This window comes from Paenibacillus cremeus, assembly GCF_007786445.1.
GTDB classification, from domain to species: domain Bacteria; phylum Bacillota; class Bacilli; order Paenibacillales; family NBRC-103111; genus Paenibacillus_G; species Paenibacillus_G cremeus.
In genome coordinates this window covers 1-57,671 of record NZ_VNJI01000036.1, presented here as the reverse complement: position 1 = coordinate 57,671, position 57,671 = coordinate 1, and the positions used below count along the sequence as shown (strand labels likewise).

The following is a 57,671-nucleotide window of genomic DNA, read 5'->3' as shown; positions in this document are numbered from 1 at the left end:
ATCGACCGGATCGACGATCGATGGTAGTGTCACCTTCAGGTAGCCGTCGCGGCGGCCGCCCGAATTTTTGATCAGCAGCTCCGGCTGGCTATTGTAGTTGGTGTCGGCATTGGCTGCCGTGACCCCGTCTACGTACGTGTCCGCGTCCACCACCTGAACGACTTGACCGGACGGTTTGACCGTTATCGTAAGCGGCAGTGAGGTGATTCCTTGATACGAAGCCGTAAGGTTCGAGCTTCCTTGGCCTACAGCCGTGACCGCCCCACTGGCCGAGACCGTCAAAGCGTTTAGATTAGAGCTAGTGAAGGTAGCACCAACCGTATCATCTTCGGTGGAGGCATCCGAGAATTGACCGGTAACGATCAGCTGCTTCGTCGAGCCTCCCAGTGCGATCTCCGCCGGTACGCCGGAGACACTCACACCCGTTAAAGAAGGTGTCGTACCGGTTACCGTATTGCTTACCGCCTTGTAATTGCCCTCGTCGACCGCTTCGATTTTGAACGAGTAAGCCGTCCCCGGCTGCAGGCTCCGGGCGGTGTAGCTCAGCACATCTCCGAACACCGAATCGATCAACGCATTATTCTGATAAATGTTGTACGCAACGATGCTGGTGTCATCCGTCGCAGCCTGCCACTGCAACTGGATTTGCCGAGGCTTCACCGCCGATAAAGCTAGAGGCTGACCCGCTGTCCATGCCGGAGGAGTAAGGTCTGCCCCACTTCCGCCCGAATACTCGTCTGCACCTACGTCTGGAATCCCCACGCGCGCTTCATGCTCCATATCTTCCGTAACGAACTCGTAAGTCCCTGTAGAAGCATCAATCGCCGGACTCGCGCCGCTCAGCTTTTTGTATGGGATCGTACGCAGTCTGGCATAGCTGTCATCCCGCCACAGCCAAGAGTAATCCGACTGCGACAGCTGCAGTGTGGCATCCTTCATCAGAGGATTCACGATAGCCACTTGTGCATTCGTCAGAGAAGCGGGGGTGCCGGTGATCAGTGGAACGCCGTTTTGCGGGAACATCATGTTCCCCTGCCACGTCAGATTCACGGGCGGAGTCATGATTTTGATCAATTCCTTTTGCGACCCGACGACCAAATTGTTGGCAAAATTAATATTTTGCGGCGCCATTCCATACCGCTCATATCCAAGCTCGATGCTGGCCCCGTTATTCACCAGCGTGTTGTTCGCCAGCGTAATATTTTTGGCAATAAAGTGGGCACTCAACGAACTCAGATTGTTCATAATGTCGTCTTTTTCGCCGGTGGTAATGGTGATCGGGGCATCCCATTTGGATCCCGTTAAGGATTGGAAATAGTTGTTATAAATCTTATGATTTTCCCCGTAAATGCGAATACCGCCGGTACCTAATGGATCACTTCCCGGTGTATCTCCCGGCACAATACGGTTATTCCCGATAAAATAGTTCCCATAGACGCTGGAATTATTGCCTTGCCGTAACGAAAGCGTCCCCAGCGATTCGATGAAATAGTTGTAGCGGATCGTGTTGGCCCCGCTTTTGACCGAAACGATCTCGGGGTCGGCATCGCAATGGTCGAAGATGTTGTACTGAATCGTTGCATGCGCGTCGTAAATGGACAATTGCGAAACACCCAAGCGGATGCTCTCCGATTCATTCGGCTGGCGAGACAGCGTGTTGCGGAAAATGTTGTATTCCACAAGGTCATATTGTGTGATTTCATAAGGCCTGCCGGTTCCCGAGCTGACGCCGTCAAATTCGATGAATTTCCCTTGATCCAGTTTGTTTTCCATCAAGTTATGATCAATTCGGTTATGATGGCTGTTCGCCCCGTCAATCAAGATCCAAAGCGAGGAGCCAGAAGCAGAGACAGTGCTAGGCGAATGAAAATAATTGTTCGTGATCCGGATATGGTTGGACCCGGTTAATCGAATCCATGTGCTCGCCGGCGTCGAAAACTCCATATCTTGAATCGTGATATACGAAGAATTGGTCAGCAGCATGCCGTTTGTGTTGAATTTGGCCATGCCTTTGTTTTTGGCCTTGATGACGATCGGATTGTCCGCCGTGCCATTGAGACCGTTAATGGAAACGCTGGAGGTGTAGCTGCCGTCCTCGAGAACGATCACATCTCCTGCTACCGCTGCAGCGAGCGCAGCATTTAACTCCGTCGAGTTGTGGACCGGCGGTTTTACGACCACATCGGGCACTGCGCTGATCGCGGCACTGTCGGCTCCTTCTCCAACGGCATTGACGGCGCTGAGCTTAAAATAATACGTTTGAGATACGTTCAGATTCGATACGGTGAAATTCGTTGAGGTGATTGGAGTGGTATTGACTTGCGTGTAGGGTCCGCCCGAAGTTGCGGCGATTTTGACATTGTAGCTTGAAGCATTGGACGAAGCCGTCCAAGACAGTCTGACACTGCCGGTTCCTGGTAAGGTAGTCGTGATGGAGGCAGGCGGTGCTGGAGGATTGACTCCAATAGCCGCCGTAGGCGAGGGGCTGCCTTCGCCGATCGGATTGACGCCGGTCACGATATAGTAGTAGATCCCTTGGGTTAAGCCGTTATCGGTGTAGGACAAGGTGGGGCTGATCACTCCCTGTCCGATTCCCGTAGCCAGCGGTGTATTGAATGGTCCTCCGGCAGCCGTGCTGCGATAAACGTTATAGGATTTGGATCCATTGACACTAGGCCATTGCAGCGTCACATTATTGTTGATCTGGGATGCGGATAAAGAGGCAGGAGCACCTGGAGGCGTCGTCAGAGGTTGCGGTGTAACATCGATGGATGCAGAATCGGCCGACTGGCCGCTATCGTTTCTTGCGGTGACGATGAAGCTGTAGGTTGCGCTGTTCGTTAAGCCCGAAGCCGTATAAGTAAAAGGTCCTGGCAATGCGCCGTGTGCCACGTCGGCAGCCACAACCGTATACGTGCTTTCGCCCGGTCCTTTGCGCTTCACATCATAGCTATTGCCCAGCGCTACCGTCCACATCAGATCCGCCGAGCTGTCGCCGTCGACCTTGGTAACCGCGGGAGTGACCACCGGTGGTGCATATGGCGTAGCCTGGAGGTCGTCAAAAGCGGTCGCTCCCGCATTGGTATACAAGCCGACTTGGCCAGACAAGTAAGGCGTTGCATTCACCGGATCCGTAGCAGACAGGACCAGTGTGTTGCCGTAGTAGCATTCAAGCAGAACGCTGCCATCCGGATTGTTGATAACGTTCATTTTCAAAGGCAGGTAGCCCAAGCTGTCAAACGACGACGTCAAGCTGGTATTCGGAATGGAGACGCCGCTGGCATTGGTCGTTCCCGGTGTTTGAGGCACCGTGGTCTTGGAGTTACCGGTCGTGCCGTACGCTTTTTCAATATAAAATTGGTACGAGCTGGAATTCTTCTTCGCATTAAACCGGTAGTAATTTAAACTGCTCCCCACCGGCGCATACCTGGCGATAATCCCGGCGTAGATGCTCGTTCCACCGGTAACCTTCACCTTGCCCGAAACGGTAATGCTCGAGCTCGTGATCTCAGGGTTGCTCTGCCCCCAATAGTCATCGGTGATGACAGCGGCGTTCGCGGTGGTCTGTTTCATGTAATGGTTCTTGTTCGCCGTCCCGGGAATCGTCTCCTCGTCTATCGTCCAAGCGCCGCTGCCAAAATCGTTTTTCCATGGCTGAGCGGCAGTAACAGCGGTCCCAATGGGCGCGATTGACCCGGCTTGTCCTGTCGTGCCATAGCTTTCAAACGTGTCCTGGAGAGGGTAACTCAGTGCGGCGTAGACGGTTTTCGGTTGAACTAGCGGGATAATCAGCGATAAGAGCAGTGAAATACAAAGCAACAGGCTGAGCTTTTTCTGGATTCCATGAGATCCCATGTGCTACCTCCTACAGGTTAAAAATGATGCTTCTGGATCAATAGCTCCACTTTCGTTTAAGCGCTTACATTTCATCCCCCTAATGTTCAGCTTGTGTTCCCGGTCTAATTTGTAGTATAACGCTATTTTTATCATGTGTGAATATTTCTTTTTATGTTCGTTTGTGTTTTGTTTATCGCCTCTGTCTGAGTAGTCATCTCCATATGAATCGCAATCACGCACTTCAGCCGCTCGATCCGAGTTTGCAGCGGTTTTGCTTTTGTTTCGGCGTAAATCGGGAAAGAGATAATGTTTTTTTCAAAATCGGAAATGGGATCAAGTTCTTGTCATTGAAATTTGACAAAAACTTGATCCTATAAATGACAAGAACTCGACAAAACCCAAAACCTTCTCTCCCTTATTTTGCTCCTGGGCTTATAATTTCCAGAACTTTAGTTGTTCGATTAAAATTAAGAACATATAACTTTTCTTCAAGACCGAAAAATTTCGCAGTTTTTGGGCTAGTATCAAATTCAGGATCAAAGTGTTTAGGAGTAACAAATAAAATATTGAATCCTCCCTATGCTTCACAATCCGCATCAAAAGAAATTTTTTTACTTATTCCTCCCCTCCGAAGCGTTATAATACTTCCACTTATGGAATTAGTCGCATTGTCGAATACATCGTTATTATCAGGGTTGCAGTTTTGTAAAAATATCTCATTTGATTTTAGGGTGTCATCAATAGCTAATACGACTTCACCAAATGCCATTCTCATATACTTGTTCACGTTCCTTTCATCTTTCACCTTAATTCTTGTGCTATGGAACATGGTTTAGCCAGGAAACGTCATCATTCGTTCGTTCGATTTCCCTTCTGAGCCGCTGCCAAAACACCAAGACGTCTTCTTTCTCTTGCTCGATCGCCGCGGCGCTGGGAAAGCTCTGTTTCTAAAATGATCCATTTAGCAACGGGTTACGCTAGGTCCCGACAACCCGTCTGATGCTAATGCAAAAATTGTCAAAAGATTCCCCCCCAATACCAAAAATTCACTTTTAGATAATTATATCCCCCCGATGGGGTAGATTTCAGTAAGGTTATTCGTTACACATCAAGAGACTCCCTGCCAACCGTCGGGAATGAGATCAAGTTCTTGTCAAAAATCGGGAATGTGATAAAGTTCTTGTCATTTGGTTTTGACAAGAACTTTATCTGATTAAACAAAAAGCCGCGATTTTCGCGGCCATTAATGAGATAATTTCTTGTCACCCGACATCCATAAGGCTTGCAGGCCCCCCGCCCCGGTTCCTAATTTTGACACCCAGAGATGCGTATGCTCTTGAGTCATTGGCAAAACTGTAATATTTTATAGGTTGAAACCGTTTGCCTCTTGTGCTAATTTATACCAAGGAAAAAGATACAAGATTATGCCGAATACGGTCGTATAAGGACCGTTACGGGGGACTTCTTAATGGGGTGAATGTATTTTCCGGCTATTTACCGGAGAGCTAGGGAACCCTCTCCCGAACCCGTCAACTAACCTCGGAGGCTCTGTGGAGGAGATCTTTGTGAAACACCCGGGTAAAACCTTTATTTTGTCATGCGCAATTTGGGCTACCGGCGCCGTGCTTCATTCAAATTCTGCACATGCTTATTCCGCTCAATTCGGAGTCAAGCTGCAGATCAACGATACCATCGTCTCGGGTGCAACACCATTCATCGACGATAACGGGGATATGCAAGTACCGATCCGTCCCGTCGCCGATCAAATGGGTTACAAGATTGATTGGAGCAAGAACGGGTCAGAGATCCAAATCGTACTTCAAAGCGACAATCAAATCATTAAAGTCAAAAGCGGATCTGCAGATGCAGAAGTAAACGGCAATTCGAAGAAGATGTCGTCACCGGCCCAATTCAAGGATGGAAAAGTATTTTTGCCGATACGATTCATTTCCGAGAGCTTTGGAACGAATGTGCAATGGGATGAGCATAATGGCATCGCGATCATTTGCAAGGACGGAAAATTCCATGCCCCAGCATGGTGGGCACCAGCACCAGCACCGGTTCAGGCTCAGACTACCCCGTCCGAAAAGCTCATTAACACCGCCAAACAGTACATAGGTGTTCCGTATGTATGGGGAGGCACAACGCCTTCAGGCTTCGATTGCTCAGGATTTATCAGTTATGTGTTCAACCAGCAAGGAATCGATGTGCCAAGAACTTCGGTCGAGATGCTGGACGAGTCTGGAAGCTCCATATCGTCTTCAGACTTGAAACCGGGAGACTTGGTCTTCTTCAAAATTAGCAAATCAACGAGCCATGTCGGTATCTATGTCGGAGATAATTCATTTATTTCAGCCACCTCATCTCGCGGTATTCATATCGATTCGTTATCGAGCAACTACTGGGGATCAAAATACGTAGGCGCCAAACGAGTCATTTAATAGTAATCAAAAAGCAGCGGCAATCCAGGGCTATGGCCCGGACTGCCGCTGCTTTTTCTATAAGCGTACACGGGTTTATGCGCGGTGAGTGGCTCAATGAGGAACGTGGTTCCGCTATTCAACAATCGTGCTTATCGTATAGATAACCCTCGTAAGATTGCTGAATATGTTCTGGAGGGGTATGAATTTCTATTTTGACGTTAACCGTACTTTAAATCCAAAAAAAGGCTCGTACCGCACTCTGCAATAACCTGTTCAGCAGAGGGTATCCTCCCGTTTCTTAACGACACGGGCACCTTCATTTTATTACATATGCCCTACTTAGACTGGCCGCGGCTAAGGATATAAGTTCTTGTCCCAGAAAAAGCCAAAAACATTTATCCATAAATAAAAAAAACGCGCAGAGCGCGGCTACTAATGCACAAATGTTCTTGTCGTCCTACAGTTGTTGCTTGTTTGCGGCTCGCTTTAACTACGTACACTGCTGCAGCCACAACTTTTTTCAAGCTCGGCTGTAAATTGCATTAGTTCGGAAAGCAGTTTTTCCAGCCTTATCATTCTTCTTTCCTTTCGTACAGATCATTGGTATCGTATACGAATTGTTCCTCAACATTTTCTGGAACCGACCTTTTATTATGCTCATTCTGCCACTCATTGTCTATATTTTCTATGCTTTCAACCCAAAGTCGCAGTAGTTCGTTCATAACAAGCGACGCTTTTGTCGGGATTTGGTGCCCTGTTCCTTCAATTTTATGGAGTGTACTGTGTATCAAATTAGCATGAAGAATTTCCGCATAATTATGGAAAGGGCGGGTGTCCTTTTCACCGTAAAGGATAAGCACCGGTGCTTTAATTTCTTTGAGCCTCTTTGTACAGCTGTATTTCAAGCAGCAAGCATAATACTGATATATATTCTTTATATCGCCCTTTACAGCTGCAATATGCAACTTGTGGCGAGTTACCATATTATCTCCGTTAGTCCCGGAAACAGAGGCAGAAAGGATTGATTTCAGATTTAGACTTGAAAACATCATAGCAACCATTACTCTCGTACGGTTTAGCCAATCTGTCATTTCCGACATTCCGCTTACAATGATACCGCTAACGAAGCGTTCAGGAAAAGCAAGCAGCGCTTCAAGTGCAATTGTTCCGCCCGCGGAGTAGCCACAAACATGGGCCTCTTTAATATGTAATTCTTCAAGAATCAAAACCATATCTTGAACGATCCGTTGATAAGTTAATGGCTCTTTAGAAGGCGAACTCAATCCGTGACCACGGATATCAAATGTTATGGTTTGGAATCGGTCTGAGAGCTGTTTTTTTTGATAATAAAAGTTTTCGCTAGTTAATAACGGCGGATGAACAAAAATGATCGGTGTCCCTTTCCCCGCAACATCATAGTGAATCGTGCAGCCATTTATTTGCGCGAGCAACATGTTTTTTACCTCCGGCAAATGGATCTTTAACTACCTTAGTTTAACCAAAGTCGGTCAGAACATTCCCGGACGCGATTAATTCTTTCATTGTGCCATTCAGGGTATTCTGATTGAGCTCGATCACCTGCCGCTCTAGCCGAACGCGAGGTGGTTTTATACGAAAATAATAATCGACAAGGTTAAAGGAATGACGGCCGAGATGAGCATACCGATCAATAATTTGGCAAATAGCTCCTTTTAAACCACATATAAAAAGTCCTCCCACACCTGCACCCTCTATCCCGTCATTGATGCTATTGCCATTTTAGCAACAAGCCCTAGATACCCCTCAACCATTAAAAACCTGCTGACAAAGAGGAATTACTATACCCTCCCTCCGACGATCGCTGACGTATCTTCAGTATACCTTTGATAGGTATTGTCGGGAATGAGAAAATGTTCTTGTCAAAATCGGGAATGGGATCAAGTTCTTTTCATTGAAATTTGACAAGAACTTGATCCCATAAAACAAAAAAGCCGCATTTTATGCGGCAATTAATGAGATCAAGTTCTTGCTTAATTTCAGAATGTCGCTGAGGCTTGCCCCTTCATTCCATATATCTCACCTTGGAACAAGGGTTCAAAATTGCCTCCCCCAGTGTCCTGATATGCTTCTTCTCCACCAATGTACCAATCGAAATGAGTTATATTGAAGGGCTTCAGTGAATACAGTGGTAACCCAATTGACTTCTGGAAGCCTCCTCTTGCCTCAATGATCGCTTCTTTTACACGATGACCAAGTTCCGAACTTACGCCAAATATACACCCGCCGCGCAGTTGGATTTCGAGAAATTTTATAAAGGAGATGCAGCCAAGATTGCATGAAACCACCACCTGAGTCTAATGCATTAACGGATAAACAAGTATGCCGACCACAGCGGCTACCAGAATAATGAGCGGTTCCGAAACCTTCTTACTCTTCCACAGCAAAGCCAATGTAATAATCGCGAATAACGCTGTTGGAATATCAATAATCGAACGTTGACCCAGCACGATAACAGCGCCACTAATTGCTCCTGTGGCAGCTGCGGTTACACCATTTACAAAGGCATTGATACCAGGTAGCTTTCCATACTTCTTAAAAAATGGCGCAGGAATAACCGTTAACAAGTAGCATGGGAAAAATGTAGCCAAAGCTGCGACACTAGCTCCTGTAAACCCGTCAACCAAGTAACCGATAAATCCTGTGGTGATAACGACTGGACCTGGGGTAATCATGGCAACAGCAACGGCATCAACAAATTGCTGTGCATTTAACCAACCATATTCCTTTACAACGCCACTATATAGAAAAGGAACGATTGCTAACCCACTACCAAAGACAAACGTTCCCGCCTTCGCGAAAAACGTAAATATTCTCCATAATGTACTGGACTCTGTCGTACTCATTATTCCAAACGCCGAGACCAATGGAAGCACAGCAATACTATTTAAGTTTGTCTTTTTCCAAAAGCTTTTGGGCGGTGCCTTGACCAACCAATAAAGAATACCCGCTCCAAGAAACAATAACACATTTTCGGATTCGGTGATAACGGTAACTAATCCAGCAACGAGGAAGATAGCCCAAAGGAGCCGATCCTTACCTATAGTTTTCGTTGTCAATTTAAAAGCGCTAAACGCTATGATACCAATAACACTTGCTCCAACTGCATAGAATACAGCCTGCATCCATGCCAAGCCTCCGAATGCAACATATGCCCACCCCAAGATAATAACCATCAAAAAAGACGGAATAACAAAGGCAAAACCAGCCAGAGTCGCTCCAAGAACACGATATTGAACATAACCCAAATATATTGCCAATTGTGCCGCTAATGGACCTGGTGCAAGCTGTGCTAATGCTAAGCCATCTTTATAATCGGATTCACTAATCCACGCCTTCTTCTCCACAAGGTCTCGATACATATAACCAGTCAAAGCAACAGGTCCGCCAAAGCCAATTGCACCTAACTTAAGAAAATACAAAATAATTTGCCAAAGTGAATATACTGCTTCTTTGGCTTGAATCTGCGCATCTACCCGAATCTTCGGTTCACTCAAGAGTTATCCCCCCCACACCAGTAAAGTGTAACCATGGTTACATTATATTTGATAAAGGTTATTTATTCCACATTTTTATAAGAATGATTGCCAGACATTAAATGGGTCACTTAGGCCGCTAAAATGTATGATCGAGGTCGACTTAACTACCGCATTTAGCTTAAAGCTCCGTGTCATCAACGGCACAACGAATAAAGTGATTGCGACAATCCCCGTAGGTGAAGGTGAACAATCGGACTTCGCCGGTCCGAACAACATCGGCTTTAATGAGCGAACGAATCGAATTTATGGCCTCAACACGGGGGGAGGGTTATCAGTATAGGTGCTAAAAGTCACTCCCCCTATTATGTCCTGACATTTGCTTCGTTTGAGCATTATGTAGGAGCTCTTATGTCGCTAAGCAACGACATGAAAGTTCCTACATAAAAAAGAAAAGCCGTTACTACTGCAACACAAATGTCGGACGACAAGAACTTCTATACATTAATGCGCTCACCGAAAAACAAAACAAATCAGCGCGGTCGTTTTGACAAAAACTTTATCCCATAAAATAAAAAAGCCACGATTTTCGCGGCATTTAATGAGATAAAATTCTTGTCACCCGACAATAATGTTGTTAAGAAAAACCTCAAATTCCGCTGGCTCCAAGACTTGAAATTGCTGTCCGGATTTCCAATTGGTCGGGGAAACATAGATAAAACGTTCGAATCGGTCCAAAATATGGCTTTTCTGCTCCGGATATGTGGCGTAAAGATGATCTAGAAAAATATCCCGGATTTAACCCGTTTCCTTTGAACATGTCATAATGCATCGGTATGACCGTATTCATTCCGGTACTGACGGCCAACTCCACCGCTTCCCTGTAATCCATATTGCGATAATTCCTTGGTCCGTCCGGAATGCATCCCTGCCGTTGATCGGCAGCATCCCGACCTCGATCGCTTCGGCCTTCGGAGACTCGATTAATCCCGGATAGACTGTTGTATCTCAGGCATGGTACAACTTAACTCCGTTCAGTTCCAACAAGTATCCGATAAACCGGTGTCTCCGTGCCGGATCATAATCCAACAGCTCGTGGGCGGCCGGAATCGGTTTTATTCGAATGTCAGGCATTGCCCTCCATTCATCTGTTCGCGCATCCAGCAGCTGCTCCGGGTTCACGCCAAGACGGATCATATGATCTCTGCAAAAGCCTGGTGCCATAAATGTAGCAGTCGGGTCGGCGTTAGGATGGTTCCTTTATTATGGGTGGTACCCGCTAAATAGGACAAGTAATACTTCCCTGACCCCGTTCTCAGTTCTTTCGTTTTATCCTTTGACAGATCCTGCAGCAATCCCTTCTACTATCCGGTTGCTAAGCAATACGAAGGCCAGCAGAATTGGCAAAATGCTGATCATCAGCGTTGCGCCGATCGCGCCCCAATCCGTCGTATATTGGCCGATAAAGTTTTGGATACCAACCGTCAGCGTTTTGTATTTATCCGAACTAATAAACGTATTGACGAAAATAAACTCGTTCCAATTGTAGATCATATTGATGATCACGGCGGTCGATATGACCGAGGCCGTCATTGGCAGTGTAATGCTGAAAAATAGACGATTCACGGAGCATCCGTCCATGATCGCCGCTTCTTCCACTTCCCGCGGTAGCGTGTAATAAAAACCGAGCATGATCATGATCGTTATGGGCAAGTTAAACGCGATATAAGATAAAATCAGAGACAGCGGATGATCCGTCAGATGGGTTTTTGTAAATAAGCTGAACAGCGGGATAAGCGTTGAATGCACCGGAATCATGAGTCCCACCATAAATAGCCCCAGCACGAACGACTGAAGCTTCCACTTCATTCGCGTTACCGCGAACGTTACGAAGCTCGCGAACAATGCTGTCACGGCAACCGAAGTTACCGTCATCCACACACTATTGAAAAAGTAAGCGCTAATATGGCCCTGCGTCCATACTTTCTCATAGTTCTCCCAGTGCAACCGTCCTGGAAGTGCAAAAGGAGTTAGATTAAATATTTCTTCGTTGTTTTTCAAAGAAAACAGCAGCAGCCAAAGGAGCGGAAATATTTGAAATATAGCAACAACCGTCAACAGGATATACAGAACGCCGTATCCGATTTGTATGGGAAGCTTGCTTTGCACCGCTGCTTTAGCCTGCGCCTGCCGTTCTATCGTTTCGATATTCATCGGGGTCTCCCTCGCGTTACGAGTATTGGATATTGTCTTTGGTAGTCGTTGCTTTACGGATCAACCAGGTCATAAATAGGCAAATGACAAGCAGGAAGAAGCCGATTGCGCTGGCATAGCCAAAATCGTATTCTTTGAACGCCTTGATATACATATAGGAAGCCATTACTTCACTGGAACCGTTTGGACCTCCGCCCGTCATCACGTAAATCAAGTCAAAATATTTGAGCGAACCTACAACGGCGAGAACGACCGTTACTTTCATGACTTCGGCAATTAGCGGAACTCGTATCGATATCGCGATGCGCCATGGACTAGCACCATCTATGCGGGCAGCTTCAAGCAGTGAAGAAGGAACGTTTTTCAAAGCTGCATAATAGATCAAAATATAGAATCCTGCATACTGCCATAAAATCGGGATGAAAATCGCATATAAAACAATGGAAGGGTTCGAAAGCCATTCAGGTGTATTTTCAATTCCCAATGACATCAGCATATGATTCAATATGCCGTTTGTCGGGTGAAATATTTTCAACCATAGTTGGGCAATGGCCACAGAAGACAGCAGCATCGGAATTAAGTATACTTTTCGAAACGTGTTTGCGCCGCGAATTTGCGCAGAAAGGACGAGCGCGACGAGAAGATAAACGATGAGACTAAGCGTCGAGAAAACGGCAAGTAGAAAGGAATGCTTCGCGCTGTTCCAGAACATTTCGTCATGAAGCAGCTCTGTATAATTTTGCAAACCGATAAAACTCATCTTGCCTACGCCGTTCCATTTCATTAATCCGTAATAGCCTGTCAATACGATAGGCATATAGATCAGCGCTATAATCAGAAGTAATGAGGGAATGACGTATAATGCAATTATGGATTTGTTGGACATGACTTTATCCACACCAGGCACTCCCCTTTCTTACAAAATAGTGGGAAAGGACATATCACAGTAGAGCGATATGCCCTTCCGGCTAATCTTTTGATGACCTCGGTTACTTGGCCTCTTTCGCCAAAGCATCCTCATGCTTCTTTGCGAAATCTTCCGGCGTCACGGCTTTACCGTACAGCGCTTGAATCATGTTCAAATGCACTTCTGCGGAAGCAGGCTTCATTTGTACGTCAGCAAACAGTGTGATGTTGCTTGCTTTATTTAATTCATTAAGTAGGTCAATATACATTTGCGGCAGCTTCACTTTGGAAGTGTCTACTTTCGTCGCCGGGATGACGCCTGCTTCGGAAATCGCGTGCTCGCCCCATTTTTGAACGAAGAAATTGACGAATTTTTTGGCCTCATCTTTCACTTTGGAGTTGTTCGCTACGAACAAGCCCACGCCCGGTCCGCCAACCCAGCTGTCTATGTTCCCTTTTCCATCGCCGACAGTCGGGAATTTGAAGAAACCGATTTGGTCTTTGAACTCTTGTTTCACATCTTTATTCGTTGTGTAGTTCGGAAGCTCCCATGTGCCCATCATGTACATAGCGGCTTTGCTGTTCATGAACTCTGCCTTGCCTTCGTCGTTGGAAAGTCCGTTGAACCCTTTATTGAATGCGTTCATGTCAACCAATTGCTGAATTTCAGAAGCAGCGCGAGTCAGGCCTGGATCGTTGAAAGTACCTGAGCGGTTAATCGCATTTTTCAATGTATCCGAACCAGCGATACGATCTGCCAAATACATGTACCACAGCGATCCTGTCCAGCGGTCTTTGTTTCCGAGTGCGATGGGTTGTACACCATTAGAGCTAAGCGTTTTCACAATATTTTTAAACTCGTCGTACGTTTTGGGCGGTGTCAGATTATATTTGGCAAAGATGGCTTTATTATAGTAAACCGGCACGATGTTAAGCTCTACAGGAAGACCATACGTTTTGCCGCCAAAAGCGTAAGCGTCCGTTGTACCTTTTACAAATTTGTCTTTCAGATCGCCTTGCAGCAAATCGTCCAGCGGAGCAAACATGTCGCCTTTGACATACGGGTCCATGTAGCCTGCCGCCCATGTGAAGCCAACGTCAGGTAGAGCATTGGAAGTCGCAAGCACTTTCATTTTGTTTTTGTATTGCTCATTTTCAAGTACTTCTTGTTCGATCGTAACATTTGGGTTTGCCGCTCGGTACTCATTGATGATATCGTTTACAATCTTGTTTTGCGTTGCCGAGCTCCCAGCCGGCCACAGATGCATCATTTTGATTGTGACCTTATTGGCGGTCGTGCTATTGTCCTTCGGAGTTTCCTTCGCCGCCGGTTGGCTTCCGTTGGTGTTGCTAGTGCTGGTGCAGCCTGCGAGAACTAAACTAAGGCCAAGCGTCGATGTTAACGTCCATGTAAGCGCTCTTCTTATCATCAGTCCATCCCCCTGATTTCGTTTGTGTGCTACGTTATTCATTGTAGCGCTTTCATTTCGATTATAGGAGGTAACGACCATCGGCAAATATTCCACTATTTTTAGATGTTTGCTTCTAAGTCAGCCTCAATCGACCTGCTTGCGATATTGATTCGGACTGATTCCTTCGTAATCTTTAAAGATCTTGATAAAATATTTCGGTGTTTGATACCCCACCTGCTCCGAAATGTCGGCAATCGTAAGCCGCGTTTGCAAAAGCAGCTCTTTAGCTTTCTGGATTCGGATCCGCGAAACATATTCGCTGAACGTCATACCCGTCTGCTCTTTAAACAGCGCGCTGAAATAGCTTGGATTCAGATGAATTTGGTTCGCGATTTCGCGCATGCCAAGCGGCTCTTTCAAATGCTCCTCCACATAAGCTACGGCCTGTTGAACAGGCGGGCTGTAGTGATTCGCTTCCATCTTTGCCTGCATAAGTCGGGAATCTACGATTTTCTCCATCGCTTCCACCCGACCTCGTTCTTCTTCAATCCGCAGCGCCTGCTCAACGGCTTCAAGCAGCTTGCTTTTTTGTACCGGTTTGAGTAGGTAGTTGACGACGCCCAGTTGGATCGCGGATTGGGCATACTGAAAGTCGGGGTGACCCGATATAATAATGACAACCGGCTTATGAAGCGTGCTATGGATGGCTTCCACCACCTGAAGACCGCTCACCTCCGGCATCCGAATATCGGTGATGAGCAGATGGACGAGGCGGCTTTTGAGCAGCTCCAAAGCTTCTGTGCCATTGCTGCTGCTTAATATTTGATGGCGTCCTGCCGACCAGGACTCTAACGATTTACGAATGCCTTCTCTTGTCAACGGTTCATCGTCAACGACTAGAATTGTTTTCCCCGATGGAATCATGGTGAACCTCCCTATGAATCGGAATATCAAATCGAACGCTTGTCCCTTGTCCGGGCGTGCTGTCAATCGACAACCCGCGATTCTCTCCGGCTTGCGATGGGTAATAGAGCTTAATGCGGCGCATGACATTGGATAGTCCCATGCCCTTCCCTTTGCCGGATGAAGTACTTTCGCTATTGCCAGCCCCCATGACGTCTCTCCGCGTACGATCATCCATACCCGGTCCATCGTCACTGACTGTAATCCGCAGATCGGACGGGTTCATTGGCGACGGCTCCACGGTAATCGTAACTAGACCGGGGCCTGTTTTCCCTTCCATGCCGTGAAGAATCGCATTCTCCACCAAAGGCTGTATCAGCAGCTTCGGAATCGGAACGCTGCTAAATTGATCCGCGGCATGAATTTGCCATTCCAGACGGGAACCGAATCTTACGCTAATAATGCCCAAATACCGTTTCACATGATCCAGCTCATCGCCCAATGTCACCCATTCTTCCTTATTCGGCCCGCTGATCACATAACGAAATAAATCGGACATCGAGACCACAAGATTGGCCAGTTCTTCCTCCCCTTTTCCTTCTAATGACCAATAAAGCGCCTCCAGGGTATTATATAAAAAATGCGGATTGATTTGGGCTTGCAGCGCCAGCAGTTCCGTCCTGCTTTGGAGTATTTCTTTCTCATAGACCAGTTTAATGAGTCGATTAATATTTTCTACCATCTGGTTATAGGTCATATTAAGGTCGTTCAGCTCTGTCGTATACGTTTTCGATAGATTCGGCTTTAAAACGCCTTGCCTGGTATTTCTCATCGCCCGCATCAGCCGTAGAATCGGCTGCGTGATCATCATCGAAAGCAAGAAAGACAAAATAGTAAAGAGAACAGAGCCTATCGCTCCGGAGACGAAAATCGCCACACGCAAGATGGATATCCCGTCAGTAATCTCGCTGACCGGATACAGGATCATCAGCGTCCAGCCGGTCTTCTCTGAAAGCTTTTTAACTAAAATATATCGCTGCCCCTCGAGCGTAACCTTATCGGAATCCTCCTGCATCAGTTCGGATACAACCGCGAGTGCTGAACCATCGCCCACAATCGGTCTCGACGCGCTATCGGCTAGCAGCATTAACTCCCGATGACCTGACTGAGACATCTCCGCCTGAAATTCAAAATAGCTGCGCTTAATTGTCACAAGCAAATAACCGCCGTTAGAGAACCAGCGATCAATTAAATTAATACGTCGAATCGCGAGGACTGAATCAGGGTCTCTAGGATCGTTGCCGATCCAAACCAGCTTTCCTTTTTCCTTGTCTGCCTGATCAATCCAGTTGCTCGTCACTCGATTCGTCAAGCTTTGTTCATCCAGTGGATACATCCGCTTCAAATCTGAGGAATACAGCTCGACGCTGTTTACGCCGTTACTATACGCTTGAATATGATTGTAGATTTGCATCATAGCCTGCCGCTGGCTGAAACTTACGGCTTCGCCGTTTGCAAGTGAGAAAAAGAGCTGCTGTAGGCGCGGGTCGTTAATCGCTTGCAATGTCAGCGTATCCATCTGATTAATAAGCGCTTCCAGCCTGCCGTCAGTTAGACTAGCGGTTTGCTTCATCTGCGTTTCTGCCTTCGTATTCAGAAGCGTGGAAACTGAATTGAACGTAAGGAGGCCCACACAGACCAAAACCACGATCATAACCGACACGAATCCGGCCAACATCTGATTGCGCAAGGTGTTCCAGTTCGCGAGCTTCTGCCACAAGTGGGGTCATCCCTTTCATATCTTTGTTTGACGGATGGCCCAACCTCCCGGTCGTGCCTCCTCCGCCGTCTTACAGTTCTCATCGTGTAAAGTCGAAAAAAAGGCACCTCATGGGTGCTTGATAGCGGTCTAAGTGCAGGTTGCGATAATCGCTCTTTTGAACAACTTTCTCCTCTTCCCCCGACTAACATTACAGGGATCTTAAAGCGCCTAAGTTTGTGTCGCTGGACAATACGCGGTTCATCCATGTGTCGTATCCGTGTGCTCAACGCCTTACGGCGGTCAAAAAACTAGATAAAAAAAGAAAAGCCCATTACTACGGGCCTTATTAATTTATGTAAGTAGCACCAGATTCACTGCGTTGCAGACGCCGCTTCCCGCTCCTCAATTCTACTCCGCCACTGAGCACGAATTTCCTAATACGAACGTTTGATTGACTCGAGCAACCAGTTGGCGCAATTCCCGTCTTGCTAGATGATCCTGGAACCAAAGTAGAAAGACTTCAAATTCCGCTGGCTTCAAGGCTTGAAATGCTACCCATATTTCCAGTTGGTCGGATTCTTCAAGCTTCAAAAATTGTTGAATGGTCATAATTGGTTAATCCCCCCCGATAATTGTTATACCATACGGGGTATTGTAAAGTATAGTATGTAAATAGTGGAAAATGCCGGTGTCTGCTTGACCTGCTCGATCGACAACTTCCACTAAAACCAAAAAAGCCGCGATTTACGCGGCATTAATGAGATAAAGTTCTTGTCAACCAAACGTATTATATACATTTTCACATTCTTTCACGGTCGGTTGATAAAAACAGTGCTTCTTCCATCGTCCTACGTGCGGCTGATTATATTCGGCTGGCCAATTCCGCTCCCCATTCACAACCCGTTGCGCCAGACGGCGTTCCCTCTCTCTTGCATTTTGATAGTACACCCATGAAGCAGCGCTTCGAACGCATGTGGCTGGTTAATCATTTGGGAAATTGTCCGGATTCCTTTAAAATCGGAGCAATTCGCTCTTATTCGGTTAATGCCAACATTTCCAACAAGGAGCATGCCCATTTCGCCTTCGGTCTCAGCTTCAGCTCGAAGCAACCTGCCAACATATCAATATCCTGTTTCATGGTTTTTACGACTGCCATAGGCTCACCTCTTTAGATTTCTAGACACATCTCCGCGGGTAGAGCTTCTCTAATGGTTTCTTCCACTTTTCGCTTCCCCCTGCCTGTTTATTAAACAAATCTGCCAGTTACTTCAATGAAACAGGGATTAGCTCCGAGTCGGTCTGCTCCCTGTTATGGTTGAACTGATATGAACGAGGCGGTCAACACCCCATTTTTTGGAATGGTTTTCTTTATTCTTTACATTCTTTTTTTCAGCCTAATAACCAAAAGATTCTTTCGCGAAGTGATTGTCAAGGACGGTGACTTTGCGTCCTTGACAATCAAACGGAGAGAAAGGATATAATGTCCACGCTGAAAAAGAGAATGCTTTAAGATCTTGGCACGAAGGCAAAGGAGTTGACGGTGGTTAACAGTCTGATATGCGCGGGTTGGTTACCGCATTTCAATCCATCCGTCGTGGAGCTGCCTCGGACTAACGGCGCACATTTGGTTATAAAAACAGACCTAGTGCATAGTTCAACAAGAGGGTTCTCCTTACCAGAGCTTTGCCTCCGAGCCAAAACCTCAAATTATTCGTTTAAACCAGTGCGATTCTAAATGAATGGTTAAGCTGCCGAAATAGCTTCTGCTTGCTTCTTTTCAATTTCACAACCAATAGCCCAAATGAACCCCATGAGTTCCCTAGCAACAGCAACGGCGGCCTTTTTACCAGCATTCCCTCGAGAAGTGATTTGAGAATATTTTTTATGCAAACGATGTTGAGCTTTCCAAGCAATGCGCCTGGCCTCGGGATCTTGACCTTTCTGGCGAACAAGGAGTTGCCCTTTTAAGGAAGGGGAGTAACGGTACGCCCAGGCGGATTCTACGACGACATGGCGAATGTGAGCATTGCCCACCTTGGTGATGGACCCTTGCCATCTGGTAGCTCCACTTGAATATTCTTTAGGTACAAGCCCAGCGTAAGACATTAATTGCCTGGGGCTTGAGAAACGAGAGAACTGTCCAATTTCGGCTACTAATGTGGTGGCAGTTACCTCAGCGACACCACGCATGGTTTGAAGAGCTTGGATGACAGGAGCGTGAACACTGCGCATGGCCTGCTCATGAATTTCAGCTTCGATACGCTTCATGCGGTCGGACACTTCATCGATAGAATGAAGATACTCTTGAAAAACAATCCGTAACGAGGATTTTTCAAAATGCAGACTGTTCAACCATTCGCGATGTTTAACCGACCAATTTCGAACTCCTTGGGGAGAACGCAGATCATGACGAAGCAAAAATTGAACGAGGCGAAGACGAGCGCGCTGCAGATCTTCCTTTGCGTCATGGCGAGCGCGGACAAGGTCTCTTAATGCTTCATGATCTTCATCTGGAGTCCAAACCGGTGTAAGTTCACCGGCACGAAGAAGTTTTGCAAGTTTTAAAGAATCCCTTCGGTCCGTTTTAACGCGGTCTCCAGCGCGCTTAGGGATAAGTGTCGGTGCTACAACGATACAGTCAATTCCTAGGGAGATGAGGAGTCTGAAAAGACCATAGCCTGTTGGTCCTGCCTCATAGCATACATGCAATTGCTCAGGAGTGCCTATTTTTTTCATCAACTTGCGAATAGCTTCAGGTGTATGCGGAACGTTTCCGAGAAAACGTGGCTCACCCCGACCTGCATCAGCAACAGCAACAGAAATTGAATCTTTTGATACGTCTAAACCAACGAATTTTGTGTAATCCTTCATAGTAGCGGCTCCTTTCGAATGTAGCTCTGCATTTGGTTTTAGTAGAATCCACTACACATTTTTACCAAATGTAACCTACGTTAAGCGAAATGGGGCCGCCTCGTTCATTATGACTATCGTACCCGTCGTATAACGTAAATTTCTTATTGTCGATGGAATAGCTTTTCAGACTTCGGGTCTTTTGGCTTCTCGTTGATAAATATCTTTTCTTGTTCTAGATCGCCTATCCTATTCGCCAAAAATTATCCTGCTTAGTTCCTTAATGGAGGGGTTGTATTTCCCTGAAGTGTCAATATAGAATTTAGGGACGTCGATCTGGGGTTCCTCGTAAGGGCTTACGCTCAATTCAATTCCTTTTCTGGCCATGTCGACTCCCTTATCGCCATGGAAGTACTCCCGAAGTGGGTTGTCAAGCCCCCGCCGGACAAACCTGTCGAGCGCGATCTTTTCGTCAACCTTGCAAATCAACAGATAGACCCGCGCCTTTCCCATGAACTGCTCAAGCATGGTCGACCATATCCTGTGCTGGAACGCTGCTTCAGCAATCACCGACACGTTGTTTGTTATCAGCCCCATGAGCGTATCAAAGAAGATTTCCGTGGCCGTTTTATTGGCTTCCTCCGGAAGCTCGTTATGTCTTTTGCCGAAAGTATGTACATACCCTTCCTTAATCTGATCCCGGCTGATTACTGGCATAAAAATCTCATTACCAAGCTCCTTAGAAAATGTTGTTTTCCCTGAACCTGGCCTTCCAGTGACAACTATTAAATACGGCTTTGACATGTGTTTCACTCCTTATGACGTAATAAAATGATAAATAATTGTCCATTAGTGTATAGTATCAATCCTAACCAGATTCGCATTACAAAAATAATTAGAATTTGCTATAAGTAAAAATGTTAGCATGAAAATTTTACCAAAGAAATATTTAATTATTCAACTCAACGTTCCTTGCTGCGGATCACGGGAGCGTAAAATATTGAACGGAATTAGGTAAGGTATGGTTGGAGAAGCACGGATGGGTTTAAACTCGTCCTCGTATTGTTCAATGCTTGTAGAAGGGCCACGTCACGCGACGGGGCCTGAATTTTTATGTACAAAAAACAAACCAACTACCGGGTATCTTATATCCTCAATAGTTGGCTTGAATTGGCAAAACCTACTTTTTCCCCGATTGATCGTGAGGCACCACTATAATTGCGGAAGCATTCGTTGTATTCCCTGCGTTATCCGTAACCGTATAAGTTATCGTGTACATACGCCCTGTTCCATTGCCTGTCCTTTCCGCACGGAGCATAAAGCCAGTATCGAAGGTACCGAATTCCGCCCCTTGAATATCATTCGATTGATCACCGGCCTCCAAGCCGTTATCCGGTTCATTGCTTGTAATTGAGGTAAGAACGATAGAATTTATTCCCGATAGGCTGTCGGCCGCTGTAACCGATGCCGTGATGGATGCAAGCTGATGATTTGCCGGCCAAAGCGTGTTCTTATCCAAAACAACATTAGCCGTCGGTGCGATCTTATCGATTCGAACTGTTGCCGTATGCTTCACTTCCGCAATGCCTTCCTGGTCAACGCTCCAGTAAGTAAGGGTATGCGTCCCCTCGGAGGTGATATTGACCGTTGTACCGGATTGCTGAGCCCCGCCGTCCAATGTGTAATAAGTAGCAGCTACACCTGAACCGCGGTCGATTGCTGTCAGTGTCACGGTTACATCTTTGTTCACCCAGCTTGCCGGAGCATTATCAGTCGTAATATTCTGTATTGGCGCCTTCGGGGTTGCGCTGACTTCGTTGGACGCATCGCTTGTGCCCCCTGGATACACTGCTTTTACTATAAAATGAAAAGTCGTTCCATTTACCAGACCAGTCGCATCATAGCTGCTCACAGATCCATTCACGATTGCCAGCGCAGCACCGTAAGCGCCTTCGCTTGTTCGTTGATACACCGAATAGGTAACAGCGCCGTTCATTGGGCTCCAGCTGATCGTGACATGGCCCGTTCCCGCCACAACCGTTTGAATGGTTGGTGCAAGCAGCACTTGACTGGAAATATCAACTAATGTGCTTCCGGATACGCCGGAGCCGTCAGTAGCCGCAGCCACCACCTTGACCTGACCGTTTTTCGCAGCCGTCAGCAAGCCACTGCTGCTGATTGCCGCTTTGTCGGTCGTCGTATTGTCCGTGTTATAGACTGACCATGTAACCGTTTGGTTGCTCGCATTCGCCGGCAGCACTTGTGCCGACATTTGCAGCGAGCCGCCTTTAGTGGCGATAGCTGCTGCTCCGCCCGCTCCCATTACGGCAATAGACTCGACCGCAACAGGCTGCCCCGTTATTGTGATCGTTGCACTGCCGGTTACGCCGGAACCGTCATAGGCTCTGGCCACAACCTTTACTTGTCCGTTCTTTACAGCCGTCAGCAAGCCGCTGCTGCTGATCACCGCCTTATCGGTAGCGGTATTATCCGTGTTATAGACCGACCATATGACCGAGCCGGAGCTTGCATTCGCCGGCAGCACCTGCGCCGACATTTGAAGCGACCCGCCATTCGTGGTGATTACCGCCCCGCCGCCCGCTCCTGTAACGTTAATCATCGAAACAGGCACCCAGTACGGTATGATCGTGCCATTGACATTAAAATCGGTAAATTCGGCGGTTTTGGCAGCCGGTCCCAGCTTTCTGACAAATATCCCTACGCTCGGATTACTGCCTCCATTATTCGGGTTCGATAGTGCCGGGTTAGGGGTGAATGTATCCGCCGTTGTAGTCCAACTGCTTCCATCACTGCTGTAATAGCCCTTATACTGCGCCCCGGTTTTTACAATCTTGAGATACACATCTCCGGTTACGGAATTCACGACGTCTGCATAATTTTTATCCGTCTGCGCGCTGTTCTTCACCTGGGAGAATCGAATCTGCTTGGAGCCGGAATAGTCACGCCCTAATGAAATCAAATTGCCGTCATCCTGGTAAACAATGAGGCCTGCCCATTCAAAATTCGCGGCAGCATTAAAATTCAGCTTAGTAGATATCGTGAAATCGCTGGCGCCAGGATCCCTCAGAAGAATATTGCTTGGCTTCGTACCGCTCCAGCTGCCTTCAATCGTCGTTAATCTCATCACATTGGGATTGCCCGTAAGCGCCCAATTATCCCGGCTTTCCCTTACCCATGACCATCCGTTGTTCAATACAAGCGCTTGGCCGCTGATAGCAATCGTCTGGGTTCCCTTCACACCGGAGCCGTCACTGGCTGTCGCTACAACGGATACCGTCCCGTCGCTTTTCGCGGTCAACAAGCCGGAGGAATCGATCGTCGCGCTGCCCGTTCCGTTCACGACAGACCAAGTAAACGCTTTGATGTCCGCATTAGCAGGCAGCACATTGGCAAGCATTTGCAGGGTTCCGCCTTTATAAATGATCGCGGCAGCATTATTTTGACCGACTACGGTAATGCTCGAAACCTTGACAATTTGGCCGCTGATCGTGATTGTTTGACTCGCCGTGACGCCGGTGCCGTCGACGGCTGATGCCACTACCTTCACCAAGCCATCCTTGGCAGCGGTTAGCAGGCCTCCCGCACTGATCGTCGCCTTATCGGTAACAGAACCGTCCAGATTCAATACCGACCAAGCAACCGCTAAATTGTCCGCATTCGCCGGCGTTACCGTCGCAGCCATTTGCAGCGTACCGCCCTTCGTCGCGATCGCATTTACGTTTCCTGCTGATGTTACAGCAATATCCGTGACTGCAACGTTCGGCGCAGGATTGACGGTAACATTCGCCAGCGCCCTAACCGGATTGTTGGAGGCATCCGCCGCAGCATTTACCGTTCCTTGAACAGTGAACGTCCCGACGGACGCATATTGTGAAGGATCGATGCTGCCCCACGCTACAGGAGCCTGTTTGGTGGTGGAATCGGTGAATTTCTGTGTAACAAATGCAGGCAACGCAGGAGCTTTTCCTGTGATCGTAGCGATATTAACCGGTGTAATGCTTGTCGTCGTTCTAGGAACGTAATCTGTAAGCGTTGTCCTCATCGCACCGCTTTTCACCGCGGTCCCCGTCTTATTGGCGATATGAGTAATTTCTCCGTAACCGCTCAAGTAAACTGTTGTAGCGTGGTGAATTTTAACGCCTGGTGTATCCGGGGCTTCAATCGCACTTTCAAGCTTTACATCCGCATCTCTGAAAAACGAATATACGCCTATGCCATAAGCTTCATGCGTAGTCACCGAATCGGCTACTTTATAAGAAGCAAAGCCATTCACTGCGCCTCCGCTGCTCATCCAAGCGCTTTGACTTGGCACATCGTAAGGAATCTCGGATTGATAAAAATATACCCGCCCGCCATTGCCATTCCACAAAGTCTGATACTGCTCATGATGCTCGTTGAATAGACCGTACATGATGACGTTATTCCCATTGACAATGAGTCCGTTAATACTCGGATTCGAAGTCCAGCCGGCCCCCGCACCGTGGTCTGCGCGCCATATCCAAAGATCGTCGCCTATGACGTTGTTGCTGTTAATTTTAAGCCCAACGTCAGCCGATCCGGCAATCGCCCCTCCTATTCTAAGGGTCAAATCATAAAGAAACGTAGGATTGGCGGAATGGTCCGCCGAGCTGCCTGCAGACCCGACTTCCATCAACGAAGCTGAATGATTCGAACCGGCTTCGAAAAGCAATCCGGAAATTTTCACTCCGTCAACATCAGCGACTGACATCGCTACCTGCCCGTTATCCGGTATCAAAGTAGCGAAGCCAAGGCCCATAACAACGGTATTCGGATTCGTGACCCGAATCGTATCGTTCAGGTGATAAATACCTGGTGTGAACAGCAGGTTCTTGCCTTGATCCAGCGCTGAATTGATGCTGGCAATGGACGTGGAAGGGTTTGCGATGAGGAAATTTTCGATCGGGATCGAAGCTCCGGCCGTATAGCCGCCCGCCCAGCTCGTTCCAGACGTATCGGAAGCGACATTCGGAACAAATACTTTATATTGATTGACGGAGGTATCGAATGTAAGGAATGGTTTCTCGCGAATCATCGGCGTTTTGTCAACGACAGTATTAGCATTGGTCGGCCAATTATCCGCAGGCGCATTGACATCACCGACAAAAGTCATGTTCCAGAGGGACCCGTTCCAATTGGACCATTGGCTGTTCCTGGACATCCACTGCTGCTGAGAGCCGGACACGACACCGCCATCCACCCGGGAATCCGCCAAGAAGCCGCCGCTCGCCCAGCCTCCTTGATCATGTAAGGTCAGACCTCCTTTAACGTGCAAACGTCTCATAGGTGCGGCCTGTGACACGGCCCATAGCATATTGCCGCTTGATGGCACTACTGAAAGATTTTCAACCGAGCGCCAAAAATTATCGGTTGCGTTGTGATTCGCCATCCAATTGGCGTCAACCGTCACGCCGCCATTAATAGTAACATCGTCGGGGACTTGTCCTAAACCAGATACTTGCGTGTAGAAGCCGACCCGAACGTTGGTATTATAATTGCCGGGCTTGAACAGCAGCGCATACCTATCGCTGCCAAATTGATTGGATTCTTGCTGGGTAAACACATTGGTGCTGATGGATTGAATATCGACTGCCGGCATCGTCGGATCGAATACGTAAACATTGGGACCAAAGTCAGGCTGTGTTAATCCTGAGGCCGCTACCGACAAATAGGATTCCACGCCGCCTATGACGAACGAGATTTTATAATCATATCTTGTATTAGCGTTCAAACTAGTGTCCGTATAGCTGTTCGGTACAACAATGGAGGTATTCACCCGAAGAAATACTCCGTTACCGCCTTGAGAACGGTATACGTTATAGCCATCGGCACCTTGTATCGCCGCCCAGGACAAGCTTACCGAATTTGTTGTCGTCGCAGTGATGCCTGGCTGATCGGGGATGTCGGTATTTATCGCATAAGATATGCCCGCCCCTACCGTAAATACACTTAAAAATAGAACAAGTGCAATTATTGCAGAAATGCTTCTACGAAACATGGTTTCTACCTCCAGTTACGATTATTGCGACCCTTGTAATAAAGTATGACAGAATTCTCCTGGAACGAAGCCCCCTTCCTACTCTTTGATCCTTGATTTTTGGAGTATCGTGAAAATAAGAGGAGTATTCGTATCGTACTAGAATCCCGGTAGTCCATGCTGTCGAAACTCAGTGTCGAACAAAAATATTTAGCAAAAAGTGGGAGACCATAAGTAGCATGTCACTCTAATATGGACCTTCATGGGAGAGGAGAAACCGGGCTTGCTTGAGTCTGTTGCAAGCGGAATCCGCAGCCGTGGTGCCGCGAACTCGCTCTTTCCGTTGAGCTGCTTCTAAAGTCCTTCAAATATTCTCTGAAAATAAAGTTGTTTAAATTGGTCACAAAAAATGCAGTAAACCCGGCCTACGATGTGGGCCGGGCCGGGTTGAAATAAAGTTGTTAAAATCGTTGAACTAACGTACCTCTGTTAGTTCAATGCCAACCCCATTCTGAGTAATAGTGATTATTAGGCACTGTTAGAGGGAACGTGATGTAATCGACTTGGACAGGCTCTGCGGATTCGATCCGAAGTGCCCAGTCTACCGCTTCATATGTCATTAATTGCAGTTATAGTAATGCGTGATTGGATCTTGACCACATTCACACGGGGCTTTGATATTTATATAGCTTACTGGTGAACTACACTGACAGAATTAAGCTCAACAATGGTATATGGCGTAGTGGAATTCGAACCGGCTGTCGCCGTTTGATCGTAGTTGCCGGTCTTGAAGTAGAATTGGTCTCCTGAGAGGTTTGGATTTTTTGAAAATACCGACTGACCATTTACGTAAACAGTCAGTACGCCGCCTGAAAGGGACAACTTATAAGTAAATTGTGTATTCAATGGAACAACGTTGCTTAAATAGGTGTAGGTACCGTTTCCGGATGATTCTTCATACAAGATTCTGAAGTTACCGCCATTGGAATTAGGAGTTGCTTCATATTCAAACTCGCACAACGGAAAGCCACCAGTGCTATCGAAAACTTGCCCAATTGTAGTATTACCACTCGTACCGCCACCTTGTAATGTCACTTTAGCTGTATTCGTCATTGTGTTCGTTCCGGTCATACTCCAAGCTGCATTGGCTCCGCTAGTAGTTATTTCCCTTAACTCTGAACGGGGGTGAGACGAGCCCGATGTAGGAGTTCCGGTCTGAGGATCCATGAATGCTTGATTTCCATCGGATGCAATGTAGAAATAGGGACTGGAATATCCCGAAACTAATTGTGACGAAGAAATCGTCGTATTATCGGGTTGTTGCAGCTTCCAAATATGATAATCAATATTGGGTGCAGCACATACTGGAGCTAACTGAATCGACAGGAGCATTACAGCACTTGTAACGGTTGCAAGAATCGCTTTAACTTTCCGGTTCATACAATCCTCTTCCTCTCTTTTCGGGTGTTAAAATCGTTAACGACCTAGCTAACCCCCTCCTCCTGTGACCGCTTTCAATATTTAATTTACACTATTTACCAACACTATTGTTTTATTTTATTGCACAAAAATTTTGTTTAATTGCTGTTTCTAAATTTAGTTAAAAAGAACCTTTTACTCGCTTTCGGCTACTTCAATCAATGTTGTTTTCATTTCAACAATTATTTGACTTCCACTTTGATAAGTATATACTTTGGCCACGGCAACATGTAGCAGACGCAAAAAAGAATGACCTCCTCGTGGAGATCATTCTTCGTCCTGCTAGTTAATGAAGTTTTCGTACTGCAGAAACCGCTTGAGCATCACGATCGCTTCCGCTCTGGACGCCAGGGCGCCGGAAGCAAACGTGGAGTCCGTCTGCCCTTGCATCAGACCGGCACCAACCGCTTGAGTGACAGCCGCTTTCGCCCACGGGCTGATATTGCCTTGATCAGCGAATGAGTCCAGCAGCGCACTCGATGGACCGGTAAGCTCAAAGGATTTGCCGGCAGTTGTCATCGCCCGAGTCAGCATCAACGCCATTTGCTCGCGGGAGATGTTGTCATTCGGTCTGAACGTCGCGTCTTCAAAGCCGCCTATAATGCCGGCTTTAGCCGCTGCGCTAACCGCTGACACATACCAGTCACCGATTTTAATATCTTTGAAGCTGGTCGTACTGTCCCCTTTCAAGCCAAGCGATCGGACGAGCAGCGAAGCGAACTCAGCTTAGATGACCATATTTGCCTGCTGTAATCGGGCTCTCAGCTCACGTACATCCACATCCCTAGCCGCTACTTTCGCTGCACAGGCGATGGCCGCAGCCGTTCCCGCAGCCTGTCCGGTCGCCATGCAGCTTGGTGTAAGCCGAGTCGTGGCAAGTGCTTCATGCGTTGTGGAAATACATCTGCCGGCAGCCAGCAAATTCTCGATTTGCTGCGGTACGAGGCAGCGATACGGGATATCGTAAGCACCGTCGCCGCCCACATCGGCATCGATAACGCCTTTGCCTGCCGGATCGTGAATGTCTACAGGATACCCGCTGCGGGCGATCGCGTCTTCGTATCTCCTGCCCTGTACGACGTCGTCGATCGTCAAGCTGTACACCCCTTCGATGCGGCGTGTTTCGCGAATACCGATTTGCGCGCCTACCGAAGAAATCGACGCTTTCTCGAAGCCCGGAACATCGCGTTTCAAAAACTCCGCCATCATCAGCACCTGCTTGCGCCCAAGCTCCTCGGCAAGCGTCAAATCTTCCACATCCGTGCCGTCCAGTCCCTGCACTCTGGTGCAATTGACCAGCACTTCGTCTTCCTCCGGTCCGATGAAAAACAGCACCTGATCGCGGTTGATCGGCACGCCGCTTGCTTTCCACTGCGAGTAAAAGCCCTGCACGCCGCTGAGCGGAAGTTTCGGCAGCTCGGCGATCGGCGTCTTTCTGTAAAAGTTGCCCGGATTGTCCATCATATATTGCTTGATGGCCGGCACATTGACTCCGCGCATGCGGAATTTCATCGTCATCGGCTGCATTTTGCTGTCGCTCTCGCGTCCTTTGAGCGTAGGCGCACCGGACAAATATGCAATATCCGCATCTCCCGTCGCGTCGACAAACATGCCGCCGCTGACGTCGATACGTCCCGACTTGCTGGTTAATTGAATGCTTTCGATCCGGTTCCCGGACGCCTTCACTTCATCAACAAAGCTGTGTACAAGCAGCTTAACGTCCGCTTCCTTCAGCATATCGACGGCGAGCACCTTATAAATCTCCGGATGATACGGTGTTACCGTGTGCACAAATCCGACCGTATCGCGCAGGTGACCCGGAGAGCCGCCGCGTTCGGCCAACCTGTCTACAATTTCTTGGGCAATGCCTTTAATCACCTGATTGCCTTGCTCCGTATGAAACGTCATCCACGGATAAACGGAAGCTGCCGTCGACATGCCGCCGAGAAAGCCGTGACGCTCAATTAATATGGTAGAAGCGCCCATTCTGCCCGCCGCTATGGCGGCGTTAATGCCTGCCGGGCCTCCTCCTGCAACGACAACGTCGGCTTGCAAGCTTTTGACTGAACGATTCATTTCACAAACTCCTCCTGAATGATTAGACTTACTCCTTCAGACCGGTCATGGAGACCCCTTCGATAAATTGTTTCTGCGCAAAGAAAAACACAAGCAAAAGCGGTAGCGTCGCCATCACGGAAGCGCTCATCAACAGATGCCACGCCGTACCCGCTTCATCCGTAAACAAGGACAAGGCAAGCGGCAGCGTCATCAGTTTTCGGGCGCTCAAGAAAATAAGCGGATCGAAAAAGTCATTCCAGCTGGTTAGAAACGTAAAAATGGTCAGCGTCGCGATGGCCGGTTTGGCTAAGGGCAGCATGATGTTCCAATAAATTCGAAAGCGCGAACAGCCATCGATCATCGCCGCTTCCTCCAGCTCCTTAGGCACTCCGAGGAAAAACTGCCTCATCACAAACACGCCGAATACGCCCCCTGCGGCAAATATAGGCAGGATGATGAGCGGCACATGCGTATTGATCAGCCTCAGGTCGCGCATGAACAGAAACATCGGGATCGCCGTCACTTCATTCGGAATCATCATCGTGCTGAGCAGCAGCAAAAACACAACGTTCCGCCCTTTAAACGGGATCTTTCCAAATGAATAACCTGCCAGCGAAGAAAACAGCACCGTTCCCACCGTAACCAGCACCGCGATGTAAAAGCTGTTGAAATAAAACAGATGAAACGGCGTTGTTCTCAGCACTTCCAAATAATTCTCGAAACGGACCGGAGACGGAATCAGCTCCGGCGGAAACACGAACACTTTGGCCGGTTCCTTCAGCGATGTGGACAGCATCCAGAGGAACGGAATCAGCATAAACACGGAAACCAAGGCAAGAACCGCATAATGAGCGAAATTAAATATATGGCGCGACCAGTGGGGGGATGTCATTTCAGTTTTCATGGAAAACCCACCTTTTTCTAAGCTGCCACTGAATGATGGTGAAAATAAGCGTGATAAAAAACAGGACAAAGGCAAGAGAAGAAGCGTAGCCGAATTCGTTCAGCTTAAACGCTTTTTCCCAAATGTAGTACACCAGCACCTTCGTACTGCTGCCCGGTCCGCCTTGCGTCATTACATAAATTTGGCCGAATACTTTAAGGGAACCGATAATCGTCATCATGACAGTTAAAAACACGGTTGGCGTAATCATCGGCAGCGTGACGTTAAAAAACATGCTCGTGCGGCCTGCGCCGTCGATTTTGGCCGCTTCATACAAATGAGTCGGCACCTGTTGCAGCGCCGCGATAAACAGCACCATATTCAGCCCGACATTCTTCAGTACACTCGTCACGATCACGGCGGGCATCGCCAGATCCGGATTGTACAGCCATGCCGGGCCGGTCACGCCAAACAACTGCAAAATCTGGTTAATAAAACCCGAATCGGTGGCAAACATGTACTTCCAGACAATCGACCAAACGATCAGCGAAGTGATCACCGGAACAAAGATGGCGGTTCGAAACAAGCCCATCCAGCGTTTGTTCTTCGCCAGCATCAGCGCTAGCGACAAAGCAATGACAATATTCAGCGGTACAAGGCCGGCGGCAAAATAAAATGTATTCCCAAGCACCTTCCAGAATAGAGCATCGGAAACGATATTGCGGTAATTGTCAAACCCAATGAAATTGGCGTCGCCCAGCAGCGGCCAGTCGGTCAAGCTCATATAAAATGCAAAGAACAGCGGACCGATCATCAATATCAGAAAGCCAAGCACCATCGGGCTGACAAACAGCCAGCCGAAAAAGTTTGCTTCGCGGGAAAGCGGACTGGATCGCCTCGGTTTGTTTTTGCTCGCGGCCGACCTCCGCCCCACCTCACGGACAGTCGCTTCCATCTAATTTCCCCCCAGCCGATCGATGGCATTGCGGAGCTCCGAGACCGTCCTGCGAATCCCATCCTCGGTCTTGCCCGTCGCCATCGCGCCGATCAGCACCGCTTTGACTCCAGAGTCGTATAACGCCGGAATGTCCTCAGGCACGATCTTCCGCTGGGAAGGTACGATAACCGGCACTCCTGACGTCTCAACCAAATAGCGGTATTTCAGCAGATCGGCGAACGTCAGCTTGCTTCCGTATTCGTCTCCCGGCACAACGGACGCTTCCAGCGCGTCGATACCAAACGGCGCCGCTCCCTGCACAAGCTTTAGATCGAAGCTGTCATTGACAGCAAATGTTCTGGCTAATTGCTCGGAACGGAGCAGAAAGGAAGGCAGATGAAACGCGTAGATGGAATAAAAATCAATGCCGATCCCCGGCAGCTTCTCGATTTCCTCCGGATGGATATCGTCCGTGCTTCCCCCGGGCACGATTCCGAGCGGACCATCGTATAATGCGCGGATTTCACGGAACGTCATCTCATATTCAGCAAGCGGCCCGAAATGATTGCCACTCGCGCGGTGACCAACATTCATGTGCACCTTCAGCCCTTCCGCTCCTTCCTCCAGGGCGGCAAGAGCAAGCTGCGCATCGTTGGCGTACAAGCTGACAAATAGCGAAAAACGCTTATTTTGTAAAGCACTGCGTAATCGATTCATGTTGGTATCCTCCTAAAATCCCCCAAATAAAAGCTGGCATCGTAAGCGTGACTTAAATTTTGCCTAAGCGTAAACGCTGCACACAAGCGGCCCGTTGGCGCGAACCGCTTGCGCATCCGTTTTATTTGCTTTTCATGATCGGATTCACTTTATCTTCCAACGACTTCACGATTTGCTCCGGTTTCGCCGTTTGTCCGAACAGTTGGTCGAAGCCGGCTAAAATTTCGTTATCGATTTTGGTCCACTGCACGTGGCCCGGCTGAACCCGTGCTTTCGGCATCTCGTCGATGACCGCCTGCTTGATGTTATCTGCAGGAGGATTGTCCGGCTGCTTGAGGAATTCGTCCGAATTCAGAACCGTTTTGCGCGGTGGAACAAAGAAGGTCTGAGTCGCTTGGATGCCTTCCTGGCTTGCCAAAAATTTGAGCAGTTCCTTTGCTTCCTTCGGATGCTTCGTTTCTTTAAAGATCGTGTATCCCGCTTGCCCCATCATCGGCACGGAACCTTTGGAGCCGGACGGCATCGGCGCGATGCTCCATTTGAAGTCCTTGATTTTCCGCGCATTGGAGACGTAGCTGTACACATCGAAGAACATGCCGATTTTGCCGGATTCAAAGCTGACCTGCTCGCCAGCCTTCGGATGAGATTGATCGACAAACATCATGCGCTGCAGCATGTTAAACGTATCCACGCCGTATTTATCATTCCATGTAAATTTCGTCATATCGTTATCGAACGGACCGCTGCCGTTGGACCAGGAATAGGACGATAGCAAAATCCATGTTTTCCAGTCGCGGAAGAAATTCGCCCCGTAAATTTTGCTGGCCCCAGAGCCGCTCGACAGCGCTTTGGCCGATTTCTCAAACTCTTCCCATGTCCATTTTCCGTCTTTGGCAAGGTCGTTCGGCGATTTCAAGCCTGCTTTGTCGAACAGGTCTTTGTTGTAGAACATAACACTTGGCGGGGTAGAGAACGGAAGACCATATAGCTTGCCGTCCTTGCGGAACAAATCAAGTGTGGACGGGATAAAGTCATCTAGCTTGAAAGCCGCGTCGTCCTTCACGTCGGATATGTCCATCATGATGTTGTTAGCCATAAACTGTGGCACCATCCGCTCCGATACCCAAGCAATGTCAGGCAGCTCGCGCCCTGCGGCCAACACCGATATTTTTTGCTGGAAGTCCGGGAACGGCACCGATTCGATCGTCACATTAATATTTGGGTGCGTTTTCTTGTACTTGTCAAACAATCCCTTAAACAAATCGGTATGAGCCTGATTGCCCCAAAACATAAATTTCAAATCCACTGGCTTGTCGCTTGTCGCTCCTGCAGCATTTCCTCCGCTGGCCGCTGCCGGTTGTTCCTTGCCTCCGCCGCCGCTCGAACACCCTGCCGCCACCGCAACCAAACATGATAATGCGGCTAACGTCCATTTTTTTCTCATCGGACACCCTCCTATGTATCTTGTAATGGCTTACAAGCTCATTATAGGTGTAAGCGCTCTCTCTAATAAATCACGTATCCTTCAGGTTTGGTACGATTTTTTTATAGAATTCTACCCTTGGCGTCCAGTTCAAGAATAGCTTGTGATTCCCATGGCATTAGCTCCTTTGACGCCCTGCTCAAATTGTTGCCCGCCATAATCATCCCAAGCATATCCCGTTCGCTGAGATCAAGCGCTCCAATTACGGCTTTACACATCCGCGGACTCGGCTTATGCGTTTTAATCAGCTACGGATTCGGTGCCGAACTGCTCCCTGTACATCCCGGGCGTAAGCCCCGTTTGCTGCTTAAACACCAGCATGAAATGCTTCGGGCTTTGATAACCGGATAATCTGGCGATATCGTATATTTTCAGACTGGTCGTCCGCAATAAATGCCTGGCTCGCTCCAATCGAACTTCCATCACGAAGTCGGAGAAGTTTAGCCCTGTTTCCGCTTTGAACAGCTGGCTTAAATAAGACGGGTGCAGATGAACGTGCTCCGCCAGCACCTGCAGCCGCAAATCTCCGTCCGGACGCGCTGCTACATATTCCTTGACCTTGCGGACGAGTCGTCCGATTTCCGCCCGGCCTTCCTCCCGCTGCTCCGCCGCATTGCCCGTTTCCGGCTGCCTCATCTTGATGCCGCGCTGTCCCGCAAGCTGCGATTCAACTTTGTCCAAAGCTGCCACGAGAGCTTTTCTGTCTACCGGCTTCAACAGATAATCGGTTACTCCGTATTTCAATGCTTGACGGGCGTATTCAAATTCGCTATAGCCGCTAATGATGACAATCGGCATATCCGGGTACCGCTCGCGGATTTTGCCGGTCAGCGTTAGTCCGTCCATTTCACGCATCCGAATATCGGTAATGACCGCATCCGGCAGCTCCTTCTCCAAATAACGCAGTGCCTCCTGACCGTGAGCGGCTTCCCAAGCGACGGTAAAACCGTGGGAAATTTGTCCGATCAGATGCTTTAACCCGTCACGGATCACTTCCTCATCTTCAGCAATCAGCAGCTTGTACACGTTATCCCTCCAATGAAATTGGTATAGTCAGCGTAACGGCCGTCCCTTCTCCCGGACTTCCGTCAATATGCAGCTCATAAGTTTGGCCGAACATCAGGATGATCCGCTGGCTTATGTTGCGGAGCGCCAGCCCACCTCTCCGCCTGCCTCCACTTTCCCAAGACGGATAATCGGGCTCTTGAAGCGACTGTTGAATCCGCTCCAGCTCTCGCTCGGTTAGACCCCGCCCGTTGTCTCTGACCGATAGCAGCAAATCGTTCTCGAATCTTGCCGCGGTGATCCAGACGGTGCCCCCTTCTTCGCAGTCGCCGATGCCGTGATATATCGCATTTTCCACCAGCGGCTGAAAAATCAGCCGGGGAACTGCGGCCTGCTGCAGTCCCTCTTCGACGTCGAAAATCACTTCCAGCCTTTCGCCGTAACGAACCTGCAAAATTTTGACGTATGAGGCGGTGGCGTTTAGTTCCTCCTCCAGCGACACACACCGGTCGTATTTGTCCACCGTATACCGCAGCAGCTTGCCCAGCGCGGTGACCATCTCTGACGCCTCCGCATTCCGCCCGCGCACGGCCATCATGTTGATCGACTCCAGCGTATTGTATATGAAATGCGGATTAATCTGGCTTTGCAGTGCGGCCAGCTCCGCTTCTTTCTCCCGCAAGCCGATGACGTACACCTCGTTGACGAGGCGGTTGATTTCCTCCACCATGCGATTGAAGCCTTTGCCGAGCTGCCCAATCTCGTCGAATGACAGGACAGGAACACTTTCGTTGAAATGGCCCTGCTCGACCCGAAACATCTTTTGCTTCAGCTTCAGCAGCGGCTCGGTAATCCTAAACGAGAAATAAATCGCCAGCAGCCCACCGGAAATAAGGCATACGCCGGCAAGCCCCATCGTGAAATTGCGCAGCCGGATCGTTTCCTTCAGCAGCGCCTCAATTGGAATCAGACTGATCACCTTAAGGCCGGAATAAGCCGAATAATCGACAACGGCGAGTACTTTTTTTCCCTTGATCTCGATCGTGTCGGATCGGGTTTCGTTAGGAAAACGCCCACTGTGGACCAGCTCCACGGTATCGGTGAAGATGTTTTTGCTTTCCTCAAAAAAAGGCTCGTTGCTGCCATTCACGACCATAAAGCTGCCCTCGTCCGCAAATTTCAAATTGGCCAATATTTGCCGGAACACGTCAAGCTTCAGATCGATCTTCATCATGCCGAGCACGTTGTTCGTATTAGGCTCGCGAATCAGCCGGGCAACGGAAAAATAGCTTTGACCGTCCGTAAAATAATACGACGGAGCATGAGTCGGAATGACCACAAATGCGCCGTCCGCTTCTTTGACTCGCGGGTACCAGCTTTCCTTCTGCGGATCGATATAAAAGCTGATCAGATTCGGATCGACGTTGGAAAAAATATAACCGCTTCCGGTAATAAACTGAATGCCCTTAACCTCCGGCCGGTTGTAGGCCGCTCCGGAAATGTACTGCGACATTTTCTCCATCTCTTCCAGAGTCGGGCGCTGCTGCCGCAACCCGGGCTGGGAATACTGCCTGAGAATCGCCAGTAACTGCTGATCGTACAGCGGCATTAACGAAAGCCGCTGCAACTCTATCAGCGTCCGATCCAAATTGCGGTTGACCTGGTCCGCGATCTGCACCGTGTAATCCGCCGTCCGGCGCTCCAGCGAGGAGGAGTAATCATAGTAAGTGATCATGCCTTGTATCGTTAATGGAAACGCGATCAGCAGCAAAAAGATAATCATGATTTTGTTGCGCAGACTCAGTCTGGGAATAAACAAACGCGATACCCCCGTTATTTACATGGCTTAAGCAGCGATCAATTCCGCGCCCGCCGCTTGCTTGCAGTAATTATAATGTAGGGAATGCCTTTCGCTCAATAAGAAAAACTGTACCGAAGCTCACTCTTGGATGCACGATTCGGTTTAGCAGAGCTTCCCGTGCGCAGCACCCAGTGGTTTTTTGCAACCAGTTAAAGCATAGCTAATACGTCCTATACTAAACCTCAATTCAATCATTCTATAAATGAAGTAAAAAAAATCACTTCTAAAAACGTCGAAGCATCCGGTTAAGGATGTTTTTCTGCAAAAAGGCAGACTTCGGCATTTTTTAGAAGTGATTTTACTTACCAAACAAGTTTGCTTGAATTAAATGCGGCGATCGAGGCGGCACTGGACGGGAGTTACAAGCATATGCATCCAAAATATAAGCACTCATCGCGAAGGCTACTGGTTATTGGTATCCCTTGAGCTATCGTACCTGTTAGTGGAGTATCTTAACGTACTACGTAAACTGTGATGGAACATATAATGGCATTCGACTCGTCCCATTCTTCATCATAATCTTTGATGTCCTGCAGTTCCTCGTTTTTTTGATATTCATCATTGTTCATGCCAAATTTGGAGGATGTACCGTCTTACCTCTTTGCCATATTCTTTATCGGTTTTATTAAATTTCGCCTATTCTGACAAACACCTTTCTGCCAATTTTTTATTGATAAACTTTAGCAAAAATATCCTCCGCAACGTTACCCAGTAGCATCCAATTGTTTAAGACTAGACACGAAGGAGTCGTCGATTTTTTAGGATCCCTGCAACCAATAATAACAGCGGGATGCCAATCATATGAATTGGAAATATCCATGGGATCCATATTGTTTCCCTGTATAGTTTGGTTATGTGACCCAGGTCTGAAGTTAAGATCACGAAAAACAAAGCTAAACCAGCAACAACCCATGCCGTCCTCTTCCAGTTTTTCAAATTGAACGACTGGGCAAATCCATAGCTTGTCCCAAATAAAATTGTCGAGATGGATATAAAATGAGCAAGAGTGTAAATGCACACAGCAAATGCATCTACATTTTGAATGAAATTAAGGATCGAGATCAAGCGGATCGTGTCTACCCAAGGGATGGTCAGTTGTGGAGCTTGATGAGAGCCTAGCGCCAAGACGGAAGCTACAGAAGCAAGAAAAACCCATAATGTCGATAATCCTATAGCCCATATCGCACCTTTAGTAATATTCGTAGGCTCAGAATCAAACTCGGTTATCATGAATGGAACCGTAGTACCTCCCATCATTAAAGCCATCGTAGGAACCGTTCCCCTCAACATGTGGCGCCACCCCGTATCTTGATAAACAGGCAGCAAATTCGTCCAATCCATAATTCCAAACAGCATGAAAAAAGGCACGAAGCTAATCAAAAAGTACAGTGGCCCAATAATCTGGCTGCAGCGTCCAACCGCTGTAATTCCTCCTTTTAGGTTCACGTAGATCATGAGTAGAACGATCGGCAACACAACCATTATTACCGGGGTATTGGGAAGTAGCTTCAAAAAAACGTAATCCGCCCACTCTCTAAGCGTCACGACAAGCAGCATAAACCAAACAGGCAAATAGAGAAGCACAATGCCCTTTCCAAGCCCTTTCCCCAACACCTTTTGACAATAAACGACGAAAGCCTCGCCTTTCGACATCAAGCTAATCTTAACCATAACTAGTGTAAGGAATACCGCGGCAATGCCGCCCATCGCACAGATGATCCATGCGTCTTGTTTTCCATACAGCAGAGCCGGATTCAGAGCATAATGCACTTGAAAGCAAAACATAATCCAAAACAACTGATTGCCCGAGATCTTCACATGCTAACTCCTTTCACTGCTTCAGAGTGTGTGTTATTTGGGACCTCTTTCACCTATATGACGTATGGCGAGCTGGCTTGTAACGGTCACTTCGACCTCGGGAAAAAGCTTGTCCCAATCCTCTTTCATGTGCTTCCATTGATCTGGATACTTTCGATGAAGCGCTTCGCCAAATCCAAATACATCCGTTCCGAAATCTTTCTGAACCATTTTTATCACATTGACCACTCTTTGACTGACCTTCTCATTGAATTCTTTCTCCAATGCCCGAATATCTCTGTTATTGAATAAATCGAGATTCGTATCGTTCTCATCCAGCATGCCCTTCCCCATTAAAACTAGTTTGATGTGGATCTTTTTACCATTTATAGTCGAATCGATTTGACGTTTTATGTGATGAAGGTCAACAGTCGCGAGACCGTTTGCTTTACTCAAATACTCCGTTATCATTTGAGTATCAAGGTACCCTGACGCCCACAAAACTGAAACGGCTTCCTCTTCTTGTAAAAAACCAACTACTTGCAGCGACTTATTGAATAATGCGATTTCACGGGTGGCGGATAGTGATCCTTTGGTCTCCATCTTTTTATTCTGCCCCGCTCCGTCCTTTGGGCCTATGACTTGCAGTATAGGTCTCATTCCATCACGCTGCATTACTTCCTTGAAATAAACCATCGTGGTCATTCTGTCTCTTATCCCGTTGAAGTGGACTTGCCGAATAGCCTCAACAGATGAGAATTGCTCAAGTTCCGCTTTCTCCATAAGGAAGTTTTGGGCGCTTCTGTATTTGATGAAAAATAAATTAGCTCGAATGTTACTTATGGGATTCCGTCCAAATTCATCAAGAAATTTTTTAAACCCTTGCTTACCTAATTGTTCTCCAATGAAAATCACATCGCGATGTCCAAGGAATACTTTCCGTGACAGCTTGGCTTGAATTCTTTGAAATGAATCTTCTAAATTTTTGCCTATTGCTGTTTTCACGAAGTATGTATCATCCGTACCTCCTCCTCCACCGCCTCCAGCTTCTCCAGCAGCTTTAGGAACGGCAATTTGCGCACTTAGAAGGAGATTTCCTTCAGGGGACAAATCCAATCCTGTTCCTACCCAAACAGAGCGTTGATTGGGCTCGATCATATCCCAACACCCTGTTGTAACCATCATTAATCCAGTAAGTATGATGGCGTATGCCAGGTAATTTTTTCGATGCAGCCTCTTCATCGATTTAAGATTTCCTCCGTGACCACCGAGTCGTTCGAAATAGGACATCTTTCAAATGTTTAACATTTAGAGGAGCAATGGGGGTTAGATAGCGGATCCCAAACGATTCCAGGGTCACTAAATGGATCAGAATGGCGATAATACCTAAAGATAGGCCGTATAATCCATAAATCCCCGCCAATATTACTAGAGCAAAGCGAAGAAGTCGAAAAGGAATTGAAAACCCATACCGTGGGATGCCATATGAAGCGATTCCCGTAAACGCTATGACAATAACAATGGGTGCAGAGATAATATTGGCCCTCACAGCGGCTTCGCCGACTACGAGCGCGCCCACGATGCTGACTACCGGTCCGAGCTGAGATGGCATGCGAATTCCCGCTTCCTGTAACCCTTCAAAGACGAAATCCATGAGAACAATCTCTATAACCGTAGGAAAAGGAGATTTTTCGCGTGCCGTTCCTATACTCACATAGAGCGACCCTGGCAGCAAATCCGGATTGTATGTTGTTAATGAAACATATAACGACGGGAAGATCAGGGAAATGACCATCATGCAATATCTAACCATTTTTCTGGCCGCAACAAAATCGAACCGTTCATAATAATCATCTGCAGACTGCATACCGACCAAAAACGTTGTAGGAAGGATTAGCACAGACGGGCTGCAGTCTACCAGGACAGCAATTTTACCTTCCAGAAGACTTGCTGCCGTCGTGTCAGGGCGATCTGTTTTCTGAACTTGAGGGAAAGGTGATCTAGGGTTGTCTTGAATATACTCTTCGATGTAGGAGGAATCCATTATTCCTTCTAGTCGGACATGGTGGAGTCTTTGTCTTACTTCTTCAAGCAAATCCGGATCTGCAATCCCTTCAACATAAGCTAGCGCTGTATCCGTACGAGTCAATTCTCCGATCGTGAACGATTCCAGTTTTAATCGAGCGCTGGGAATTCTTCGTCTCAGCAGCATCGTATTGGTACGCAAGGTCTCAGTAAAGCTGTCTCTTGGTCCCTGGATAACGTTTTCCACTTTTGACTCTTCAATGGAACGCTTATCAAACCCGCCGGCATCGGCTAATAAAGCCCTACCTTCGCCTTCAGTTAATATGGCAACATGGGCTTTGAAAACTTCATTCACTAGATCCTGAAAATTCGTTACAACCTTTGTTTGCGCTATAAAGACAAGGTGCTCCTCGAGTACCTTGCCAAGGTGTGAATGGGGTCCTTCAACAAAAGAGGGATTTCTTAACATTAGGGGGCGCAGAATGAATTGTTCCATTGCTTTGGTGTCCACTAAACCATCGACGTAAACCATTAGTACTTCAGGTTGATTCTCAACCGAAATCAAGCGGAATACAACGTCTGAACACTGATGAAATACCCCTCTTAATGTTTGCTCGTTTTCTCGTAAATTATCGCTTAGCGACTTCTGAAGATCCTGCTCTGAATTGGTTTCAGGCTGATCCTCCGTTGTATTTTCCATTTCCTTCATTACACTTCGCCATAGAAATGAACGCATAAATCCACCGCCCTGACAAATGAAGTATTTGCATAGTTTATCCAGTATGCAATATTTCATTCGCATGAGCTGAGCAGCTAGAACTGCAACCATTCCCGATAGAACCAAAAGCATGGAACTCTGTAACGGTGAGAACATGTCCTAAGTGCCAATGGAGATTAGTTTCAAAACCATTAGGAACTACTTTACGTTGATCTTCAGGGCACTTATTCATCAATTCAATAAAAGCATCAAGTGTTGTTTGTCAAACAAAAGGAATACGAAATCTTCTTTCATATTTCCGATCATTCTTTCGAAAAGCCCTCCACTATCATGCCTCGATAAGTGCCGCCCTTCAGTCGATGCTTGACAGCATCTTGATAAGCAGGACTGTAATACCAAGCTCTAGCTTCCTCGATCCCTGGGAATTCCAAAACAGCTGCTCCCTCTACGTCCGGTCCTTCAATGACTTCATGCGTACCGTACATTACAAGAGGTTTCAGAGAATGCCCCGCAAGGCCGGATGGCGCTTTAGAGGCGTAGATTTCTAATTCTTCTATATTAGTTGTTTTCTCTCTGATAAAAATAACGTAAGCTGACATTGAAACATCAAGTCCTTTCAATAATAAATGTGAAGAAATCCCTTTGTAGCTAAAATAGTGACATGGGCTCTTCCTAAAGTAACTATACACATCAGAATTAGTGTTGTATAATTTATAGTTTTCATAATATCTATTAAAATAAGTAATGAAAAAGGGGCATTAGCGCTAGTTTGCACTTAAGAGAGAATACTTAATTAAACTTGTCTTCAATATACCTAACGAAATTTTGAGTAGCCGGCGATAGGAATCTGTTTTTTTTGTAATGCAAACCAACTTCCCAAACCCAGCCTTTTTCCTCAATTTTAATCCATCTTAAGCCTTTCAGTTCCAATCCAGCTGTTTTTGGCAATACAGATACCCCAAGACCTGCCGATACGAAGCCTGCCACTGTTGGTAGATCTTCAGCATCGTAAGTGGAGACTAAAGTGAAATTCATATGATGAACACGGGCCAAGAGTGAATCCTTTAGCGAACAGTTTTGCTTTAAACCTACAAAAGGCTCTCCGGTTATCTCCTTCAAGCTAATGGATTCCTGATTGGCAAGCCGGTGCTCTGTTGAGACGATGAGATACAGAGGTAGGGTGAGAATCGACAACCATTCATATGTATCGTCCACAGGTCTTTCAGATGTTATCATTAAATCTGAATCACCGCTCTCAACCCGATCTAGAATCAATCCTTTGTCTCCTTGAGTCAACTTAAAAGTGATTTTGGGATTGGCTTGTTGATATTCACGAATAAGATGTGGAATAAAATCAACTCCCAAGATATTTAAATATGAAAGATGAATGACTCCTGAATCAGGGCTGGAGTATTCTTCAATTTCCTGTTTTCCACGCTCTACTTCTTTCAATATTGTCTCTACACGCTTCGCAAACATTGTGCCGTATCGATTAATCTGAAGATTTCTGCCCTTACGTTCAAATAAAGGTACACCGAGCTCAGCTTCTAGTTTTGAAATCGAATGACTTAGAGCAGGTTGTGTAACTGATAATGATTCTGCCGCTTTCGTCAAATGCTCCATTCTGGCAACTTCCAAGAAATACTCTAATTGTGTAAGTTCCATAGGCTCCTCCTAAACTTCTTCTCGACCTAATTTCTGTTACCATCATACATACCGTATTTGATTGAAGCAATAGTAACCAATGAGGGTGCAATTACCGTACATTGATGTTACTTGAAGAAAGGACGCATCCGTTGCGTCCTTTTTTCATTCTCGAAAACCGTATTATCACATGAAAATAATTAATATATAACATAGATATCATGCATTAGACTGATTGAATGTACGTTGTTATGATAATTCAAGTGTTGCGGATGAAAGTACTCACAGCTTAAACAATTCTGCTCAGAAAGGATGATCATGCATGCAGTTCTATCTGTTTTTTCGTTGGATAACCTATTAGCGAAACAAGTGTGTTCTGTGCTGCCAATTAATCAGATTTAGATGCAGAGGCTATGAACTAACACTTTATATAAAGGGGTATAAACATGTCGAACTCATTAAAATTTGTACTTCTGGCGATCGTTACCTTCTTCGTTGGAACTTCTGAATATGTTATCGCTGGTTTCTTAGATATCATTGCTAAAGATACAGGAATATCTGTTGCTTCCGCAGGTCAACTGATTTCTATCTTCTCACTCAGTTACGCAGTCGGTACACCGATTCTCGTAGCTTTAACGGCGTGAATGGATAGAAGGACGCTACTTATTGCTTCACTTGTTACATTTGTCATCGGTAATGCCATGGTTATTTTCTTGCCAGGATACTTACCTCTGCTTCTATCAAAGAATTGTCCTTGCTCTCAGTGCGGGTATTTTTCTCACCGTAGCAATCACAATGGCTACAAAATTAGCAAAGCCTGAAAAGATTGGTAGTGCTATTTCTACAGTGGTGATGGGCTTTAGCACATCCTTTGTTATCGGTATTCCACTTGGAAGATTGGTTGCCGCGAACATGAACTGGAAATTAAACTTTGCTGCACTGGGCATTCTTGGCGTAGCTGCTGTTTTCATTTTGATGGCTGCTATTCCACGCACGGAGGGTGAAGCACCTATACCATTAGCTAAACAACTCGCATTCCTTAAAAATCCAAGAATTTTAATGGCGCTCATTGTGATTTTCTTCTGGATTCTAGGGTACTCGATTGCTTTTACTTATATCACACCATTTCTCCTGAACGTGGCCAATATGAGCACAAATACGATCAGCGTGGCTTTATTCATGTTTGGACTTGCAAGTATGATCGGGGCTAAAATTGGTGGTTCTGCAACCGATAAATGGGGTGTACGAAAAACATTGCTTTCGGGACTCATTATTCACGCCATCTCTCTCGCTCTTCTAGCGCTAAGTGCCCACTCCATTGTGGCTGTACTCTTAGTCCTGGTGCTCTGGTCCTTGTCACTATGGTCTTCTGGTCCAACCCAGCAGGTTAACCTTGTAAGTCAGGCTCCGGAAGCATCCAGCATTATGATCAGCTTATATTCTTCCACACAGCAGCTATCCATGGCAATTGGTGCTGGTCTTGGCGGTATTGCGCTTAAAAATATGCCAATAAGCTCTGTTGTGTGGTTTGGTGCACTTGGCGTAGCCATTGCTGCGATTATTGCAATCCGCGTTGTTCGTCCTGGAGTCAAAGTATCAAATTAAGATTAGCAATTTCAGGTGATCATATATATCTTCTTCTATAATCGTTAAATATATTATTGTGATCTGAATTTTTCATGAAATAAAATAATAATATTTATAATTATTATCAATTAGAATTATCTTTAATGCAGGGGTATGCTAATACTTGCGATCAAGAATAATTTTTATGGAGGATACACAAAATGAATTTTTCTTCTTATGAGCATGAATTTAAAGGAAAACGAGCATTAATAACCGGTGGAACAAAAGGGATGGGCTATGCGATTGTGAAGCGCTTGGCCGAAGCTGGAGCCACAGTGCTCACAACGGCCCGTTCAATCCCGACGGATTATGATATTCCTGGAGTTCACTTCATTCAAGCAGATATCACCAAGCGCGAAGGCACTGCGATTCTTGTTGAAGCCGTGAAAGAGAAGTTAGGCGGCATCGACATTCTCATAAATACGGTTGGAGGAGCTTCTACGCCTCCCGGTGGTGCATTGGCCTTAACTGAGGAAGATTGGCTGGAAACGTTGAACATGAATTTGCTTGGATCAGTCCGATTGGATAGAAGTGTACTACCAATGATGGTAGCGCAAGGAAAGGGTGTCATCATCCATGTAAGCTCCATCCAGAGAAAATTGCCACTGTATGAAACAACCCTAGCATACGCTGCATCAAAAGCAGCGTTGACCAATTACAGCAAAGGTTTGTCTAAGGAGTTTTCGCCAAAAGGGATTCGAATTAACACGATTGCGCCAGGCTTCATTCAAACGGAAGCAGCCGATCGGATGATCGACCGGATCGCGACGGTTGCTGGTAGCCGCGATGCGGCGTTACAGGAGCTTATGGACTCGCTTGGTGGCATTCCAATCGGTCGTCCGGGGTTACCCGAAGAAGTTGCGGAGCTTGCAGCTTTCTTGGTATCCGATCGCTCAGCTTCCATTACGGGAAGCGAGTATGTCATTGACGGTGGTACGATACCGACAGTTTGATCGGTTTTTCTGGTCATTTATAAAAAGGAGGAGTTAAATATGATTCAATTACCAGACTCCGTAAAAACATATTTTCATGCATCGAACGAGGAACAGCTAGATTCATTTCTTGCTGCATTTAACGAAGATGCTTATGTTTTTGACTTTAATCGGGAGTTTAAAGGTCTGGAAGCCATTCGAAATTGGAGTAAAACTGATATTTTTGGATCTCACGTTCGCTTTGAAATAACTGATGCCATTGAACATGATGGCGTGTACGCCGTTATCGCGTCGCTTGACGGCGATTTTGATAAAACGAATTTACCCAGTCCTTTCTTTTTGAAACACACATTTAGGCTTTCTGGCGATAAAATTAATGAGTTACATGTATCCTTGCCCTAAATTGGAACGACAATACAATCAGCGCACTTCGATGCGCTGATTGTTTCTGTTTTGTTGTAAGCCTACCTCCTGGTAGTTGGCCAACGAGTTTTAAGAAAATGAATTTAACACAAGGATTTCTATTCCTTAATTTACAAACTCTGAATGAAGAAACTGACATACTTAATTTGTTATCCTTGGGTCAATATAATTGATTACCGCGGAGCTAGTAACAGCCCATGTAAATTACGAAATGACTTGTTGTGTAATACTAAAAAGTCAAAGCGTTCTGACTCCGACCAGTAGTCAAGTCAATACCAATATCTCTAAACAGCTTTGGCACTTTTTAAATAAGACTATATACACTCACATTGTGAAACTAGGAAAGATCGAGTCGGTATAGTAAGGATATTCTATCAGGATAATCGTATTGAATTGGCAATTCATCCTTGTGAATTTGAATAAATCCATTTTTTTCATAAAAGCGATGTGATCTTTTTGCTATAGAAGGTGTATCCAGCAAAATGGTTTTTGTTCCCTGCGCTTTCGCATACTCAGCAAGTACATTAAACAGGTTTTGCCCAATAGAATGTTCTTTACCTCGATAGTGTTCATATACAAAAAACTTCTTTAAAACCGAAATCTCATTGGAAAGATTTAATAATCCTATCGAGCCAATGACTTTTTCCTTATTATCTAGAGCTACCCAAAATTGTCCCCCATTATGTAAATAGTGAGTTTCAATATCTAATAAATCCGGTTGTTCTTCGATGGTAATATTTAGATCGTTTTCAACGTTTTGAACATGCAATATTAAATTAATAATTTCTTCTCTAAACTGTTGATTAAATACTGAAATCATTGTGAATCCCTCCTATAGGATACTTTATAAAACTGCCCCTATATATGCGCATAATAGCCTACTAAATTTTACATGTCAATTATGGATTTATAAGCTACATTAGCAAAGGCCGTAAAGCAGTTTTTGATTACGGCCCTCGAGATTGTAATAACTAATCAAGTCATGTGATTTCAAATGTAATTTCAAATGAGTAAAGTCTACTCGACTAGTATAGGAATTAAGTTTCTTAAAGAGTAACATCCTTTACCAAGAGTAACTTTATTTAAGGTAGATTAACTAGCATGAACCTTGTATGATCGACAGCAAAAAATCGAAGTGATGATGTACTCGTTATTCGGGCGGAATCTCTTTTATTATGAAGTTCTACTTTATTTAACCTTAATGAACCTTCAATGATGAAGACAAACGGCTGAAGTTCTTGGCATCATATTGAATGGATGAAATAAAAAAAGCCCGCAATTAAGGGACTGTTGACAAACGGCACTTCACCTCTTGGTGATACAATATATGGAATTAAAAACGCTGATGATCCACTATATATTGTAGTGAATCATCAGCATTTTATTTAGCTAAGGACTTTGTCAACAGTCCCATTAATGCGGACTTGGTAACTAGTAACATGATGTAGGTTAGAAAAGGCACAACCCTTTGCTCTAGCGCTGCTTCCTTCCGGACCTGACGCGGTTTGAACTACGTGTTTGCCTCACATATATCTTATCAAAGGAAAGCCGAGAAGAAAAGCGGAGATTAAAGCCAAGGAAAGATCTGTCTATTTCTGGTCTATGGCAATCCTCATTTCTCCTCAATTTAACTTTCGTTCGAATTAAACGCTGCCTTTCAGCTCCGGGTAGTGTGAACGAACCAAAGCCTATCACTGTCGCCTTTGAGCCGGCGCTGCTGAGTGAGATGTATTTGGCGACGCGAACGGCTTGTAGGCAGAGTTGAATTTTGACATATCTACGCCGTTCCACAAGTTGTCAACCTTTACTTTGTCAGGCTGGTCGAATATTAAGAAGGCTGTTGGCAAATATCTCATCCCATAGCTGCTGGAGGGGTGATTAACCACCGCATTATTTTTAACTAACACGGAAGAAGAACCGCCATCCAGATTGGCTGCGGTGACCGCACCCTTTTCCAAGAGCAGCTGCTGTGCGTCATAAAGCGTTGCGCCGACTGAATAACCGGGCTGTCTTCCGTCAATTACTAAAAATATGATCGTTCCATCCTTCGTTTGAGCCATGCAGGTGCGGGGCGCAATACCCCATCCGTCAGCTTCGTTTTTGATAAGTCCTTTACCATTCACGATGAATTTGGGTGAAAAAGAAACCGCATCCTTTACCCCCATTTTAATTAATTCCGAAGGTTTATAACGCCCAGCCACCATAAGCCCATTCCGATCAATCCCAACAACATTAACAGGGTCTTCCATGCCCCCGTCGCTGTATAATAACTTACCGCCAGACATAACGACACCGATAGGTCTAAAGCCGTTGCCGTCATAGTTCGGATCGTCAAATGCACCTCCGTTTACGCCGGCAATAGCACCGGTTCGCTTGACCATACTGAGAATTTGCTCGCCTTGTCCGGGGATACTGGTCGTCACAACGCGAATCATTTGCGGGTTATGAACGATGAGCATGTAGCCTTTAAAGCTTTTACCCGAAATCGGCTCTACATCAACTGCGTTATTCTTTTTTGGAGCAAGCGCAACGTTATGATTATCCTTTATCGTACCCATCGCATCGAATTTCTTCATATAATCATCGACTCTGTGGTTCAACTCATCCTGACCAATCAAATATTTGGCATATTCGCGATGTTGAGAAGTGATCAATGTATCTGCAAGCATATAGCGCCACGACGTACCGGAGGGCATGAAGTAGAACCACCCGACAAACAGTAAAACGGCTAGCAGGATTACATATATGAATAAACGCGCAAAGCGCCTGTATCGCGGCTTAACACGAGACGGCAGACTTTCAGGCCAGGATAAACTGGTTACTTGATTTTGTGACAAATTGATTCACCTCTTTCTATACACACTCTGATCTACTTTAATATGCAAACCTTAATTTTTGATGAAAAACGATCAATTTCGCGAACAGAACATTAACCCGGAAGAATTCAAGCTCTGTCACCCGACATTTGTTGACTATGGGATTATCATCATGAATTTTACCAGTCTTCGCTTTCCTATCTATCAAATATTGATAAAGCTCTTATTTTTGGATTCGCTAACGTCAACGCATTAAATCATATCTCGATCAGTACATTTGGTCTACTTGTAGTAAATTTGAAATTAGTTCTTTTTCACAGAGAAAAAGTAAAAAGCATGAACGATTAAGCTCATGCTTCGATATAAGAAATTACTGTATTATTGCCTTTTCACACTAAACCACCAACGTGCTTCGTCCCAACTTGTCTGAAGTCCTAACGCTTTAGTAATATCCCAAGTCATAGGTAAGTAAGTTACATCTTTAAAGGATAGTTACGGATATTCTTGGTTTGAGTTATCAACCCAAGAGTCATTGATAAAGAAATTATAATTGGAGATTGTAGCTACATTACCAAAAATGTTATTACATCCATATTCTTCATTATCAAGTGATTCAACCTTTTTATTACTGTTACACTCGGTAGAAGACAAACATCAATAAAATCGTAAAATCATAATGGAGACTCAGTCAATCTAAATCAAATATGACTAGCGTAATGACGATAAGTATTTTAAAACATATATACAGTTTGAATAAGCCTTTTAAGTTCCTTGAAACATGCAAGAACACCTCGCCCAATGATTTAATCTTGTATGAGCTGCCTTCTCTTTCTACATAAAATTCATATTTACTGCTAGTTAAGCTACGTTTGTAGTACATTGTTTTACCACAACAGGAATAAATCACCACGATTGTTAACTCCCCCCTTTCAACTTCTTCCGGCAAATTTTTGCAAATTTGATTTGTGCTGAGCTGCATATTCATCATGTTGCTTGGCAGCAAGCTGGGACTGCTATCCGGGCAGTAACAAAGAGTTGCAATTGCCAATCCTCTCAGTTTTAAGAAGTCACTGGTTTACCTGCTTCTTGCACCGGAAATGCAAGTGTGCTTAAACATACAATAAGCTCAAGTACCTTGTCCTTGGCTTTGTATTGTCCCTACCCCGATTGCTAATTTACAACACGAACTTTCTTTTTGTTAAGGAGTCTTCGACAAATAGTCGCTCTCGTCCTACTATAAAGACAATTTCAACATAAAAAAATCCTCCCAGACGGGGGGAGGAACGAAATAAATATAGGGGATATACCACATGCCAATATGTATTGTATAATAATATTTCTATTCAATTGTCATGAATAGTGCACTACAGCAATTTTAATTCTTTTCGTTGCCTCAGATGGCTCTTGACAGTCGTAAAACGATTATGCACCTATATTTGTGTCGCCGGACAAGTCCTTTATAATATTTCTCTACATATGCGTTCGCCATCCATGCAGCGCTAGCAACGCACCACAAAATGACAAAAAAGAAGCAGCTTCAAAATCCGCATACTCTAAAGGTTCTTATAGGAAACAGTGTTTTGTCGATAATGTCGGTCCGATATTGGAAACTGGATGATACTTAATAATTAATCAACCCCTTGGATCTTGGGTGAATCATAAGCAAATGGAAAGTCTATTATAATAACGATTATTTTTAAATAGCTCTATAAGAATGTTAATTTACCGTAAATGATAGCCTTAAACACATTGGCCGAATACTTGTTCTCCGAATATATTCGCAAGAAATTGTGCGGTTATATGCAAGGGTACGTCTTGGGTCACTACTGTGGGAAAAAATCGGAGGCGGAATATCTTTGGTTCTGAGGGGGGTTAGCTGGAAGGTGCGAAGACACAGAAAAGGAGCTCCGTTAAGATTACGTTTGCTCCTTTCGATCGCTCATCCATTTGGTTGTTTCAATTCCAGTAAAAGCTTTTTGACCTCTATTAACTCGCCCTCAATTCGATGAAGATGGCTCTGCATATCATCGATCTCTTGCTCTGCCTTGTAGTTTATTGCAAAGTCGATAATAGACTCGTGTTTGTCCCGTGAAGCCTGTCGATTTTGACTCATCATAATAACCGGGGCTTGGAAAGCTGCTATAAACGATAGGCACAGGTTAAGAAGAATAAAAGGCGGTTCATCAAAATGGGCAGATTTATTAAAGGGAAACGTGTTCCACAAGATCCAGACGAATAGGAAGATGGCGAAATAAATAATAAATCTCCAGCTGCCGCCAAAAGAGGCGATTCGATCCGCAAGGCGGTCAGACCAGCGGGTCTTTCTTTGATATGCTTCATCTAAGTGGGCTAGGATACTCTTTTCGTAGCTGTCCACTAATCGATCAATGCGACGAGTATTTTCCTGATTTAACTCAATATCAAAGCCTTGGATATGAGCTGCCAACTTAGTTTCCGTTTTTTTGTGGAAAAAATTCATTTTGGCCATTCGGACTACCTCCTTGTAATAAGGCAGTCTGATTCAACTTTACCCCGTAGGAGAGGAGCCGCATCCATACTCAAATAAGGTATTTAGTTTTAACCCGACTGCCAATAGACTCTTTGGTTCTGGTTCCGGTTCAGCTAAACTTCGACTACCCATCAGATGTCTAACTCCTCTCCATATCTTAATTTTGTGATGGCTCCATAATCTATTCTTTAAACTGGAGTCATGCCACAACCAACGCCTAGACTATGAAAAATAAAAACGCCCATCAGCTTAACTGAAGGGCGTTTTTTTGCATGGAAAAATATACATGCAAATAACCGATTCCCCCCAAGTCGAGCTTTGGCACTATACGACGTAAAAGAACCTAGGTTCTTCAGCCACATTAAAAAGAGCCTTAATCCGGCAATTTCTGTTCAACCCATTGGCATCTTTCGATGTTTCCGGGCAGTGGCGTGTGTTCGTATAGGAGCCTCACCTAACGAGGACATCTCAAATACTTATTTATAATAATCTCTGGCGTCAGTTACTGTCAACAACTTCCCATTGTCTAAATCCACTTTTTTTTCTTAAAATATACAACCATCACTAGAACCATAACGATCATCAGAGCCCAAACATAGCCATACCCGAAATCCCAATCATACTCCGGTATCCCCTTCAAATTCATACCGTAAAGCCCAACCACAAAGGATAAGGGCAGGAAAATCGTGCTCCATATCGTCAAGACCTTCATAATTTCATTCATGCGATCCCCTTTCATGGAAATTTGCATATCTAATAAACCGTTCAATGAATCGCGAAACAAATCAATAGAATCTACCACCCGTGTAAGATGGTCATAAACATCCACGAAATAGACATCTGCTTCAGGCAAGGTATACGGAAATTGCTGATGCGTCATGCTGCCCAATAGGGTTCGTTCCTCGATAAAAATTTTCCGCAACGCATGTGTAGTCCTTTTAAGTCGAAAAACCTCTTGTGCTATTTTGGAATAAGGATTTTCGTGAATCGCCTCTTCCCATTCCTCGATTTTGTCTTCCATATGGTCTACGATCTGAACGTACTCATCTACGCATTGATCCATGATATGGTATAAAATTTGGGCGGAAAACTCCATCTTTTCTGCAATCGTTTGGAATTCCTCATATAAGCTGTCCAGCACTGGGATATCCTGCTTATAAATCGACACCACATAGTTGGGACCGGTGACGAGAGCAATTTCGAGCGGATTGTACTGCTGGTCAATAGCGAAAAATGAAATGAAAATGTGATTCGGATACTTGTCCATTTTGGGACGCTGATTCAGCTTAATGCAATCTTCAACCATGAGTGGGTGACCATTTAACAGTTCCGCTAGGACATGTCTGGTTTCTGCAGCATCCGGAGACCGAAGTCTGATCCATACCACCTCGTCTTCCTTCGGTTTTCTTACCTTTTCCGTTGTGATTTGTTTCGTGTCAGTATTGTAAATTACGATCGTGACGTCACCTCATTTTAATCTATGAACTGATACACTAAGTACTAGGCCCATACACAGCATATTGGTTACAAGAGAGCTGCCTCCGTAGCTAACGAATGGGAGTGCAATACCGGTAAGTGGCATAAGCCCCGTATGCATCGCTATATTCTCGAAAATTTGCAGCGTAAACATGGAAATTACTCCGATGATCAAATAAGAGCCGGCTAAATCTTCCGATGCGATACAAATGAGGATCATCCTGTAAATCAAAACAAAGTAAAACATCAAGAGCACCGCCGATCCAACAAAGCCAAATTCTTCACCAATGACCACATAAATCGAGTCCGCATAATCATATGGGATGTATCCGCCTTGTATCATTTTGCCGCGTAGGAAGCCTTCCCCCATTAACTCACCAGAGCCCACGGCCTTGATCGAGTTGACTACATGGTAGCTTTGGTCAGGATCAATAGCCGGGTTCAAGAAAGTTTGCACTCGATGAAGCTGATGCGGTTTTACAAGCTTATTAAACAATGAGTTATCAACAAAATACAACGATGTGATACTACCTATGATCCCAACGAGCACAACGAACCCGGCTAATCCATGCTTGATGCGAATTTTGCCGATCCACAGCATCCCAATTAATATACATATAAAAACGATGGATGTCCCCAGATCCGGCTGATTCATAACGATCAGGCAAGGAACTCCCATCACCCCGAGCATCGGCAAGATGTCTTGGAATAGCCGGAGATCCTCACCCTTCCGATTTTCCAGCATTTTTGCTAGAAGTAAGATCACAAACACCTTTACAAGCTCGGAAGGCTGGAACTGCATGAACTGGAGATTGATCCATCGCTGCGAGCCGTTGATGTTCATACCTTTAAACATGACAAAGACTAAAAGCAATATTCCGATGGCATATAGAATTAGGGATAAATGCCGCACCACGACTCGGTAATCGAGCATAGCCAAGAGCAGCATAGGAACAAACATGGCTGCAAACATGACCAGGTTATTTACATGCAGTCCTGCGTATTTGGTATTATTGGTCGCACTGAAGATGACCGCGGTGCTGATCCCCATAAAACAAACTAATATCCCGATAATGATAAAATCAATTTTTTTCGCACGATGTACAAGCTCTTTGAACACTCGCAACTCTTCCTTTTATGGTGATTATAGTTTTTACAAATGGTCTGACTAGTGCCAAGAATGGATTGCCGATTAAAGGATAAAATAAGTAAAAAACTTAATAAAGGAGAACTGCTGTTGCCTCTCTTCACTCTATGGTGGCTGCTCATGCTGGGTAATCCAGCTTCTCAGCACTTACCTTCCGTTCCAGTACTCATGTATCATTCCATTTCCTCTGCTGAACCCCGAAATGACCTATGCTTGACGCCTGAAAAATTTGAACAGCAAGTGATCGCCTTGAAGGAGCGCGGATTTTCTTTCATTACAGCGTCTGAGCTTATTGAAGGCTGGAATCACAAAAAATCATTGCCTCCGCATCCGCTTGTGCTTACCTTTGATGATGGGTACCTGAATCAATACAATCAAGCATACCAAATTTTAAAACGGTATCAAATAAAAATGACCCTGTTTATCTCAACGGGATACATTGGAAAAGCGGGCTACGTGACTTGGGAGCAACTCGAAGAGATGAAGGCCAGCGGACTTGTGGATATTCAATCTCATGGGGTTCATCATTTCGATCTGACAACCATATCCAGTACGGCTTTGGTAAAAGAACTGACAGAATCCAAACAAGTGCTGGAAGAGCGCTTGCATCAGAACGTTAACGTATTTTGCTATCCTTCAGGAAAAGCAAATTTGAGAGTAGAGAACAATGTGAGTCAAGCCCATTACCAAATTGCTTTCGGTATAAAAAAAGGACGTAGCAATCCGAATTTCGACCAATACAATTTACAAAGAATAAGAGTCGACGCCTTCGAAACACTAGCCGCTTTCAAACAAAAGATGGAGCACGAATTCTAGCGCGTCATTAAACTAAAGCTTCATATAGTCCAATGCCGATAAGTATGATACCGCCGATTAAATTGGACCATTTTCCAAGCCAGGTTTGTGATAGCTTGAGACCTGCCCGAACGCCAATAGCCATGGTGAGCAGCGAAAAGATACCTATGGAAATGGTGGTTGCCAAAGGTGATAAGCCTGTCACTCCGGCACCAAATCCACCAGCAAGGCAATTCAAAGCGAGTGCAGTTCCTAGAGCAAATGACTCCTTCCAAGTCAGAATATTGTTTCTATCTTTATCCGCTTCTTGGGGATGCTCTAATAGGTTTGAAATGGGGTTAGCACTGTGTTCTTCGCGTACAATTGAAGCATTACGAAGCTCTGTTCGAATTGCCCAAAGCCCCAAGAGGATGATCATTATCCCGCCACACCAGTTTGCTAGATTGCCAGGTATATAGCTGGAAACGAAACTGCCTAGCGTAATAGAAATATAGCTTGCGATCATGGACAAAACGGCAATAATCAAATTTGAAATCAAAGTCACTCTGATGGAACGGGCTCCAAATGAAACACCAATCCCCAAATTATCTAAATTCGCTGCGATTCCAATTCCCAAAATGGAAAACCAATGCATGATTAGCCTCCTCCTTATTAGGATGCTATGATATGCGTGCTCAGCCCAAATGTTTCTTCTAGGGTTAAGGAGGGAGTTGAACTAGCCCATGAGACACTAGCAAAGAAAATATGAGTGACGATAAAATCTGCACCCACGGTAAAATGGTCCGCGGCGCCTTTTCCATACTCGTTGCCAAACACGTACGAGAAACAACAAAGGTCAAGAACGAATCCACGTTGATTTTGACATACTAGTACAACGTTTTGCAAGTTTATTCTAGTATTTTGGCCACCCATGTTTAGTGGCTTTTTTTTGCGTTGTGCCTCATACTTTTTCTCCAGATGCTGTGATAAATGTCAATGTAAAACATTAGTAGGGATCACCTTGAGCCTCTCCATGCTTGCGCCGGGCAGCTTGCTGCTGAATACGGCTCCGGCACATGCGGCGTCCGTATCGTCATCCACTGCACAAAATATCATTTCCACAGGACGGAGGTTTATGGGAGTTCGTTATCAATTCAGCGCGCAAACCGGCAATACAAGCTCGTTCGATTGTTCATCATTCACTCAATATATTTTCCGAATCAATGGGGTTAATATCCCTCGCTCTTCCAGGCAGCAATCCCAGGTGGGAACTTACGTCCCGAGAAACCAGCTGCAGCCGGGTGACCTGGTATTCTTCTATTCCCCAATCCATCACGTAGCCGTTTACATCGGTAATGGAAAAATTATGCACACCTACGGCAGGCCTGGAGTAACCATTTCGGACTTGAATACCGGCTGGTGGAGCGCGCACTATGCGACTTCACGTCGTGTCCTTCCCTAATGGAATGGCTTACCTGCATTATCCGAACTGCAATGATCTACTTAAGGGATGCAGAGCTAATGAAGGTTTATTCTTCAGATCGACATATTAACATTTACATTCAAATAATAAATCGGAAAAGTCATACCATGAAAGTTCAAGATCGTTACTGGCTAAAAAATTGTAAACTGGTCAAGTACATCACGAATTTTAAGAAGCTTAATTCAAGGCTTAATGTTGACGCATGTTTTCGATAGCATTATGCCTTATTTGTATTGCTTCCTTGTTAATCTTGTATAAATTTGGACAAGGAGTATAATGGAAAATACAGTAACATGTTAAAGGAGGAATCTCATGATGAACAAGGCTAAAAAGATTATTGCAGCCGGTGTTGTCTTCTCTGCCTTAACGGTTGGCGCAGCTTCTGCTTATGCTGCCCCCGCTGCAGGGTCGTACAAGCATTCGCAAAAAGCAACGGTACAGCACAGCACGCACAAAACAAGCACTCCGGTTTCCAAAACAAGCCATACTAAGACGGTCGAGAAAAAACAAAAGGTTAAACAAACCAAAACGTCTAAACAAGTCAAACCGGTTAGACAAATCAAATCCTCTAAACAAAGCAAAACGAATACTCAAAACTAGCAATAAATGAACAACAAAAGGAGCCCCGACCAATTACAACGGCAGCTCCTTTTATTTTATATTTCATTCATTCTGTTACATCCATCATTACATATACGAAATTGAAGACTGGTTAATGGGGTGTAATAGTGATGTGTTATGACTATTCATAAAATAAAAAGCTCTCCCCCATTATCTTTGACGAGCGAGAGGTATCATGAGTTTGACCATATCATGATATGATTTCAACGAGATCCTACATAGGCGGCAGACCATATGCTCTGAGCAAACAATATTAGAATTAGGTGAGAATCAAATCACGTTAATGATCTCGACCTTTTGCCATGGCACCATATACCTTCCGACTTGAAGGCTGAGCAGCCATACCGTCTTTAATTCACATCATCTCAATCTTCCTCCGGAAAATTCCACCAAAGGTGATAAACGCCACTGGATGCCGGCATTAATAGTAGCTCGTCCAGAAACACTTACAGCTATCGCAGGGCACCGAAACTGCTGCACTAGCGTTCCCTGTCAGCCAACGTAATTGATATAACGGTTGCTCCAGTTCGAACGCCTCGCCAGCCTCGGGTAGGGATTGCCGACGAGGCGGCTCACAGGATTTGTAGCTATGCAACATCGATATGCTTACGTGCATCGATAATACCCTCCATGACGTGGAACTGCACGAAGTGGCCGATCAACAGATCGGCCGCCGGCGCATCGGTGGTGCCGCCCAGCCATTTAAAAAAACACATATTAATGCAGATTAGGACTGAGTACTCTGATAAGTTATCTAGTCGTTATCAAATGAAAAGAATAAGCCTGCGATTCCAATTAATAAGAGTGTGCCAAGTAGTCCTAATGCCAAGAACCCAAATCCTCCAAAAAACCAAAAAAGGTGTGGGAATACAAAGAAACAAACGATTCCCATTGGAATCAACCAAAATATTAGTTTGAAGGTGACCTTAAGTACTTTCCATAATAACAATGCTGCAAGAATCCCGATAACTAGATGAAGCATGTGGCATCCCCCTATAAATATTGTCCTTATTAAACGCTAATGAAAAGAAAACGAGCGCGAAAAGTGCATCTGCTGCTCAGCTAACATACTCCGTTAGAATTCCTGCAATATGAATAATTGGGAGTTTGAACAAAAAGGAGCGCCTCGGTACGATGGGGTTGCACACGAGGTCATAGCCTCAAAAAGCCCATCCAGGAGGCAATGTCATTTAGTTAAGGCATAGTGTCCAAAATCAAGAACAAGAGCAGGTTATCGAAAAGATAGCCCGCTCTTTTTTTGCGCAAAAATGCGAAATAGGTATTGACAAGCAGTTAAAAAAATGTGGCGAAGCCCCTTGAAAAACGAGGAGGTTTTGTCATTGGAATTGTACGCGAGCTCTTTAAAAGAAACGCTGACATCCCTTATTCGAGAGATGTCAGTGGCACCCGAACTTTATGTTA

The 57,671-nt window shown here is 45.8% G+C and carries 45 protein-coding genes, 1 other RNA gene, 2 pseudogenes and 2 riboswitches (1 of these 50 running past the window's edge); of the genes and pseudogenes, 9 read left to right on the top strand and 39 right to left on the bottom strand.

Going from position 1 to position 57,671, the window contains the following annotated elements; all coding sequences use genetic code 11:
* Together FPZ49_RS23620 and FPZ49_RS23615 are read right to left on the bottom strand one after the other, a co-directional pair.
* A protein-coding gene (locus tag FPZ49_RS23620) for a polysaccharide lyase family 7 protein (protein ID WP_144851692.1) crosses the window boundary here: on the bottom strand, positions 1–3,855 show its 5' portion. It extends 3,576 nt beyond the left edge of the window; only the first 3,855 of its 7,431 coding nucleotides appear in the window; its start codon is at positions 3,853–3,855; its stop codon lies off the left edge, out of view.
* 559 nt (positions 3,856–4,414) lie between these two features.
* The gene (locus tag FPZ49_RS23615; protein WP_144851690.1) at positions 4,415–4,624 is read right to left on the bottom strand and encodes a hypothetical protein; all 210 of its coding nucleotides are present in this window, start codon (positions 4,622–4,624) and stop codon (positions 4,415–4,417) included.
* A 628-nt stretch (positions 4,625–5,252) separates the two neighbouring features.
* A riboswitch (cyclic di-AMP (ydaO/yuaA leader) is annotated at positions 5,253–5,400 on the top strand.
* A gap of 2 nt (positions 5,401–5,402) precedes the next feature.
* Here FPZ49_RS23615 and FPZ49_RS23610 point away from each other — a divergent pair.
* On the top strand, positions 5,403–6,278 hold the full coding sequence (locus FPZ49_RS23610) for a C40 family peptidase (RefSeq protein WP_261381567.1): 876 nt from the start codon (positions 5,403–5,405) through the stop codon (positions 6,276–6,278).
* A gap of 554 nt (positions 6,279–6,832) precedes the next feature.
* Here the strand turns inward: FPZ49_RS23610 and FPZ49_RS23605 are convergent.
* Together FPZ49_RS23605 and FPZ49_RS23600 are read right to left on the bottom strand one after the other, a co-directional pair.
* Positions 6,833–7,714 (bottom strand): alpha/beta fold hydrolase, encoded by an 882-nt coding sequence (locus FPZ49_RS23605; protein WP_144851688.1) that lies wholly within the window; start codon positions 7,712–7,714, stop codon positions 6,833–6,835.
* 879 nt (positions 7,715–8,593) lie between these two features.
* The gene (locus FPZ49_RS23600; protein WP_144851686.1) at positions 8,594–9,793 is read right to left on the bottom strand and encodes a chromate transporter; all 1,200 of its coding nucleotides are present in this window, start codon (positions 9,791–9,793) and stop codon (positions 8,594–8,596) included.
* Positions 9,794–9,920: 127 nt separating this feature from the next.
* Here FPZ49_RS23600 and FPZ49_RS36450 point away from each other — a divergent pair, with 127 nt between their 5' ends.
* Positions 9,921–10,115, top strand: a complete 195-nt coding sequence (locus FPZ49_RS36450; RefSeq protein ID WP_222429958.1) for a hypothetical protein — start codon at positions 9,921–9,923, stop codon at positions 10,113–10,115.
* Between the two features lie 665 nt (positions 10,116–10,780).
* Here FPZ49_RS36450 and FPZ49_RS23595 read toward each other — a convergent pair.
* From FPZ49_RS23595 to FPZ49_RS23475, 26 genes and pseudogenes are all read right to left on the bottom strand, one after another.
* Positions 10,781–10,969 (bottom strand): hypothetical protein, encoded by a 189-nt coding sequence (locus tag FPZ49_RS23595; RefSeq protein WP_144851684.1) that lies wholly within the window; start codon positions 10,967–10,969, stop codon positions 10,781–10,783.
* Between the two features lie 132 nt (positions 10,970–11,101).
* Complete coding sequence (locus tag FPZ49_RS23590) at positions 11,102–11,971, bottom strand: carbohydrate ABC transporter permease (RefSeq protein ID WP_391563858.1); 870 nt, start codon at positions 11,969–11,971, stop codon at positions 11,102–11,104.
* Positions 11,972–12,002: 31 nt separating this feature from the next.
* The gene (locus FPZ49_RS23585; RefSeq protein ID WP_144851681.1) at positions 12,003–12,884 is read right to left on the bottom strand and encodes a carbohydrate ABC transporter permease; all 882 of its coding nucleotides are present in this window, start codon (positions 12,882–12,884) and stop codon (positions 12,003–12,005) included.
* A 91-nt stretch (positions 12,885–12,975) separates the two neighbouring features.
* Positions 12,976–14,322: an extracellular solute-binding protein gene (locus tag FPZ49_RS23580; RefSeq protein ID WP_144851679.1), complete on the bottom strand. Its 1,347-nt coding sequence runs from the start codon at positions 14,320–14,322 to the stop codon at positions 12,976–12,978.
* Positions 14,323–14,448: 126 nt separating this feature from the next.
* The gene (locus tag FPZ49_RS23575; protein WP_144851677.1) at positions 14,449–15,228 is read right to left on the bottom strand and encodes a response regulator; all 780 of its coding nucleotides are present in this window, start codon (positions 15,226–15,228) and stop codon (positions 14,449–14,451) included.
* Entirely contained in the window at positions 15,194–16,987 is a 1,794-nt protein-coding gene (locus tag FPZ49_RS23570) for a sensor histidine kinase (RefSeq protein WP_261381566.1), read from the bottom strand. Before FPZ49_RS23570 ends, FPZ49_RS23575 begins: the two co-directional genes overlap by 35 nt.
* A gap of 390 nt (positions 16,988–17,377) precedes the next feature.
* Positions 17,378–17,578, bottom strand: coding sequence for a hypothetical protein (locus tag FPZ49_RS23565; RefSeq protein WP_144851675.1), 201 nt, complete (start codon positions 17,576–17,578; stop codon positions 17,378–17,380).
* A 165-nt stretch (positions 17,579–17,743) separates the two neighbouring features.
* Positions 17,744–18,125, bottom strand: a pseudogene (locus tag FPZ49_RS23560) (cell wall hydrolase).
* A gap of 587 nt (positions 18,126–18,712) precedes the next feature.
* Complete coding sequence (locus tag FPZ49_RS23555) at positions 18,713–19,840, bottom strand: IS110 family transposase (RefSeq protein ID WP_144851673.1); 1,128 nt, start codon at positions 19,838–19,840, stop codon at positions 18,713–18,715.
* Positions 19,841–20,068: 228 nt separating this feature from the next.
* Complete coding sequence (locus FPZ49_RS23550; protein ID WP_144851672.1) at positions 20,069–20,623, bottom strand: AAA family ATPase; 555 nt, start codon at positions 20,621–20,623, stop codon at positions 20,069–20,071.
* A gap of 376 nt (positions 20,624–20,999) precedes the next feature.
* Complete coding sequence (locus tag FPZ49_RS23545; RefSeq protein ID WP_144851670.1) at positions 21,000–25,856, bottom strand: Ig-like domain-containing protein; 4,857 nt, start codon at positions 25,854–25,856, stop codon at positions 21,000–21,002.
* A 669-nt stretch (positions 25,857–26,525) separates the two neighbouring features.
* A complete protein-coding gene (locus tag FPZ49_RS23540; protein ID WP_144851668.1) occupies positions 26,526–27,275 on the bottom strand; it encodes a polysaccharide lyase family 7 protein in 750 nt (249 codons plus the stop codon).
* A gap of 321 nt (positions 27,276–27,596) precedes the next feature.
* Complete coding sequence (locus tag FPZ49_RS23535) at positions 27,597–28,004, bottom strand: S-layer homology domain-containing protein (RefSeq protein ID WP_186446037.1); 408 nt, start codon at positions 28,002–28,004, stop codon at positions 27,597–27,599.
* 36 nt (positions 28,005–28,040) lie between these two features.
* Positions 28,041–29,390 (bottom strand): FAD-dependent oxidoreductase, encoded by a 1,350-nt coding sequence (locus tag FPZ49_RS23530; RefSeq protein WP_144851665.1) that lies wholly within the window; start codon positions 29,388–29,390, stop codon positions 28,041–28,043.
* A 28-nt stretch (positions 29,391–29,418) separates the two neighbouring features.
* Complete coding sequence (locus FPZ49_RS23525; RefSeq protein ID WP_144851663.1) at positions 29,419–30,276, bottom strand: carbohydrate ABC transporter permease; 858 nt, start codon at positions 30,274–30,276, stop codon at positions 29,419–29,421.
* Positions 30,266–31,210, bottom strand: a complete 945-nt coding sequence (locus tag FPZ49_RS23520; protein WP_144851661.1) for a carbohydrate ABC transporter permease — start codon at positions 31,208–31,210, stop codon at positions 30,266–30,268. The genes FPZ49_RS23525 and FPZ49_RS23520 overlap by 11 nt, the downstream gene beginning before the upstream one ends.
* The gene (locus FPZ49_RS23515) at positions 31,211–31,909 is read right to left on the bottom strand and encodes a hypothetical protein (RefSeq protein WP_144851659.1); all 699 of its coding nucleotides are present in this window, start codon (positions 31,907–31,909) and stop codon (positions 31,211–31,213) included. It abuts the gene before it with no gap.
* A gap of 121 nt (positions 31,910–32,030) precedes the next feature.
* Entirely contained in the window at positions 32,031–33,353 is a 1,323-nt protein-coding gene (locus FPZ49_RS23510) for an ABC transporter substrate-binding protein (protein ID WP_144851657.1), read from the bottom strand.
* Between the two features lie 279 nt (positions 33,354–33,632).
* Complete coding sequence (locus FPZ49_RS23505; RefSeq protein ID WP_144851655.1) at positions 33,633–34,418, bottom strand: response regulator transcription factor; 786 nt, start codon at positions 34,416–34,418, stop codon at positions 33,633–33,635.
* 1 nt (position 34,419) lies between these two features.
* Positions 34,420–36,216, bottom strand: a complete 1,797-nt coding sequence (locus FPZ49_RS23500; protein ID WP_261381565.1) for a sensor histidine kinase — start codon at positions 36,214–36,216, stop codon at positions 34,420–34,422.
* 774 nt (positions 36,217–36,990) lie between these two features.
* A complete protein-coding gene (locus FPZ49_RS23495; RefSeq protein WP_144851653.1) occupies positions 36,991–38,076 on the bottom strand; it encodes a GerAB/ArcD/ProY family transporter in 1,086 nt (361 codons plus the stop codon).
* 33 nt (positions 38,077–38,109) lie between these two features.
* Positions 38,110–39,297 carry a Ger(x)C family spore germination protein gene (locus FPZ49_RS23490; RefSeq protein ID WP_186446036.1) on the bottom strand — a complete coding sequence of 396 codons (1,188 nt, stop codon included), beginning with the start codon at positions 39,295–39,297 and terminating at the stop codon, positions 38,110–38,112.
* Positions 39,298–39,301: 4 nt separating this feature from the next.
* A complete protein-coding gene (locus FPZ49_RS23485) occupies positions 39,302–40,789 on the bottom strand; it encodes a spore germination protein (protein WP_222429957.1) in 1,488 nt (495 codons plus the stop codon).
* A 64-nt stretch (positions 40,790–40,853) separates the two neighbouring features.
* Positions 40,854–41,042: pseudogene (locus tag FPZ49_RS37550) on the bottom strand (hypothetical protein); the annotation flags it as partial.
* A 58-nt stretch (positions 41,043–41,100) separates the two neighbouring features.
* Entirely contained in the window at positions 41,101–41,397 is a 297-nt protein-coding gene (locus FPZ49_RS23480) for a DUF1330 domain-containing protein (RefSeq protein ID WP_144851647.1), read from the bottom strand.
* Between the two features lie 190 nt (positions 41,398–41,587).
* A complete protein-coding gene (locus tag FPZ49_RS23475) occupies positions 41,588–42,463 on the bottom strand; it encodes a LysR family transcriptional regulator (protein ID WP_144851645.1) in 876 nt (291 codons plus the stop codon).
* A 425-nt stretch (positions 42,464–42,888) separates the two neighbouring features.
* Between FPZ49_RS23475 and FPZ49_RS36955 the strand changes: the two genes are divergently transcribed.
* The 4 genes from FPZ49_RS36955 (at position 42,889) to FPZ49_RS23460 (ending at position 45,402) form a co-directional block, all read left to right on the top strand.
* On the top strand, positions 42,889–43,086 hold the full coding sequence (locus FPZ49_RS36955; RefSeq protein WP_261381564.1) for a hypothetical protein: 198 nt from the start codon (positions 42,889–42,891) through the stop codon (positions 43,084–43,086).
* A gap of 22 nt (positions 43,087–43,108) precedes the next feature.
* Positions 43,109–44,047 carry an MFS transporter gene (locus tag FPZ49_RS23470; RefSeq protein WP_261381562.1) on the top strand — a complete coding sequence of 313 codons (939 nt, stop codon included), beginning with the start codon at positions 43,109–43,111 and terminating at the stop codon, positions 44,045–44,047.
* Between the two features lie 182 nt (positions 44,048–44,229).
* On the top strand, positions 44,230–45,021 hold the full coding sequence (locus FPZ49_RS23465) for an SDR family oxidoreductase (protein ID WP_144851643.1): 792 nt from the start codon (positions 44,230–44,232) through the stop codon (positions 45,019–45,021).
* A gap of 39 nt (positions 45,022–45,060) precedes the next feature.
* Positions 45,061–45,402 carry a nuclear transport factor 2 family protein gene (locus FPZ49_RS23460; protein ID WP_144851641.1) on the top strand — a complete coding sequence of 114 codons (342 nt, stop codon included), beginning with the start codon at positions 45,061–45,063 and terminating at the stop codon, positions 45,400–45,402.
* A gap of 358 nt (positions 45,403–45,760) precedes the next feature.
* Here FPZ49_RS23460 and FPZ49_RS23455 read toward each other — a convergent pair whose 3' ends face one another.
* From FPZ49_RS23455 to FPZ49_RS23430, 7 genes are all read right to left on the bottom strand, one after another.
* On the bottom strand, positions 45,761–46,243 hold the full coding sequence (locus FPZ49_RS23455; RefSeq protein WP_144851639.1) for a GNAT family N-acetyltransferase: 483 nt from the start codon (positions 46,241–46,243) through the stop codon (positions 45,761–45,763).
* 262 nt (positions 46,244–46,505) lie between these two features.
* On the bottom strand, positions 46,506–46,637 hold the full coding sequence (locus FPZ49_RS37545; RefSeq protein WP_391563857.1) for a hypothetical protein: 132 nt from the start codon (positions 46,635–46,637) through the stop codon (positions 46,506–46,508).
* A 225-nt stretch (positions 46,638–46,862) separates the two neighbouring features.
* Positions 46,863–46,956, bottom strand: an RNA gene (gene ffs, locus FPZ49_RS23450) — signal recognition particle sRNA small type.
* A 158-nt stretch (positions 46,957–47,114) separates the two neighbouring features.
* A complete protein-coding gene (locus tag FPZ49_RS23445; RefSeq protein ID WP_144851638.1) occupies positions 47,115–48,119 on the bottom strand; it encodes a phosphodiester glycosidase family protein in 1,005 nt (334 codons plus the stop codon).
* A 2,059-nt stretch (positions 48,120–50,178) separates the two neighbouring features.
* A complete protein-coding gene (locus tag FPZ49_RS23440) occupies positions 50,179–50,727 on the bottom strand; it encodes a DUF1003 domain-containing protein (protein WP_144851636.1) in 549 nt (182 codons plus the stop codon).
* A 317-nt stretch (positions 50,728–51,044) separates the two neighbouring features.
* Positions 51,045–51,217: riboswitch (M-box (ykoK) riboswitch) on the bottom strand.
* 57 nt (positions 51,218–51,274) lie between these two features.
* Positions 51,275–52,174 carry a magnesium/cobalt transporter CorA gene (gene corA / locus FPZ49_RS23435; RefSeq protein ID WP_261381569.1) on the bottom strand — a complete coding sequence of 300 codons (900 nt, stop codon included), beginning with the start codon at positions 52,172–52,174 and terminating at the stop codon, positions 51,275–51,277.
* A gap of 42 nt (positions 52,175–52,216) precedes the next feature.
* Positions 52,217–53,344, bottom strand: a complete 1,128-nt coding sequence (locus tag FPZ49_RS23430; protein ID WP_144851632.1) for an FtsW/RodA/SpoVE family cell cycle protein — start codon at positions 53,342–53,344, stop codon at positions 52,217–52,219.
* A gap of 147 nt (positions 53,345–53,491) precedes the next feature.
* Between FPZ49_RS23430 and FPZ49_RS23425 the strand changes: the two genes are divergently transcribed.
* A complete protein-coding gene (locus FPZ49_RS23425) occupies positions 53,492–54,187 on the top strand; it encodes a polysaccharide deacetylase family protein (RefSeq protein ID WP_222429956.1) in 696 nt (231 codons plus the stop codon).
* Between the two features lie 7 nt (positions 54,188–54,194).
* On the opposite strand, the gene ytaF is transcribed toward FPZ49_RS23425, so the two are convergent.
* Positions 54,195–54,800, bottom strand: coding sequence for a sporulation membrane protein YtaF (gene ytaF / locus FPZ49_RS23420; protein WP_144851628.1), 606 nt, complete (start codon positions 54,798–54,800; stop codon positions 54,195–54,197).
* 378 nt (positions 54,801–55,178) lie between these two features.
* Here ytaF and FPZ49_RS23415 point away from each other — a divergent pair, with 378 nt between their 5' ends.
* Both FPZ49_RS23415 and FPZ49_RS23410 read left to right on the top strand, forming a co-directional pair.
* Positions 55,179–55,607: a C40 family peptidase gene (locus tag FPZ49_RS23415; RefSeq protein WP_261381568.1), complete on the top strand. Its 429-nt coding sequence runs from the start codon at positions 55,179–55,181 to the stop codon at positions 55,605–55,607.
* A 333-nt stretch (positions 55,608–55,940) separates the two neighbouring features.
* Positions 55,941–56,228 carry a hypothetical protein gene (locus tag FPZ49_RS23410; protein WP_144851624.1) on the top strand — a complete coding sequence of 96 codons (288 nt, stop codon included), beginning with the start codon at positions 55,941–55,943 and terminating at the stop codon, positions 56,226–56,228.
* Positions 56,229–57,003: 775 nt separating this feature from the next.
* On the opposite strand, the gene FPZ49_RS23405 is transcribed toward FPZ49_RS23410, so the two are convergent.
* On the bottom strand, positions 57,004–57,231 hold the full coding sequence (locus FPZ49_RS23405; protein ID WP_144851622.1) for a hypothetical protein: 228 nt from the start codon (positions 57,229–57,231) through the stop codon (positions 57,004–57,006).
* Positions 57,232–57,671 lie beyond the last annotated feature (440 nt).

Excerpts from the sequence above, each read along its gene's own strand:
- FPZ49_RS23605 (WP_144851688.1), bottom strand. The coding sequence starts at position 7,714 with ATGTTGCTCGCGCAAATAAATGGCTGCACGATTCACTATGATGTTGCG.
- FPZ49_RS36450 (WP_222429958.1), top strand. The coding sequence starts at position 9,921 with ATGATCGAGGTCGACTTAACTACCGCATTTAGCTTAAAGCTCCGTGTC.
- FPZ49_RS23595 (WP_144851684.1), bottom strand. The coding sequence starts at position 10,969 with ATGATCCGTCTTGGCGTGAACCCGGAGCAGCTGCTGGATGCGCGAACA.
- FPZ49_RS23580 (WP_144851679.1), bottom strand. The coding sequence starts at position 14,322 with ATGATAAGAAGAGCGCTTACATGGACGTTAACATCGACGCTTGGCCTT.
- FPZ49_RS23575 (WP_144851677.1), bottom strand. The coding sequence starts at position 15,228 with ATGATTCCATCGGGGAAAACAATTCTAGTCGTTGACGATGAACCGTTG.
- FPZ49_RS23565 (WP_144851675.1), bottom strand. The coding sequence starts at position 17,578 with ATGACCATTCAACAATTTTTGAAGCTTGAAGAATCCGACCAACTGGAA.
- FPZ49_RS23555 (WP_144851673.1), bottom strand. The coding sequence starts at position 19,840 with ATGAAGGATTACACAAAATTCGTTGGTTTAGACGTATCAAAAGATTCA.
- FPZ49_RS23550 (WP_144851672.1), bottom strand. The coding sequence starts at position 20,623 with ATGTCAAAGCCGTATTTAATAGTTGTCACTGGAAGGCCAGGTTCAGGG.
- FPZ49_RS23545 (WP_144851670.1), bottom strand. The coding sequence starts at position 25,856 with ATGTTTCGTAGAAGCATTTCTGCAATAATTGCACTTGTTCTATTTTTA.
- FPZ49_RS23540 (WP_144851668.1), bottom strand. The coding sequence starts at position 27,275 with ATGAACCGGAAAGTTAAAGCGATTCTTGCAACCGTTACAAGTGCTGTA.
- FPZ49_RS23530 (WP_144851665.1), bottom strand. The coding sequence starts at position 29,390 with ATGAATCGTTCAGTCAAAAGCTTGCAAGCCGACGTTGTCGTTGCAGGA.
- FPZ49_RS23525 (WP_144851663.1), bottom strand. The coding sequence starts at position 30,276 with ATGAAAACTGAAATGACATCCCCCCACTGGTCGCGCCATATATTTAAT.
- FPZ49_RS23520 (WP_144851661.1), bottom strand. The coding sequence starts at position 31,210 with ATGGAAGCGACTGTCCGTGAGGTGGGGCGGAGGTCGGCCGCGAGCAAA.
- FPZ49_RS23515 (WP_144851659.1), bottom strand. The coding sequence starts at position 31,909 with ATGAATCGATTACGCAGTGCTTTACAAAATAAGCGTTTTTCGCTATTT.
- FPZ49_RS23510 (WP_144851657.1), bottom strand. The coding sequence starts at position 33,353 with ATGAGAAAAAAATGGACGTTAGCCGCATTATCATGTTTGGTTGCGGTG.
- FPZ49_RS23490 (WP_186446036.1), bottom strand. The coding sequence starts at position 39,297 with ATGAAGAGGCTGCATCGAAAAAATTACCTGGCATACGCCATCATACTT.
- FPZ49_RS23485 (WP_222429957.1), bottom strand. The coding sequence starts at position 40,789 with ATGAAGGAAATGGAAAATACAACGGAGGATCAGCCTGAAACCAATTCA.
- FPZ49_RS23480 (WP_144851647.1), bottom strand. The coding sequence starts at position 41,397 with ATGTCAGCTTACGTTATTTTTATCAGAGAGAAAACAACTAATATAGAA.
- FPZ49_RS23475 (WP_144851645.1), bottom strand. The coding sequence starts at position 42,463 with ATGGAACTTACACAATTAGAGTATTTCTTGGAAGTTGCCAGAATGGAG.
- FPZ49_RS36955 (WP_261381564.1), top strand. The coding sequence starts at position 42,889 with ATGTCGAACTCATTAAAATTTGTACTTCTGGCGATCGTTACCTTCTTC.
- FPZ49_RS23465 (WP_144851643.1), top strand. The coding sequence starts at position 44,230 with ATGAATTTTTCTTCTTATGAGCATGAATTTAAAGGAAAACGAGCATTA.
- FPZ49_RS23460 (WP_144851641.1), top strand. The coding sequence starts at position 45,061 with ATGATTCAATTACCAGACTCCGTAAAAACATATTTTCATGCATCGAAC.
- FPZ49_RS23455 (WP_144851639.1), bottom strand. The coding sequence starts at position 46,243 with ATGATTTCAGTATTTAATCAACAGTTTAGAGAAGAAATTATTAATTTA.
- FPZ49_RS23445 (WP_144851638.1), bottom strand. The coding sequence starts at position 48,119 with ATGCCCTCCGGTACGTCGTGGCGCTATATGCTTGCAGATACATTGATC.
- FPZ49_RS23440 (WP_144851636.1), bottom strand. The coding sequence starts at position 50,727 with ATGGCCAAAATGAATTTTTTCCACAAAAAAACGGAAACTAAGTTGGCA.
- FPZ49_RS23425 (WP_222429956.1), top strand. The coding sequence starts at position 53,492 with ATGCTGGGTAATCCAGCTTCTCAGCACTTACCTTCCGTTCCAGTACTC.
- ytaF (WP_144851628.1), bottom strand. The coding sequence starts at position 54,800 with ATGCATTGGTTTTCCATTTTGGGAATTGGAATCGCAGCGAATTTAGAT.
- FPZ49_RS23415 (WP_261381568.1), top strand. The coding sequence starts at position 55,179 with ATGCTTGCGCCGGGCAGCTTGCTGCTGAATACGGCTCCGGCACATGCG.
- FPZ49_RS23410 (WP_144851624.1), top strand. The coding sequence starts at position 55,941 with ATGATGAACAAGGCTAAAAAGATTATTGCAGCCGGTGTTGTCTTCTCT.
- FPZ49_RS23405 (WP_144851622.1), bottom strand. The coding sequence starts at position 57,231 with ATGCTTCATCTAGTTATCGGGATTCTTGCAGCATTGTTATTATGGAAA.